The sequence below is a fragment of the Rhizobium sp. TH2 genome (assembly GCF_024707525.1).
GTDB lineage: Bacteria > Pseudomonadota > Alphaproteobacteria > Rhizobiales > Rhizobiaceae > Rhizobium_E.
The window spans coordinates 4,121,103-4,177,430 of record NZ_CP062231.1 but is presented as its reverse complement, the minus strand read 5'-3'; the positions used below and the strand labels follow the sequence as shown (position 1 = coordinate 4,177,430).

Genomic DNA, 56,328 nt, shown 5'->3' with positions numbered 1-56,328 from the left:
TCCAGCCAGAAGCCCGCGACCATGAAGAAGTTCATCAGCACGGCGTTGGCCGCAAGCGTGACCGGGCCGAAGCCGGAGCCGATGCGAGTCAGGATGACGAAAGCGCCGATCAGCACGAAGGTGCGGATCAGGATATCGCCGTTCAGCGCGAAGAGCGCCCTGAGCTTTTCGCGCGCGAAAGTGCCGGGCGCATCAAGTGGGTTTCTGGCCCGGAACGGCTTCAGCACCACATGGAGCCCGGCCATGGTGCCGATCACCTCGCTGATCGCCGTGGCAACCGCGATGCCGGCGATTCCATAGCCGAGCGTGAGCCCGAACAGCACGGTCAGCACGATGTTGATGCTGTTGATCAGCACCTGCAGGAACAGTCCGATCCGCGCCTGACCGCGCCCGAGCAGATAGCCGAGGATGGCGAAGTTCGCGAGCCCGGCCGGCACCGACAGCATGCGGATCATGAACCATTCGGATGTGGCGGCGGCAGTCGCGGCGTCGGGCGACATGATCCAAAGCCCACCCGCGAGCAGCAGCGGCGACAGCAATACGATCGCTATACCGCAGACGACCGCCGTCGCCAGCGCCCGCCAGAACACCGCCTCCTGCTCAGTGCGATCCTCGCGGCCCCAGGCTTGCGCCACCAGCGCCGTGGTCGAGGCACGCAGGAAGTTGAAACTACCGAAAATCAGGTCGAACAGCACAGCGCCGATCGCCAGACCCGCGAGCATCGAGGGATCGCCGAGCCGTCCGGCCACCGCCGTATCGGTGATGCCGAGGAGCGGAATGGTGAGGAAGCCGAAGGTCATCGGCAGCGCAAGGCCCAGCACCATCCGGTGGGTCACGTCGAACGCGCCTGCGGGCCTTGGCTCGATGCTCATGCCCTGAGCGAGAAGCGTGAAGGCGAATTGGAGAGCACCATCGCCCAATAAGGCCGGTCGCCGGTGCCGGTGTTCTTCGCCACGGCAACGCCGACGCCGGTATAGGATCCGAGCATGTTGTCGAGATGGTGCCGCGAGCGAATCCAGGCCGTCAGCGCTTCCTCGGTCGAGTCCTGGCCAGTGGCGATATTCTCGGCAGCGGGCAGGGGTACTTCCATCCGCTTCATGCGGCCGAGGAAATTCTTGTCCTTGCCTAGGTCGTGATTCATCTTGCCGTAGCGCGACATGCGGATTGCATGATCCTTGGCGGCATTGGCCGCGACCGGATCGTTGAACAGGCTGGATTTGCCCTGCTTGCGCCGCACGCTGTTGACCATCGGCAGGGCCGCATCGGTCATGTCGGCCGATGTGCCGCTTTCGATCGGCGCGAGCGTTGATGTCACCGAACAGCCGGAGAGGAGAAGCGTGGTTCCGGAACCGATCAGGAAAAGGCGCCGGGAGAGTAGATAGTGCATGGTTTTCAGGATTTCCGCCAGTTGAGGATGCGAAGAATGATAAAGACCGGTATGACGATCATGGCGCCGACGATCAGGTAGTCGCCGACCCGGCCGAGTGCCGCAAAGCCCGAGTTCCAGAGATCGCGGATGCCACGCTGGATGAACCGGACGAGGTCCCAGGGCGAGAAGCCCATCATGCTCATCACGAAGCCGACCACCACCGAAATGACGACAAGTTTGATGATCGTGCGTCCCGGTGTGTCCCCGAGCAACCGGTTCAGCCCTTCGGCCATTTAATCTCTCCATTCGAATCGCGAATTCGCTTGACCCACCGACAAGGCGGAAATTAGACCGTAGGAGGGATAATGAAAAGATTCAAAAACATGCGAAACCTTTCTTCCGGCGATATCACCGCCGACCGCCGTGCCGACTATGCCAAGATGCTGTCCGAGAACGGCGACCACAGCGCCGCCACCGACCTGATGCGGCAGGCTCTCGAGCTCGTGCCGAACTGGGCCGCGGGCTGGTTCCAACTCGGCGAGCTCGCAGAAAAGGCCGGCGACATGCAGCGCGCCGTGGATGCCTTTCGCAAGGTGACGGAAATCGATCGCAACGACATGTTCGGCGCGGGGCTCAAGATCGCCAAGCTCGAGGGCAAGACGCCGGCGCTGCCGCCGAGCGCCTATGTCGCGGAAATGTTCAACGATTATGCCAGCCGCTTCGACGAGTCTCTCGTTGAAAAGCTGCAATATACGGTGCCGGCCAAACTGAAAGCATTGGTGGATGCCCATCTGGGCGCCGGGCACAAGTTCTTCAATGCCGTCGATATCGGCTGCGGCACCGGCCTTTTCGGCGCCGAGATCGCCGGCAACTGTTATCGGCTCGAAGGCTATGACATATCCGATTCCATGCTGGCCAAGGCCGCGGCGAAGAAGATTTACAATCATCTCGGCCGCGCCGACCTGTCGCTTCCGCCGGACCAATCCGGCCTGTTCGGCTCGCCCCGCCGCGCCGATCTGGTTTCGGCTGCCGATGTCATGATGTATCTCGGCGACCTGAAGGCTGCCTTCGCCAATGTCGCGCAACTGATCAAGCCCGATGGCGTCTTCGCCTTCTCCGTCGAAAAAGCGGCGGATGAGAGCGGCTTCGAGCTTCGCTCCTCGCTTCGCTACGCCCATTCCGAGACGCATGTTGCAACCATGCTCGCCGCCAATGGGCTGGAGACGATCGCAACCGAGGAGGCCGTGATTCGCATGGACGCGGGCGAGCCGATCACGGGGCTGTTGTTTTTAGCGCGGCGTTCGGGATAGTCGAACCATTCGCCGACTAATCTAGTCGGATTCCAGAGAATGCAACGTTGTTTCGACGGGTGGGTTTCTTTGCCCGCAAGAGACGACACTCGCCGCCTTGGTAGAAGTTAAAACCCGTACATCTCTTTTGGGATATGCACTTGTCTTGGCACCAAGCCAGTGTGGAATTCTTGAAGGCCAGGTAGGGTGGTGAGACAATTTCGTGACCGGAACTGGTCCTGAAGCCAATCGCACCGACTTCGCTCCCCACTCGGCTCACCGTCACGCGGCCGATATCATAACCGGACAGTGCGCCCGTATATTGCAGGGATTCAAATGCGTGCGATTTCAGGAAACACTTTCCGAACGCTGCATTGAAGGTGTAGGCAACGCATCGTCCTACTAGATTACAGGCCGCTTTGCATTCATCCGGGCTTGCGGATGAAAGAGGCATGCCCGGGAGATCGTAACCTGGAAGGTCACTATCTTGCAAAGTGGCCCAATCTCGCGTCACTTCAGGGACTTGCGACGATGTGTCAGTACTGCTTTTGGGTAAGCCTTCTGAACTGGATTGAGATTCTTTGGGAAAAGCTGAGGCGTCGCTGGTCTTGGAATTGTCACCATAAGGCGTGGGCTGGGATGCGGTGTCTGCTAACACCATGACATCCAGTCCGATCTGCTTTGCCTCATTGGCGTCGAGCCAGTCAAAGGTGTCTGGCTTTGTATTAGTGACGAAAAAAATTGTTTGCTCGTTCAGCCCCAGTTTTTGCAGATAGGCTCCCACAAGCGCGTTGCCCGATCCGCTTACATTCGGTTGACCGCTATCGACTGTGAAAACGGCATGGAAGCCAATCTTGGAACTGTTAAACAAGCCACGAGGTCTTCCGGCGAGCCAGATAAGAGCACAAGTAGACGCACAAACCTCGTTTGGCATCACTGCCGTCGAAAAGCCCTTAATATTTATTGTCTTTCCTATCTCCATTCCAGGGTCAACTAACCCGCCCGGACTATTGAGGAAAACCGTCGTCTGTTTAAGTTGAATTGCGAGATTGTTGAACTTCTGATCATCTCCGATGGCAATTTCGCCCTTGACGATCAGAAAAGAGTTGCCGTCCGGAGTGCGCTCAATGCGAATGTCTGCTGCCCAGACCCTGAAGGGTAGGATCGCCAACATCAAGAAAAGCACAATCCGCGTGATCGGCATCCTATCCCCCTGCCTATAGTTAAGCTTCTGAGGCACAGGCGAGTCAATTGTTAAATGCACGGGCGCCACGAGTGGTTAAAGACGGCTAAGGTCTATGTTGCAGTGCACCCCCAACCGCGATAAGGACCGGGATACCTCAACGGAGCGGGCATGGCGAAGATCGGCTTTTGGAACACAGAACCTGCGCGGCACTCGCTGTTCGAGGATGCGCAAGGGTTGTTCACCGGCACCGTACTGGCCTCGCTCGGCGTGATGCTGCTCGCCAAGGCCGGGGTGCTCACCGGCGGCGTCGCGGGCGTGGCGTTCCTTTTGCACTATGCCTTCGGCTGGAGTTTTGGCTTAGGTTTTTTCGTGCTCAATCTGCCGTTCTACTGGTTTGCCTATAAGCGCGTCGGCAAGGCTTTCACGATCAAGACCTTCGTGGCGATCGGGCTGTTGGCCATTTTCGCCGAGTATCAGCCGAAGCTGCTGGAGCTTGGGCATATCAATCCGGTCTGGGCCGCAGTGCTCGGCGGCCTGCTGATCGGCATGGGCATGCTCGCCTTGTTCCGCCATCGCGCGAGCCTGGGTGGCGTAGGCATCGTGGCGCTCTACCTGCAGGAACGCTTCGGCTGGCGGGCGGGACTGATCCAGCTTGGCATCGATCTGGTGATCCTCGCCGCGTCGTTCCTCGTCGCCAGCCCTTTTATCGTCCTCTGCTCGGTGATCGGTGCGCTGGCGATGAATTTCTTTATCGCCGTCAATCACCGCACGGATCGATACATAGCACTGTGAACTGATCGCGGATGGCCGAAATACCGCCATAAATCCCGTTAGGATTTCGGGGTGGGATGCTATATTGCTGTCTTGCATGGAATGCTCTGGACGTTGGCATCAATCGCTTGAGGGGAGGCGGTGTCATGGCAGTCGCAGACAGCAGCACGGGGGAAAGCGTTCCCTATATTCTCGTCCATTCCGATCGTGAAATCAGGCGCCTGAAGCATCAGGCGGATATCATCAATCCGATCACGCGGCGCATCCTGTTGTTTGCAGGCATCGGTCCCGGCATGCGGGTGCTCGATGTTGGCTGCGGCGCGGGTGATGTATCGCTCCTGATCGCCGAATTGGTCGGTGAGACCGGCGAGGTGGTCGGTGTCGATCGTGCGCCTGCGGCACTTGCCGCGGCCGAGCGGCGGGTGGCGAACTATCCGGCCAAGAATATCAGCTTCCGCGAAGGCGATCCGGGTTCGCTGACCTTCGAGAAATCCTTCGATGCCGCCGTCGGCCGCTATGTGCTGATGTTCCAGGCCGATCCCGCGGCGCTGCTGCGGGATGCCGCGCGCCATGTGCGGCCGGGCGGGGTCGTCGCCTTCCACGAGCCGGACTGGAGTGGCGCCCGCTCGCATCCGCCATCACGCAATTACGACCAGAGCTGCGAATGGATCGTCGAGACGTTCAAGCGGACCGGCATCGAGACGCGCATGGGTGGCAAGCTCGATGCCGTGTTCCGGGCGGCCGGGCTCGCGGCGCCCGCCATGCACCTCGAAGCTGTTATCGGAGGTGAGACGGGTGGCCGCGACTGGGCGCATCAGACCAATGAACTGATGGTCACGATGCTGCCGGAGATCATTGGCAGAGGTGTTGTGGCGGCCGGATCGATCGACCCGGCTGCTGTCGAGGCCGGCATGATGCGCGACATTGCGGCCGGTGCGGTGATCATGAGCCGTTCGGAGATCGGCGCATGGTCCCGGATAGCGGACGGCTGATCGTCAGGCCGCCTTGGCAGCCTGGTCGATCGGGTGCTGCGAGCGGAAGCCGACGGCGAGGCGGTTCCAGATATTGATCGCGCCGATCGCAACCGTCAGCTTGGTCATGTCCTCCTCACTGAAATGCGCCTTGAGCGCTTCATAGGCGTCGTCCGGCGCGCCGGTCTGGGCGAGGTTGGTCACCGCATCGACCCAGCCGAGCAGGGCGCGTTCTCTGGTGTCGTAAACCGGTGATTCCTTCCACACGGCCATCAGGTTGATCCACTGTTCCGGCAGGCCGCCGTTGCGGGCTTCCTTACTATGCATGTCGACGCAATAGGCGCAGCCGTTGATGATCGAGGCGCGGAGCTTGATGAGGTGGATATGGCGCTTCTCGATGCCGGAGGTCTGGACATAGTCCTCGAGTGCGGCAACGGCCTTGTAGGCATCCGGGGCGGCTTTGTAGAAGTTGAAACGGGGTTGCATTTAGGTTTTCCTTTCAGGTTCTCGGGGGGAGTTTTAAGCGGATTTGCGTTCGTTGATTTCGAGGAAGGCGCAGCCTCGGGCGGCGATCGCGCCATCGGTGTCGGTCTCGTTCAGGTCGCCGATCACGTCAGCGATCGTCACGCGGGCGAGTTCGGCGCGATAGGCACGTTCGGCCTTGAGCATGGCAGAGGCTATGCCACAGGGCTTGGTGGGTTTACCCGGTACTGGGTTCGGTCCGCGCTGACGGATTTCGTTGCAGCGGAAGGCCGGGGCATTGCCTTCGACGGCGAGCACGATATCGAGAAGCGAGATATCACCGGTCGGCCTGGCGAGACGGTAGCCGCCTTTCGGCCCCGGCACCGTCTGGACAATGCTGGCGCCCGACAGTGCCTGCAGGTGCTTGAGCAGGTAGCTCGGCGATACGCCATGAAACTCCGCCAATGCCGCCGCCGACAGCACACCGCCCTCGGTGAGGTGCGCCAGCATCGTCACGCTGTGGATGGCCTGCTCTACGCCGTCGCTCATCTTCATCGGCTTGTTCCTTAATCGTGGATATTTTTTATCCGTGATTGTTGCAAAGGTCAAGTGGCATTTTGCGAACGCTGCGTTTCGGTCTTGCCAGCGGGAACAAAAGGATTATTTTCCTCTTGTCAGAGGCAGAGGATCATGGATGGATAGCCGAGCAAACGAGGAGACCGGGGCGATGCTGCCCGAGCCCTTTGCCGGCTGGTTTGCCTCCAAGGGCTGGCGGCCGCGCGCGCACCAGTTGGCGCTGGTCGATGAGACGGCCAAGGGAGAATCGGCGCTGCTGATCGCCCCGACCGGCGCGGGCAAGACGCTCGCCGGTTTCCTGCCATCCATGATCGCGCTGACGCGGCGTGGGCGGAAGCCACCCGGCTCGGCGTTTCGCGGCATCCACACGCTCTACATCTCGCCGCTCAAGGCGCTGGCCGTGGATATCGAGCGCAATCTCGAACGTCCCGTTTCCGAGATAGGCCTCAATATCTCCATCGAGACCCGCACCGGCGATACGCCGCAGGGCAAGCGCACCCGCCAGCGACTCAATCCGCCCGACATCCTGCTCACCACGCCGGAGCAGGTGGCGCTGCTCATCGCCTCCAAAGAGGCCGAACGCTTCTTCAAGGACATGGAATATGTGATCTTCGACGAGCTCCATTCGCTGGTCACCTCCAAGCGCGGGCATCTGCTGTCGCTCGGGCTGGCACGACTGAGGAAGCTTGCGCCGAAACTGAAGACGATCGGGCTGTCGGCGACCGTCGCGGAGCCGGACGACCTTCGCAAATGGCTGGTCGCGCAGGCGCCGGAGGAGACGCGGCTATCCGGCCTCGTTACCGTGTCAGGTGGCGCGAGACCTGTTATCACCATCCTCGATACCGAGGAACGCATTCCGTGGTCGGGCCACTCGGCGCGCTATGCGATGGGCGAGGTCTACAAGGCGATCGGCGAGCACAGGACCACGATTCTGTTCGTCAACACCCGCTCGCAGGCGGAGATGCTGTTCCAGGAGCTCTGGCGAATCAACGATGATTCGCTGCCGATCGCGCTACACCACGGTTCGCTTGATGTCGGCCAGCGCCGGCGTGTCGAGGCTGCGATGTCGGAGAACAAGCTGCGCGCCGTGGTCGCGACCTCGACGCTCGATCTCGGGCTCGATTGGGGCGATGTCGATCTCGTCATTCATATCGGCGCGCCGAAGGGTGCTTCGCGGCTCGCCCAGCGCATCGGCCGTTCCAACCACCGCATGGATGAGCCGTCGAAGGCGATTCTCGTCCCGGCCAACCGCTTCGAGGTGATGGAATGCCAGGCCGCGCTCGATGCCAATTATGTTGGCGCGCAGGATACGCCGCCGGTCGGGCGCGGCGCACTCGACGTGCTCTGCCAGCACATCATGGGCATGGCCTGCGCCGATCCCTTCGATGCGCTTCATCTCTATGACGAGATCATTTCGGCCTCGCCCTATGCGGACCTGAGCTGGGAGACCTACGAGCGGGCGCTGGATTTCGTCGCCACCGGCGGCTATGCGCTCCGGACCTACGAACGCTACGCCAAAATCCGCAAGAACGCCGACGGGCTGTGGCGTGTCTCCAACCCGGTCTATGCCACGCAATACCGGCTCAATATCGGCACGATCATCGAATCTCCGGTGCTGAACGTGCGGCTCGTCCGCAAGGGCAGGGGTGCGACCGGGCGCGGAGGGCCGGTGCTAGGACAGGTCGAGGAATACTTTCTGGAGACGATGAAGCAGGGCGATACGTTCATGTTCGGCGGCCGCGTTCTGCGCTTCGAGGGCATCCACGAAAACGAATGCCTGGCCTCCGAAGCCCGCGCCGAGGACCCCAGGATTCCCGCCTATGCGGGCGGCAAGTTCCCGCTCTCGACCTTCCTGGCCGAAGGCGTGCGCGCCATGCTCGACGATGCCGCCCGCCGCGAGCGCCTGCCCGACCAGGTGCGCGACTGGCTGGCGATCCAGGCGGAAAAATCGGTCCTGCCGAAGCGCGACGAATTGCTGATCGAGACCTTTCCGCGCGGACAGCGCTTCTACTTCGTCGCCTATCCGTTCGAGGGACGGCTCGCGCACCAGACGCTCGGCATGCTGCTCACCCGGCGGCTGGACCGCGCCGGCGCCAAGCCGCTCGGCTTCGTCGCTACGGATTATTCGATCGCCATCTGGTGCCTGGAGGATATCGGCGCGATGATTGGGGCGAAGAAGCTCTCGCTGGCCAAACTCTTCGACGAGGATATGCTTGGCGACGATCTCGATGCCTGGCTCAACGAGACCTATCTCCTCAAGCGCACGTTCCGCGCCTGCGCGGTCATCGCGGGCTTGATCGAGCGGCGGCATCCCGGCAAGGAAAAATCCGGTCGTCAGATTACTGTTTCGGCCGACCTGATCTACGATGTCCTGCGTGCCCATGAACCCGACCATATCCTGCTCGAAGCCACGCGCAGTGACGCGGCAAAGGGGCTTTTGGATATTCAGCGACTTGGCGATATGCTGGCGCGAATCAAGGGGCATATCAGGCTCCAGCGGCTCGACCAGATTTCGCCGCTGGCGATCCCGGTCATGCTCGAAATCGGCAAGGAATCGGTCAGCGGCGCCGCCGACGAGGAACTCCTCAAGGAGGCCGCCGAGGATTTGATTGCGGATGCAATGGGATGAATTGGTGAGCATCGTTGGCTTGAAGACACCCCCCTCTGCCCTGCCGGGCATCTCCCCCTCAAGGGGGGAGATCGGATGTGGCGGCGCCTCGCCCTCCAAACAATCTCCCCCCTTGAGGGGGAGATGTCACGAAGTGACAGAGGGGGGTGCCCTCTGATGCACGGCCTCGCTCGTCTTCGCGCCACTTCGGACCAACTGCCCACTGCTTTCATCGAAACCGAACTCAACGGCCAGACCGTTGTCCTCGACCCCGGCGGCGCCATCTATCTCCCCGATTGCGGCCTGCTCTGCGTCTCCGACCTTCACCTCGAAAAAGGTGCCGCCTATGCACGGCGCGGCCAGCTTCTGCCACCGTGGGATACGTTCGCAACGCTGAAAATCCTTGGCACCGTCATCGCCCGCCACAATCCGCGCGTCGTCGTTTCGCTGGGTGATAATTTCCACGATCGTCGCGGTTCCGCTGAGATGCCGGAACTTGGCCGCATGCTGATCCGCGAGATGGCGATGGGTCGTGAATGGATCTGGATCTCGGGCAATCATGATCCCGATGGCGTCGAGAACCTGCCGGGCATTTCAGCCGAAACGCTTGACCATGGCGGCCTGCATTTCCGGCACGATCCGCTGAAGGAGCCGCATGCCGGCGAAATCTCGGGTCATCTTCATCCGGCAGCGATGCTGGTGCGGCGCGAGCGCGGCGTGCGTCGCCCCTGTTTTGCCACTGACGGCAAGCGGCTGATCATGCCGTCCTTCGGCGTGATGACCGGCGGGCTCGATCTCCGCCACAAGGCCTTTGCCGGCCTGTTCGAGAAGACGCGCCTCGTTGCCCATATGCTGGGCCAGGGCCGCGTCCACTCCATTTCCTATAGCCGCCTGAACGGCTGAGCTTTCCTTTCGCCACGGCGTCTTTCGCTCGTCAGTCCAGCCGCGCGGCGCTGTGGTGGTCACTTCACGTTTTCCGGCCGATAGCGCACGAGCACGCCGCCGCCGGCAAGCCCCTTGGCTTCGATCAGTTCGACCTTCACCTTGCCTTTGAAGAACGGGTTGCCCTTGCCGATGGCAACAGGCGCGTAGCAGATCATCAACTCGTCGATCAGGCCGGCCTGCATAAGCGAATGTGTGAGCTCGGCACTCCCGAAGATATAGGAATTCTTCTTATCCTCCCGGCGCATGCGGGCGATCTCGCCCTCGATGTCATCGGTCATGACAGTGTTGTTCCATTCCGAAGTCTTCTGGGTGCGGGATGCCACCAGCTTCGGCAGGGCGTTCATGTAGGTTGTCGTCGTGGAAGGCTCGGACTTGGTCCAGTAGTCGCGCATGCCCTCATAGGTCACGCGGCCGAAGACCAGGGCGGCGGCCTTCTCGCCGAATTCGTCGCTCAACTTCTCGAGCTCCGGACCCCAGGCGAAATTGTGCAGTTCCAGATCCCACTTCTCCTCGCCTTCGAAGAAGCCGTCGAGCGACAGGATGTTCCATGCGATGAGCTTAGCCATTTCAATTCCTCCAATGGGGTCGCTAACCAGTTGCGTTTTGCAATCGGTTGATTTGTAGCAAAACTGGTTTTATATTGCAAGTGGTTTAGGAGAAAAAGATGAAAGACGCACATCGGTCGGGTTGTCCGATCAACCTGACGCTGGAAATCCTCGGTGATCGCTGGAGCCTCATCGTGCTGCGCGACATGATGTTCGGCAATCGCCGGCATTTTCGCGAACTGCTGTCGAAATCCCAGGAGGGCATTGCCTCCAACATCCTCGCCGACCGGCTCAAGCGGCTGGTGGAGGAGGGGCTGCTGAGCAAGGTCGACGATCCCAGCCACAAGCAGAAATCGATCTACAGCCTCACTGAGATGGGCATCCAGCTGGTGCCGGTCTTCGCGGCAATGGGCACGTGGGGCCGCAAGTTCCTGGCCGTTTCAGAAGAACTATCAATTCGCGCCGAGCTTCTGGAAAACGGCGGCCCAAAGATGTGGGAGGGCTTCATGGAAGAGCTTCGCCATCTGCATCTCGGCGCACCAGCGCCCGAGAGATCGGTGTTCGGGGAATTGCGCGCGGCGTACGAAGAAGTCGTGGCGAGAAAGCAGAACGAGGTTGCGGCGTAAAGCGCGTGCTATCTCAATCCCGCCGGAACATCAGGCTCGCCGTCCATCCGGTAAGCACCGCGAGCAGCACGGAAAACATCCCGTAGAGCAGCGGCTGGTCGAAGGCGGCGGCGGTTATGGCCTCCTCGACGCCCGTCTTGACGACGCTCATCTGTAGCGTCTTCTCGTCGAAGAAGCGGCCTTCCCTGAACAGGTAGGCGCGGATGGTGTGCGCACCATTCGGGATATCCGCAGGGATATGGATCGTCGCGGCGAAGAGCGACGAGGAGACGAATTTCACGCCGCCGGGATTGGTCTGGTAGAGGCGCGAATCCTCCTTCAGCTTCAGGAACGCGTCGCGATAGAGCGCCACATCCTCGGCCCGGCCCGAGAAGGACGACGGCACGATGCGCGCGCGCGGCAGTCCGACGGAATGGGTCACGAGTTCACTGCTGCGCGCGATCTTGTCTATGTCGCGCGTCGAGGCCATCGAATAGGATTCCGGCATCGCCTCGAACACCACCGAATGGCGATTGATCCAGATGCCGGCGACGCGTTCCTTGCGGCGCATGGTGATGCGGTCGCGCGGGCCCTCCAGCGCCACCACGATATCGTAGCCGCCCTTGGCGAGCAGCGCCGGATCGACATTCTCGATCGCTCCGAATAGCGTGACGTCGGTGCCCGCGAAATCCGGCACGATGGCGATCTCGGTCGAGGATATGCCGATATTGAGCGCCTCGCGCAGCGGCGTCTGGTCTTCCGGAGCCGCCACCTGTGCTACGGCATTCACCGCCGTCAGCAGCAGCAGCGCTATTGTCACCGGGCCTCTCATCGCACGGCTCCCGAGCGCACGATCGAATAGATATCCGCCGGCGGTGTGAAGAGATCGAGCGCCAACCGGGCGCCGACCGCGAGGATCAGGATGGCGAGAAGCGCGCGCAGTTGCTCGGCCTTCAGCTTCTGGCCGGCGCGCACGCCATATTGCGCGGCGACCACGCCGGCAAGCATCAGGATGAAGGCCAGCACGATATCGACGGAATTGTTCACCACCGCCTGGATGATCGTCGCATAGGTGGATACGAAGATGATCTGGAACAGCGAGGTGCCGACGACGACGCTGGTCGGGATCCGCAGCAGGTAGATCATCGCCGGCACCATGATGAAGCCGCCGCCGACACCCATGATCGAGGTCAGCACGCCGACGCCGAAGCCGAGCGCCACCACCGGGATGACCGAGAGATAGATCTTCGACTTCTTGAACCGCATCTTGAACGGCAGCCGATGCACCCAGTTGTGCTGGCCGCTGCGATTGAGGGTGACCGTCTCATTGCGGCGGGCGCGGCGGATGGCGTTGACGCTCTCCCACATCATCATCGTGCCGACGGACGAGAGCAGCACGACATAGAGGAGCGAGATCATGAGATCGAGCTGGCCCAACTTCTTCAGCGCCTGGAATATCCAGATGCCCAGCGTGGCGCCGGCCAAGCCCCCCGCGAGCAGCACGCCGCCGAGCTTGAAATCCAGCGTTCCGCGCCGGAAATGGGTGATCGCGCCCGAGATCGAGGAGGCGACGACCTGGTTGGCGCCGGTCGCCACCGCGATCGCGGGCGGCACATTGTAGAAGATCAGGAGTGGCGTGATCAGGAACCCGCCGCCGACACCGAACATGCCGGAGAGAAAGCCGACGGCCGCGCCCATGCCCAGTATGATGAAGATGTTCACCGAAAGCTCGGCGATGGGCAGGTAGATCGTCACTGGCCTTGAGCCTTTTTCGCAATACAAGCAGGACAGGCGGGAGTTTTTCCGGGCCTGTTTGCGATCGTTACATATTGATTTTAATAAACTCTTGCGCCGGGCAATTGTGGCTGTCAACCAGCCCGCCGACCTGATTTCAAGTTTAATTAATTTAGATTTTCACTGTATTGTAGACAGGTTAAGTCGTGTATGGCGGTCTTCTTAATTCTCTCTTCGCATATAATTGACAGATTGCGCCAATGGCGTAATATTCGTCCATGAACATCATACGCACCCAGCGCTACATCAAGGATCTCAAGCGCATGGGCGTATCCGAGCTTGAATGGTCTGCGCTGGAAGAAGCAATTGCGATCAATCCAGAAGCTGGCGATCTGATTCCCGGGCTGGAGGGCCTTCGGAAAATTCGTTTCGCCATGCGCAACAGAGGCAAGCGTGGTGGTGGTCGTGCGATCTATTATCTGATGATGTCAGATGAAATGGTGCTGATGATTACCGCCTACGCAAAAAGTGAACGCGAAGACCTTTCTCCTGATCAGAAGAAGGCAATTGTCGCGCTCTTAAGGGAATTCAAAAATGGCTGACGACGATATTGCCAATGGCATTCTCGAGGGATTGAAGGAAGCGATCGAGTGGAAGCGCGGCACACTCGCGCTCGAAACGGTCAATTTCGACCCGATGCCGGCCTCGAAGATCAAGGAAATCCGAAAGCGCTATGCGAAATCCACCAAGGCATTCGAAAAGCGCTTTGGAATTCCAGCGTCCACGATGAATAATTGGGAACAAGGAAGGCGCAAGCCCGACCCGGCAGCGCGCCTGCTTCTCAGGATCATCGAACAATCGCCGGAAGCAGCCGAGAAGGCCGCACAAGCGGCCTGACGCCGCTCGCTTAGCTCTTCACCTTGTTGCGCTTGAGGAGTTCCTTGACCAGGGCATCGTCGATGCGGCCACTAGGTTCCTGGCCGACCGATTTCTGGAAAGCCTTGATTGCCGTGACGGTCTTCTTGCCCATCTCGCCATCCGGCTTGCCGGCGTCGAAGCCGTTGTTGTTGAGGATTGCCTGGATGTTGCGGATCGCACGTTTCATGTCGACGGTCGCGGTTGTCTTGCCCTTGGCAAGCCATTCGTCCGGCACCATCGGCGTGTTGGCGGCGTCGTTCATTGCCTTCGGCTTCCAGAGATCGAGCTTGGCCTTGGCGCTCTTCAACTGTTCGGGCGAAAGGGCGTTTGCCACCTCGTCACGCTTCTGGGCGGCGTCCTGGTCGCCTTCGCGAGCGGCGATCGCAAACCACTTGTAGGATTCCGTGAGATCCTGCGGTACGCCGTTGCCGCGTGCGTAGAGGATCGCGAGGTTGAACTGGCTGTCGCGCACATTAAGATCGGCCGCCTCGGTGAACCAATGCGCGGCTTGCGCGAAATCCGGCGTGCCGCCGACGCCCGTCGCGTAGAGCACGGCGAGATTGTGCATGGCGCTGGCATTGCCCTTGTCGGCCGCAGCCGTGTAGAGCGTCTGCGCCTTGGCGATATCGCGGGTGACGCCGGTGCCCTTCTCATAGAAATTCGCCAGCCGGTATTCGGCCGGTGCATTACCCTTGTCGGCGGCGAGCGCATACCATTTGGATGCTTCGGCCAGGTTGACTTTGACGCCACCACGGCCATCGGTATAGCGGGCGCCGATTTCGAAATAGGCGAGCGGATCGCCCTTCTTGACAGCTTCGGCGAGTGAAGCCGGAGTCAGACCGGCGGGGACCCCGACCTCGGTCTTAGCCGATGCCTGCTTGTCCGCCGGAACCTCGGCGGCCTGGTCGGCTGCCTTTTGCTCTTCGGCGACGGGTGTGGTGTCCGTGGTTTCGGCGGGAACGGCCGCATCCCTAGGCGCCTCGGCTGTGACGGCCTCAGGCGTCGCATCGGCCGGCTTCTCCAGCACGGATGCACTGTCGGTGCTCTCGACTGGCGCCATCATCTTGTCGGATGCGGTCTCCTCTACGGGAGTCGTATCCACCGGCGCAGCAGCATCGTCCACCGGCTTTTCGGCTTCGACCGGCGCCGCAGCATCGTTTACCACCGGTGTATCCGTCGTGGCGGCATTCGTCGTCTCGGCGGGAATGTCGATCGCACGTTCCTGGGCGACTTCCGGCGCCACGACCGCGGCATCGCGATTGCCGATCAGGTTGGACACCAGCGGATAGGACATCACCACCAGCAGCACGGCGGCGGCCGCGAGCAGGATCGGGCGGCGGTTGCTGCCCATGCCGCCGAACATCGATTTCGACGGCTGCTTTTCCTTCTTGAAGGCGGTCGGCTGGGCGAATTTCTGGGCGCCGGCTTCCGCAGCGGCGGCCTGGGCGGCACGGCGGGCAGCGGCGATCACATCGCTCGAACTGCCAGGCATAGCGGCGTCGCGCTTGCCGTTCTGCTGGCCATTGCGAACCTTCTCGAGGATTTTCTTCACATCGGGCACGCCGGAGCCGGGCTCCAGGAGCATGTTGGGTTCCGCAGTGACGACAGCCTCGCCCGGATCGAGCGCGGGCGCCGGCTCGATCGAGACGCGGGCCGCGTCCTTGGTCTTGTCCTTCTTGCCGGGCTTCAATTTCGCGGCAAGGCCGGCGATCAGGCTCTTCGACGCCCTGGGCTCGGCCTTCGCCGTCATCGGCGTCGGGTTGGCCGCCACGAGATCGTCCGAGGCGGCTTCCTCGGCCGGCATCATCTCTTCTTCGTCGAACACCGCGACCTTGGAATTCTCAGGTGCGCGGCGCAGCTGCGGCTCATCGGCCAGCAGGTCGACATTGGCAAATTCCGGCTGCGGTGCCTTTGGCATGGCGACCGTTTCCATCAGCCGTTCGCGGCTTTCGCGGACGGGTTCCTGAACCGGGGCTGCGCGCTCGACGTAACGCTCGGTGGGCGCAGGCGTGCCGAGATCGTTCAGCCGGCCGGCGATCTGTACAAGGGTCTCGTGCAATGCTTCGAAGGTTGCCTGGGTCCGTTCCTCGCTGGAGCGGCTATGCGATTCCAGTGTGCGGAGATCTTCGGCCAGGCCGCTGAGCGCCTGCATTTCGGAGGCGCTGACGCCCTGCTGCGCGGCAAAGCCGTTGCGGGAATAGGCCTCGACGACCGTTTCCGCCGCCTGGCGCGCCGCTTCGACGATGAACTCGTCGCTGGAAGCGATATAGTCCTCGATGGCGTTCATCCGGGTGCCGAAGTCTTCCGGCAGGCCGGATGCAACCGGCATCGCCGTCCCCGGCTGGTTGAGCAGGCCCGAAAGGTTGGCGATCTGCTTTTCGAGGCTCTTGAGCGCACCCTCGTCGGTGGCCGGCGCTGCCGCACTTTCGTCGAGGCGGGCGGCGATATCGGCCAGCCGGCTTTCAAGCCGTGTCATTGCCGCCGATTCGGTCGATGCCACAGCTGCTACAGTTGCCGGCAATTCGATCTCGTCGATCTTGCGCGACAGCATTTCAAGACGATCGATCAGCGCATCGGCATTGCCGCCGCCAAGACCATCGATCTTGCGGGAAATATCCTCGAGATGGCCGGTGAAGGCAGCGGGTGCCGCGCCCTCGCGGAAATTCCGCTCGATCAGGCTGGAAAGCTGGCCGAGCCTGTCTTCGAGTTTGCGGGTGGCTTCCTCGGTCGCCATCTCCTCGATGCGGGCGGTGAGCGCCTCGATGCGCGCGGCGACCTCGTCGGCGGGGTTTGCGGTCTGCATCGCGCCGATATGATCGACAAGGTCCTCGATCCGGTTTTCGAGCCGCTGCAGCGCAGCACCGTCGAGCACCGAGCCGGATGGCCGGGCAGAGGCCGCAATGGCGCGGGTGATTTCATCGAGCCGCTGGTCGAGACCGGAGAACTGTTCGGCAATGGCAGTATGTTGCTGGGCGATCGCATTCTGGCCCTGCATCTTGCGGCCGAGCATCTCCACCGCATTGGCGACGGCGAGCAGCTTGTCCTCGAGCGCCTTGACCGCGGGGGCCGCGCTCATCTCGCCGAGGCCCGACTTGATGCCGTCGATCCGCCAGGCGAGCTGAACCAGCTCCTCCTTCAGCGCATCGGGGCTGAAGCCGGAAATCGCCTTTTCTGTATTTGCGAAGCGCGCTTCGAGACCGCGCACGCTGTCTTCTCGGGCGACGCCGCCTAGCATGGCGCGAAGCTCGTCGAGATCGGCGCGCAGAGGGCGCGTATCCATGTTGCGGCTGGCGCCTTCGAGCTTGTCGAGCGACTGCGCGAGCACCATCAGGTCGTCGTGCAGGTCTTCCACGCCGCCCTGTGGTGCGGTCGCGGCGGCTGCCGTCAGGCTGCGCATTTCGTTCTTCAGCTCGCTCAGGCTGCCCTGCAGGCCGTCGCCAAGTTCGCGATGCAGTTCTTCGCGCAGAGCCGCAAGCGTCGCGGCGATCTCACCGATGGCCGGGTCGGGGGCCGCGACGCGGGGCGCGGGGCGATCCCATGCGGGCTCGTTCATGCGTTGGGGCTGTTCGTAAACGGGCGCTTCGTATCTCTGGGGTTCGGGTCTGCCGCGTTCCATGACGGCGGATACGCGTTCGCGGGTGCTGCCCAGCGAGCGCTGGCGCTCCAGGATCTCGTCGACAGGGCTTCGCCCGGACGGCTTCATCTGGTTTTTCTCGCCCATGAGGCCCTGTATCCGCGCCTCCAGCCCTTCGATCGTGCGATTGAGCTGGTCCAGCGAGGACTTGCCGCCATTGGGGGTGTTTGATCGCGATCCGTTCATATCAGCAGCCCGCTCGACTCCCTGCCGGAAACTACCGGCGTTGCTGTCACCGGCGCCGATCAAGCCAGCTCTCCGGGCAGTCCTTCGTCCTCGAACAGTAGCCAGCAGGACTTTCGCCGGGCTGACTGGGACTGGACAGACTAATGCGGAGAGCGGGCCAAATCGAATACTCGCGCCGCTTTTCATTAACGAGGTTTTACAAATCGTGGTAAACAACCCGTTAACCCGAATGAAAATTCTTTAACCTTTCGGGTTTTGGGCATGGTTTTTGGTCATTTGCCCCGTAGTTTGCGTTCCCAAACCCTCAATGAATCCATCCTTGCCCAAGCGAGGCGCCCTATCGTCATTCCGGGAAGCCAGATCAGGGAGGCAGGCCGGGAGCGTCCGCAAACTGTTCGAAAATGATTTTTGACGTTTACGCAAACGTCAAAGTTTTGTAGTAGAGATGGCATCGCAAGAGCAAAGCCGGATTGGGTGAGGAGACCTGAAATGCCCGTTTACAAGGCGCCCGTCGAAGACACGCTGTTCGTTCTCAATGACGTTCTGGGACTCGAGAAATATCACAACCTCCCGGGTTTCGCGGACGCCACGCCCGACATGATCGAAGCGATCTCCGGCGAGGCCGCGAAGATTTCCGAAGAAGTTTTCTTCCCGCTCAATCTCTCCGGCGACCAGGAAGGCTGCACGCGCCACGCCGACGGTTCGGTGACGCCGCCCAAGGGCTTCAAGCAGGCCTATGATGCTTACTGCGAAGGCGGCTGGTCCGGTCTTTCGGTGCCGGAGGAGTTCGGCGGCCAGAACCTGCCCTACACGCTTCACAGCGCCGTCGGCGAATATATGTCGTCCGCCAACATGGCGCTGATGATGTATCCGGGTCTGACCAACGGCGCGGTCGCCGCCATTCTCGTCCATGGCTCGGAAGAGCAGAAGAAGACCTACGTGCCCAATATGGTATCTGGCAAATGGTCGGGCACCATGAACCTCACCGAGCCGCATTGCGGCACCGATCTCGGCCTGCTCCGCACCAAGGCCGTGCCGCAGCCGGATGGCAGCTACAAGATATCAGGCCAGAAGATTTTCATCTCCGCCGGCGAACACGACATGACGGAGAATATCGTCCATCTCGTGCTGGCGCGCATCGAAGGCGCCCCCGAGGGCACCAAGGGCATTTCGCTGTTCATCGTGCCGAAGTTCATCGTCAATGCCGATGGTTCGGTCGGCGCCAGGAACGGCGTCTCCTGCGGTGCGATCGAGCACAAGATGGGCATCCACGGCAACGCCACCTGCGTCATCAACCATGATGAGGCGACCGGCTACCTGATCGGGGCCGAGAACCGGGGCCTCGCCGCGATGTTCGTGATGATGAACGAGGCCCGCCTCGGCGTCGGCCTCCAGGGCCTGGCGATCTCGGAGGCCGCCTACCAGAGCGCCGTCCACTATGCCCGCGAACGCATCCAGGGCCGCTCGCTGACAGGCCCCAAGGCGCCGGACAAGAAGGCGGACCCGATCATCGTGCATGCCGATGTCCGCCGCACGCTGATGCAGATCCGTTCGATCAACGAAGCCGGCCGCGCCTTCCTGCTCTATACCGCGCTGCAATCCGATATCGCGCATCGCTCTCCCGATGAAGCCGAGCGCCAGAAGGCCGATGACATCCTCTCGATCATGACGCCTGTTCTCAAGGGCGTGATGACCGATCGCGGCTTCGAGAATGCCGTGCAGGCCCAGCAGATGTTCGGCGGCCACGGCTATATCGAGGAAAACGGCATGAGCCAGTATGTCCGCGATGCGCGCATCACCATGCTCTATGAGGGCGCCAACGGCGTGCAGGCGATGGACCTCGTCGGCCGCAAGCTCGCCGCCAATGGCGGCCGCGCCATGATGGCCGTGTTCAAGGAGATCGGCGATTTCTGCGAGGAGAACCGCGCCGACGAACGCTTGGCACCCTTCACTAAGTCGCTCAAGAAGGGCCTCAACGACCTTCAGGCATCCACCATGTGGTTCATGAGCAATGCCATGGCCAAGCCCGACAATGCCGGCGCCGGCGCCACCGATTACATGCACCTCTTCGGCCTCGTCATCCTCGGCTTCATGTGGGGCAAGAGCGCCAAGGCAGCGTATGAACGGCTGGACGCGGGCGACGCGCGGACGGAGTTCCTCAACAACAAGCTCGTCACGGCGCGGTTCTTCATGGAGCGGCTGATGCCGGAGACGGCCTTGCGCAAGGCAAGGATTGAAGCGGGTGCTGATAGCGTCATGGCGCTGGACGGGGCGGCGTTTTGAATGATGCTCAGTGGTTGGTTTTGGGCGGTGCGGTCGCCACGAGTCACTCTCCCCCCTTGTGGGGGAGATGTCCGGCAGGACAGAGGGGGGTATCACAAGCACGCCCTAACGGAGGCAGCACTTGCCTCACGCTAAGATCCCCGACCGCGCCCGCTCGAACGCCCGTCGCATGCGCCACGAGATGACCGACGCAGAGCGCGCCCTCTGGAACGAACTCCGTGCACACCGTCTCATGGGCCTTAGTTTCCGTCGTCAGATGCCAATTGCCGGCTACATCGTTGACTTCGCGTGCGCGGATCACAAACTAATTGTCGAGGTCGATGGCTCGCAGCATGGCAATGATCGTGACCAGCTATATGATAAGATTCGCACAGCGCGGTTAGAAGCTGACGGCTGGACAGTGCTTCGGTTCTGGAATGACGAGCCCTTGAAAAGTATCGACGCCGTTTGTGACGCTATCATCAGGACAATCGGAGTGGAAAAATTCGAATGACAGGTGGTGCCATGCATTACCCCCCTTCTGTCCTGCCGGACATCTCCCCCACAAGGGGGGAGAGTGACTCGTGGCGACTGTATCGCCCCAATGACAAACAAACAAAATCTCGCGGACCGCCCAGGGAGAACCACGCCATGACCGAAGCCTATATCTACGACCACGTCCGCACCCCCCGTGGGCGCGGCAAGAAGGATGGTTCGCTCCACGAAGTGCCGCCGGTGCGGCTTGCCGCGCATACGCTGGAATGGCTGCGTGACCGCAACGGCATCGACACCAACACCGTCGATGACATCATCTTCGGCTGCGTTGATCCCGTGATGGAAGCGGGTTCGGTGATCCCGCGCGCCGCCGCCTTCGAGGCCGGTTACTCCAATCGCGCGCCCGGCATGCAGATCTCGCGTTTCTGCGCCTCGGGTCTCGATGCCGTCAACCTCGCCGCCGCCAAGGTGGCACAGGGTGCTGACGATCTGATCATCGCCGGTGGTGTCGAGAGCATGAGCCGCGTCGGCATGGGCATGTCGGGCGGCGCCTGGCCGGTCGATCCCTCCGTGGCGGTGCCCGCCTATTTCATGCCGCAGGGCGTGTCGGCCGACCTGATCGCCACCAAATACGGCTTCTCCCGCGACGATGTCGACGCCTATGCCGTCGAGAGCCAGAAGCGCGCGGGACACGCCTGGCAGAATGGCTATTTCAAGAATTCCGTCGTCCCGGTCACCGATATCAACGGCATGGTCATCCTCGACCGCGACGAGCACATGCGGCCGACGACCGACATGCAGGCGCTGGCCGCACTGCAGGCCTCCTTCACCATGATGGGCGAGATGGGCGGCTTCGATGCCGTGGCCATCCAGGCCCATCCAGATGTCGAGAAGATCAACTATGTCCACCATGCCGGCAATTCATCCGGCATCGTCGATGGCGCCGCCGCCGTACTGGTCGGCTCCAAGGCCGGCGGCGAGACGCTCGGCAAGAAGCCACGCGCCCGCATCCGCGCCATCGCCAATATCGGCTCCGAGCCGGCGCTGATGCTGACTGGCCCGGTTGACGTCACCGAGAAGCTTCTGAAGCGTGCTGGAATGACAACCGCCGATATCGACCTTTTCGAGCTCAACGAAGCCTTCGCCGCCGTAGTTCTGCGCTACATGCAGGCTTTCGACATCCCGCATGACCGGATCAACGTCAATGGCGGCGCCATCGCCATGGGTCATCCGCTCGGCGCTACCGGTGCGATGATCCTCGGCACGGTGCTGGACGAACTCGAACGACGCGACCTCAACACCGCGCTGGTCACGCTCTGCATCGGCGCCGGCATGGGCACCGCGACGATCATCGAACGCGTCTGAACAGGCCAGCAGCATGTCAAGGGATACGAACGAAACGAAACAGCACTTCAAGATGCGAAATTTGGATCAGGACATGAGGGACGCACATGCGGAAGCCTTCAAGGTCCATCCAAAAGAACATGTTCGCCGTCTACAGGCGGAGAACAAGGGCATCCTGGCCATGCTCGCCATTATCGTCGTCATCGCAGCTGTTGGCGGCCATCTACTTGGCGCCTTCTGACAATTCGAGATTTATGGGAAGAGGAAATTCCTCAATGAGCAATTACAAGAATTTCACCGTCGAAACCGATACCGATGGCACCGCGCTGGTCACCTGGGACATGCCCGGCAAGTCGATGAATGTCTTCACCCGGGAAGTGATGGACGAGATCGAGGCGATCGTCGATGCCACGGTCGCGGACAGCGCCGTCAAGGGCGTGGTCTTCGCTTCGGGCAAATCGCAGTTCTCCGGCGGCGCCGACATTTCCATGCTCAACGCCATGGCGCGGACCATGGAAGAGGCGCGGGCGTCCGATCCTGCAAACGCAACGAAGAAACTCTTCGATGCCGCCGGCCGCATGGGCTGGCTGTGGCGCAAGATCGAGACCTGTGGCAAGCCCTGGGTCGCTGCCATTAACGGTACCTGCATGGGCGGCGCGACCGAACTCGCCATGGCTTGCCACGCGCGCGTCGCCTCCAGTTCCAAGTCGGTGAAGATCGCGCTGCCCGAAGTCAAGATCGGTATCTTCCCCGGCGCCGGTGGCACCCAGCGCCTGCCGCGCCTGATCAATACGCAGGACGCGCTGCAGATCATGACGACGGGGCAGGACCTGTCGGCGTCGCGCGCCAAGGCACTCGGCCTGCTGACCGAAGTGGTCGAGCCCGAAAGCCTGATCTCGGCGGCGAAGGAACTCATCAAGAAGGGCGTCGATCCCGTCGCACCCTGGGACAAAAAGGGTTTCAAGGCGCCGGGCGGTACGATCTGGTCGCCGCAGGGCGTGCAGCTCTTCTCGGCGGCCAACGCGATCCTGCGCCGCGAGACCAACATGAACTACCCCGGCGCGCATGCCATCCTGAAATGCGTCTATGAAGGCCTGCAGGTGCCGTTCGACACGGGCCTGAAGATCGAACAGCGCTACTTCACCAACATCCTGCAGACCACCGAAGCGCAGATGATGGTGCGCTCGCTGTTCGTGTCGATGCAGGAACTCGGCAAGGGCGCCCGTCGCCCCGCCGGCATCGAGCCGACGAAGTTCAAGAAGATCGGCGTTATCGGCGCTGGCTTCATGGGCGCCGGCATCGCCTATGTCACGGCGCGCGCCGGCATCCCGGTCGTGCTCATCGACCGCGACCAGGACGCCGCCAACAAAGGCAAGGCGCATTCCGAGGATCTGGTGAAGGGAGCGGTCGCCAAGAGCAAGATGAGCAGGGAAGACGGCGAGAAGCTGCTGTCGCTGATCACCGCAACGCCGGATTACTCCGCGCTCTCCGATGCCGATCTCGTCATCGAAGCTGTCTTCGAGGATCGCGGCGTCAAGAAAATCGTCACCGAGGCCGTCGAGGCCGTGCTGCCCGAAGGCTCGATCTTCGCGTCCAACACCTCGACCCTCCCCATCACCGGCCTAGCCGAGAGTTCGAAGCGGCCCGGCCAGTTCATCGGCGTGCATTTCTTCTCGCCGGTCGACAGGATGATGCTGGTCGAGGTCATTCTCGGCGAGAAGACCGAGGACAAGGCGATCGCCGTGGCGCTCGATTATGCCGCCGCCATCAAGAAGACGCCTGTTGTCGTCAACGACACGCGCGGCTTCTATGTCAATCGCTGCGTCTTCCGCTACATCAACGAGGCCTATGACATGCTGGCCGAGGGCGTGCCGGCCATCATGATCGAGAACGCTGCCAAGTTCGCCGGCATGCCGGTCGGCCCGCTGTCGCTCAACGACGAGGTCGCCATCGACCTCTCCTACAAGATCATGAAGGCCGAGATCGCCGATCTCGGCGAGAGTTCCGTCAAGAAGGGACACATGGCGCTGGTCGACAAGATGGTCAACGGCCTCGGCCGCCTCGGCCGCAAGAACACCAAGGGCTTCTACGATTATCCGCCGAAGCCGGCCAAGAAGTCGCTGTGGGCGGGCCTCAGGGATCTCTACCCGCAGAAGGCTGCCGAAGAGGTCGATTTCAACGAACTCAAGCAGCGCCTGCTGGCCACCATCGCGCTCGAAGCGGCCCGCACCGTCGAGGAGGGCATCGTCACCGATCCGCGTGAAGCCGATGTCGGCTCAATCCTCGGTTTCGGCTTCGCGCCCTATACCGGCGGTACGCTGAGCTATATCGACGGGATGGGCGTGAAGACCTTCGTCGCGCTCTGTGAGAAGCTCGCCGCCAAATACGGCGGCCACTTCGCACCGACACCGCTGCTCAAGGACATGGCCGCAAAGGGTGAGACCTTCTACACGCGGTTCGATCCGTACAAGCAGAACAAGGCGGCTTAATCGCCCTCGATGAAAGCTCGCTCTCTCGGCACGCCCAGCCCCGTATCCGGCGGTTCGCCGGCTGCGGGGCGCTCCGCGTCGAGCATATGCACGCTGCGCCAGCGGCCGAAGCGGAAATAGGCGAGCGCTAAGGCCAGCGAGCAGATCGAGCCGACCGGAAAGCTCCACCACAGCGCATCGGTGCCGAGCCAGGATTGAGAGCCATAGGCAAAGCCCGTCCGGATCACCAGCAGCGAGATGGCGAGCACGATCAGCGGCGGCATCACCGCGCCGGTGGCGCGCACGGTCGCAAAGATTACGATCGTCACGCCGAACAGGATAAAGGACCACGAGGCGAGGTTGTTGATGTGGACGGCGGTATCGATCGCGGCGGGGCTTTCGGCGAGGAAAAGCCCGAGCACCGGCCGGTCGAACAGGAACAGGATGGCGACGAGAGCACCGGTCAGCACGAGGTTGAAGCCGATGCCGGAGCGCGTGATCTGGCCGATCCGATCCCAGCGCCTGGCGCCGACATTCTGCGCCGCCATGGAGGAGACCGCCGCACCGATCGCCAGTGCCGGCATCTGGATATAGGTCCAGAGCTGGGCCGCGACGCCGTAAGCCGCCGCCGTGTGGGATCCGTACGAATTGACCAGCCCCATCAGCATCAGCGCGGAGACCGAGATGACGATCATCTGCAGTCCCATCGGAATGCCCTTGAGTACGATGACCTTGAGCAGCCTGGGATCGGGACGGAGCAGAGCGAGATCGGCGCCCCTGAGCGCGAGCGGATGCGAGCGCGCATAAAGCAGGATCAGGATCGCCACGACGCTGACGCTCTGGCCGATGAGAGTCGACATGGCCGAGCCCGCGATGCCGAGTTCCGGAAACGGTCCGGCGCCCGTGATCAGCAGCGGATTGAGTGCTATGTCGAGCACGACTGCCACGGCCATGAAAATGAACGGCGTGCGGGAATCGCCCGCGCCGCGCAGGATGGTCATCACGAAGGACAACAGGCTCATCGCCGGCACTGCCACGAAGATAATGCGAAGATATTCCCGCGCCAGTGGCAGGGCATCCTGTGGCGTGCCGAGCAGACCCAGAATCCGGTCCACGAAAATCCAGCCGCAGATGGCGAAGATCGCGGACAGCAGGAAGAAGAAGGCCGCGCTGGTGCCGACCACGCGCTTGGCCTCCGCAATGTTCCTGGCACCGAAGGATTGAGCGACAAGAATAGTCGCCGCCATGCCGATGCCGAACATCGTGCCGAGCAGCAGGAACAGAACCAGATTGGCGTTGGAGGTCGCCGCCAGCGCCGTCTCGCCGAGAAATCGGCCCACGAAGACCGCATTGACTGAGCCGTTCAGCGATTGCAGCACGTTCGAGCCGAGCACCGGCAGCGCGAAGATCAGCAGCGTCGAGGCGATCGGTCCGGTCGTCAGATCTCGTCCCGGGCGCGCAGGCTTCCTATCATCCACGGTCATTTGAACACCCTTTGGCGAGCGGCTTTGCCGCCTAGACTCAAGGACCCGTTGATTGGAGCCAGAAGCTGACGGTTGCGGCGACACAGTTCGCCGATCTTAAATCCGATTTGCAGCCTCTATGAAATCCCTTCGATTTAATACAAAGTTGTCTCGCGCCAGTTTTTGGGAGGGAGACTCTGATGGAAAACCACGAGCCGTTCTTGCACGAGGCGATTGCGCTCTCGAAATCCGCGATGGAAAACGGCGACGAACCGTTTGGCGCGGTGCTGGTGAAGGACGGCGAAGTCATCCTGCGCGCCGAAAACAGCGTCTTCACCGGCCACGATATGACGAACCACGCCGAGATGAACCTGGTTAAGCTGGCGGCGAAACACTACGACACGGCTTTTCTCGCTGACTGCACGCTTTACACCAGCACGGAGCCGTGCGCGATGTGCTCCGGCGCGATTTACTGGTCAGGCATCGGGCGGATGGTGTTTGCGTGTTCCGAAACGCGGCTTGGCGAGATCGCCGGGATCGGGTTGAACGTACCGAGTCGGGCGGTGTTGCAAACCGGCGCGCGCATCGTCACCGTCGTCGGTCCGACGAACCTTGAAGAGGAAGCCGCCGCAATACATCAGGAATTCTGGCCCAAACATCTGGGCAAGGCATAGAGCCCTCGTCATCGACCTGTCCTGAAGGCCACTTGCTTCTCTGTTTTGCCATCAATCCGCCAGTGTTCGGGAAGGCTTCCTCATGTGGTTTACCGCATTGACAAGTGGTTTTGCGAATCCGATGGTAGCATTCGCAATCGTGCAACTGGAAGGAGATTTTCCATGTCGAGTCGAGCCGCAATCCTCACTTCTCTCGCACTTCTAGGGTCCGTGGCAATCTTCGCGGCGGCGACGCCGGCCTCGGCATTGACGATGAAAGAGTGCAGTTCCAAATACAAGATCGCCCAGAAGGACGGGTCGGCCAAGAATGTGAAGTGGAACGACTTCCGCAAGGCACAGTGCGGCGCCGACGCGACCGCCGAGCCGGATGTCTCGATGGATGCCGACGAGGAGCCTGAAAAGGCAACGGCTGCGGCGCCCAAGGGTGTGATGTTCCCCAAGGCGATTGCCGCGAAATACTCGTCCGAATCCGCTGGCAAGGGTCGTCTCCATACCTGCGTCGACGCCTATCACCAGAACAAGGCCAACAATACGCTGGGTTCGCTGAAATGGATCCAGAAGGGCGGCGGCTATTACAGCCTGTGCAACACGAAATTGAAGACGTCCTCGTAATGGGTGACGAAACCAAAGAGCGCGCCACTGGGGGCGCGCCTTTTTCATTGCCTGTGAGATCGGGTCAAATCTCGAACTGATAGGTCACCGGAACATAGCGATAGCCATTACCGGCTTTCTCCACGAAGCCTGCGGCCGGGTAGGGCATGTGATAGCCGACGAAGGGCAGCTTCTCGGCCGCGATCATGTCGAATACCTTGTGGCGTGATGCTGCCGCAGCCGCCTTGTCGGCGTCGAAGCGCACTTCCCAATCCGGGTTCTGCAGCGACAACACATAGTGGTTGGCGGTATCGCCGGTGATGATCAGGCCCTTGCCGTCGGATTCCAGCCGGAAGACCAGGTGGCCGGGCGAATGGCCGAAGGCCTCATGCGCCACGATGCCGGGCGCAACTTCCGAGCCTTCCTTGACGAAGGTCATCTTCTCGGCGAGCGGCACGACATTTTTCAGTACGCCCTTGTGGCCGTTCTCGGCCGGCGAGCCGATACGGGCCGGATCCTTCCAGAAATCGTATTCGACCTGGCCGGCGACATAGCGTGCATTTTCGAAAGCCGGCTTGCCGCCTTCCATCAGGCCGCCGATATGGTCGCCATGCATATGGGTCAGCACGACCAGCGTCACTTGGGAGGGTTCGTAGCCCAGCGTCTGCATGCCGGCGACAAGCTGGCCGTTGCCCTTCTCGCGGCCGCCTTCGCCGAAGCCGGTGTCGAACAGGATCACGTCGCTGCCGGTATCGACCAGGGTGGGCGCGAAGGAATTGATGAACTTGTCCGCCGGCAGCATGTTGGCTTCGAGCAAAGCCGCGACATCTTCCGGCTTCTGGTTGATGCCGAATGTCTCGTTCGGCCTTTCGGCCAGCACCTTGCCGTCACGGATCGTGGCGACCTTGAACTTGCCGATGTTGAAGCTCTTGGTCTCGGGCATGGTGTTCATGGTGTCCTCGGGCGCGGTCTGGGCAAAGCTTGACCGGGTCAGGATTGCGGGCGCGGCAAGCAGCGTCGCGGACGAAATAAAGAGGCTGCGTCGGGTCAATGGCAAGTGTGGCATATCGTTCCTCCATTTGCTTTTCGTCAAGACGGGGAGGTTGCCCAGACCGGGCGGAGGATGAAAGTCACGATTGATCGAGGGTAATCACGATCGGGTGAGGAGGATATTTCCGCACATGCTGTCGGGATTGACTGATCGCACACGTCATTCTTCCATCAACCCCATGGAGGCCGCCATGACCGCAACGAAAATCGATATCGAGAATGTCAATCATCCGAGCAAGACATATAGCGTCGATGCCGGCATTTATGGGCTGGTGCGGCAAGCTTGGCTCGATGTGCTCGCCGGAGGTGACAAACCGCTTACGCTCGCCGAAATCGTCGAGAGACTTGCGGTCCGGTTACCGGGCGAAACCTTCACTGATGGCGCGGGCCTCGGCTGGTGGTCGAAGACCGTTCAACTGGACCTGGAGGCAAAGGGCCTCGTCAAGCGCGACAAGGGCAGCCCAATCCGCATGCGCCTGGCCTCCTGATTTTCCTCAGGCGAGGCCCAAATATTTCAGCACCATGCCAGCCGTGCCGCAGATCGCGAGCGTGGCGAAGGTGCCGGCCTTGAGACGGAAGAGCAGGATGGCCGAGGCGAGCGCCAGAACCAGTGCTGACGGATCCAGCGTCGTCCATTCGGGCGATGCGACCGCGAAGGGTCCGGCGCGCAGCGTGTCCACCCGGGCGAAGAGCACATGCAGCGCAAACCAGATCGCGAGGTTGAGGATCACCCCCGTGACCGCCGCCGAGATCGCCGCCAGCGCGCTGGCCAGCGCCTTGTTCTCGCGGAGCCTCTCGATCCACGGGGCACCGAGGAAAATCCACAGGAAGCAGGGCACGAAGGTCACCCAAGTCGTGAGGATCGCGCCCGTGATGCCGCCCGCCAGCGGCGGCAGGCCACCGGGATTGCGGTAGGCGGCCATGAAGCCGGTGAAGGTGAGCACCAGCACCAGCGGCCCCGGCGTCGTCTCGGCGAGCGCCAGCCCGTCGAGCATTTCGCCCGGCCGCAGCCAGTGATAATGGTCCACCGCCTGCTGGGCGACATAGGAAAGCACGGCATAGGCGCCGCCGAAGGTTACCACCGCCATCTTGGAAAAGAAGCTGCCGATCTCCGAGTATTGTCCGGGATTGCCCGCCATCCAGATGAGGACGAAGGGCAGCGCCCATAATGCGCCCCAGAGAATGACGGCGGCCAAGGCGCCTTTCGGCGAGGCGCGATGGTCGGTGCGCAGGTTGTCGGCGACTTCGACCGCTGCGCCATGCCCGATTGCCGGCGTCCTGGCGCCGGTCCGGAACAGGACATAGCCGGCGATACCCGCCAGCAGGATTACCAGCGGAAACGGTGCGTTCAGCAGGAAGAGCGCGAGGAACGCGAGGAGCGCGATCGCCTTCATGGCGTTGGTCTTCAGCGACCTTTTGCCGATCCGGATCACTGCCTCGATGACGATGGCGAGCACCGCCGCCTTGAGCCCGAAGAACAGGCTGCCGAGCCAATCGGTCTCTCCCCACAGCGCATAAGCCGTGGAAAGCCCGAGCATCACCAGAAAGCCCGGCAGCACGAACAGTGTGCCGGCCACCACGCCGCCGCGCCAGCCGTGCATGAGCCAGCCGATATAGGTCGCCAGTTGCTGCGCTTCCGGCCCCGGCAACAGCATGCAGAAATTCAGCGCATGCAGAAAGCGGCTCTCGGATATCCAGCGCCGCTCGTCGACCAGTTCCTTGTGCATCAGCGCGATCTGGCCCGCCGGTCCGCCGAAGGAAAGAAACCCGATTTTCGTCCAGACCCGAGTCGCTTCGGAGAACGAGGGGGCCTCGGCGGGAGCTGTCTGCTCCGGCCGGGCCGCGGTCTCAATGCCCGCCGTCATGGCTTGGCCCGCCGCGGCGCATGCGCTTCCCAGGTGTGGCGCTCTTCCGTCGCGTCGCGCGCCCAGCGATAGAAGGCGTCATAGACCAGCATGCCGTCTTCCAACTGGGCGAGATCGCTTGAATGCATGCGAGAGAGGCCGAGCGAAACGGCCAGCAGCCCCGCAGCCTGAGGGGCAAGATCATGGCGATCCGTGTCGGCTCCGCGCACAACCTCGGCAAGGCGGTGGAGTGCGGGAATGTCGAGCGCGAATTCCTCGATCATCGTGTCGAAGGTGCAGGTCTCGCCGCGATGGCTCCAGAAGACGCCCTCGATGTCGAAGGGCGTGGCACCGAACTTCTCGGTTACCGCTTCGACTTCGGATGCCGTGACGAAAAGGAACCTTGCCTGCGGATCGACGAAACGCCGGATCAGCCAGGGGCAGGCGATGCGGTCGATCTTCGGGCGCGAGCGGGTAACCCAGAGCGTGTTGCCGGTCACCGCGCCGCCAGGAATCCGCGCCACCGGCACCATCGGCAGGCCGGCCTCGATCCAGGCTTCGGTGCCACCGTCGAGAACTTCCGCCGCGGCGCCGGCGAGCCTGAGGAAGGCGGCCACGCCCTCGGAAAGTTTCTTGCCACGCTTGCAGACCACGACGACCTGGCGCCTAGCAAAGTCGCCGGCCCAGGTATCGACGGTGGAATAATCAAGTCGGATCGAGGAGGGGATGAGGGATGGAATCGCGGCGAAATCGTCGTCGTCGCGCACGTCAATGATAACAGGGGATTGGGGGGTGCCGATGAGCTTGAAAAGCTTGTCAGCCGAAATCGAACCAAAGTTCGCCATGGGTTTGCTCCGCAATTTGAAATCGGGATGCGAAACTGCAGCATGACGCCTCGTGGAGTATTCGCACACTCCATGGGAGCTTTCTGGCCCAAAGTGCGGGGCCTGTCAATGCGTGATAACCGCCGGCAGCCCAGCGCGAAGGTGTTCCGATCGTGCCGGCTGGCTCTTCACCATACTCACGTAGGTGTGGTCTCTCGCATGCCGCTTCTCAGCTTCTGTACCTTTTCGTTCAGGGCGATCATCTCAGGCACCGAAAAGCCCGATCGCTCGAGCAGCGTTTGGGTCAGGCATCCGGTCCTGGCATGCAGGTCCTTGCCCTTGGTGCTTAGAAACACCTGGACGAGGCGTTCGTCCTCCTTGTTGCGGCGGCGCTCGACATAGCCCGCGGCTTCGAGCCGCTTGACCGCCGGCGTGATGGTGGAGGGCTCGAGCCACAGCCGGTCGGAGATCGCCGTGATCGTCAAGCCGTCCAGTTCCCACAGCGTGGAGAGGACGAGATACTGGGTATAGGTGACGCCTAACTCGTCGAGCATCGGCTTGTAGACCCGGTTGATGGCGATTCCCGCCGAGTAGATGGAAAAACAGAGCTGGCTGTCGAGCGGCAAAAGCGGTGGTTCGGTCATGAAACGAATCCTTTTATCGAAGTGTTGAGAGCACCTTATCACAAAAATGATTATCGCGATAAAAAACTTCTGGACAAAGGAATCATCTTCGGTTAGATATTAATTATCGCAATAATGGTTATCGCGAAATAGGCAACCCCAGAGGAGATACCCAAATGACCAACAACACCCTGATCGCCGCCGCCGCAGCGCTGGCCGCTTCCGTCGTCGTCACCGCCACCACCGGCGCAACAATCGCCCATGCCGAACCCACCGGCGTCAAGAACATCGTCCTCGTTCACGGCGGCTTCGTCGATGGTTCGGGCTGGAAGGGCGTCTACGACATCCTGAAGAAGGACGGCTACAATGTCGCCATCGTCCAGAACCCGACCGTGTCGCTTGCCGATGACGTGGCGGTGACCAAGCGCACCATTGCCCAGTTCGACGGCCCCGTGGTTCTCGTCGGCCATTCCTATGGCGGCGTCGTGGTCAGCGAAGCCGGCACCGACGAGAAGGTCAAGTCGCTGGTCTATGTCGCCGCCTTTGCCCCCGACAAGGGCGAGTCGATCTCGACGCTGATCGCCAATCCGCCGGAGGGTGCTGCCGTTCCGCCGATCCTGCCGCCGGTCGATGGCTTCCTGTTCCTCGACAAGGCCAAGTTCGCCGCTTCCTTCGCCGCCGATGTCGATGCCGACACCGCCGCCTTCATGGCCGACTCCCAGGTTCCGTGGGGCCTGGGCGCTTTGACTGGCGCCGTCACCGATCCGGCCTGGAAGAGCAAGCCGAGCCACTACCTCGTCGCTTCCGACGACCGGATGATCCCGCCGCCGGCCCAGCGCATGATGGCAAGCCGCGCCGGCTCGACCGTCAAGGAAGTCCCCGGCAGCCACGCCGTCTATGTGTCCAACCCCAAGGCCGTCGCAGACCTTATCGAGAAGGCGGCGAGCGAGGCGAAATAAGTCCGCAGTCTGTGAGAGCCCAAGATCAAGCCATTGCGGCCGGGAAGCCACGTTTCCCGGCCGCCTTCAGTTTGGGCCGGGCATCCATCTTCCAGCGACCTCGCTGCTGGCAGTGTGAAAGCTCGAAACCCGGCCGTCGCCCATTCACCATTCCGTTAAAAATATTTCACGAGCTCAACCTTGACTCACGAACACGTGAAGCCTAAATCCACGCCGCTAGCACTCCAAGGAGACGAGTGCTAACAATCCATTCATCCGGAGAAGACCCGGCAATCTATTTGATCGAGGAAACTAACGATGGCAGACATCAATTTCCGTCCGCTCCATGACCGCGTCGTCGTACGCCGCGTGGAATCCGAAGAAAAGACCAAGGGCGGCATCATCATCCCCGACACCGCCAAGGAAAAGCCGCAGGAAGGCGAAATCGTCGCTGTCGGCTCCGGCGTTCGTGACGACAAGGGCTCGCTCGTTGCTCTTGATGTCAAGGCCGGCGACCGCGTTCTGTTCGGCAAGTGGTCGGGCACCGAAGTCAAGGTGAACGGCGAAGACCTTCTGATCATGAAGGAATCCGACATCATGGGCGTTATCGGCTGATTGCCGGATCCCTTCAATCCATGACAACCAATGGGCACTGAGCCCGGGAGTTTTCTAAAATGGCTGCAAAAGAAATCAAGTTTGGCCGCACCGCACGCGAAAAGATGCTGCGCGGCGTCGACATTCTCGCTGACGCGGTGAAGGTCACCCTCGGTCCCAAGGGCCGCAACGTCATCATCGACAAGTCCTTCGGCGCTCCGCGCATCACCAAGGACGGCGTCTCGGTCGCCAAGGAAATCGAACTTGAAGACAAGTTCGAGAACATGGGCGCCCAGATGGTCCGCGAAGTCGCTTCGAAGACCAACGACATCGCCGGCGACGGCACCACGACCGCGACCGTTCTCGCCGCCTCGATCATCCGCGAAGGCAACAAGGCCGTTGCCGCCGGCATGAACCCGATGGACCTCAAGCGCGGCATCGACCTCGCTGTCTCCGAAGTCGTCAAGGATCTTGCCCGCAAGGCAAAGAAGATCTCGACCTCGGAAGAAGTCGCACAGGTCGGCACGATCTCCGCAAACGGCGACAAGCAGGTCGGTCTCGACATTGCCGAAGCCATGCAGAAGGTCGGCAACGAAGGCGTCATCACGGTTGAAGAAGCCAAGACCGCCGAAACCGAACTCGAAGTCGTCGAAGGCATGCAGTTCGACCGCGGCTATCTCTCGCCGTACTTCGTGACCAACGCCGAAAAGATGGTCGCCGATCTCGACGACGTCTACGTTCTTCTCCATGAGAAGAAGCTCTCGAACCTCCAGGCCATGCTGCCGGTGCTCGAAGCTGTCGTCCAGACCTCGCGTCCGCTGCTCATCATTGCTGAAGACGTCGAAGGCGAAGCGCTTGCGACCCTCGTCGTCAACAAGCTCCGTGGCGGCCTCAAGATCGCTGCCGTCAAGGCTCCCGGCTTCGGCGACCGCCGCAAGGCAATGCTCGAAGACATCGCCATCCTGACCGGCGGCACCGTGATCTCCGAAGACATCGGCATCAAGCTCGAAAACGTGACCCTCGACATGCTGGGCCGCGCCAAGAAGGTGTCGATCACCAAGGAAAACACCACGATCGTCGACGGTGCCGGCCAGAAGTCCGACATCGAAGGCCGCGTCACCCAGATCAAGGCGCAGATCGAGGAAACCACCTCCGATTACGACCGCGAGAAGCTGCAGGAACGCCTTGCCAAGCTCGCTGGCGGCGTTGCCGTGATCCGCGTCGGCGGCTCGACGGAAGTCGAAGTCAAGGAAAAGAAGGACCGCATCGACGACGCGCTCAACGCGACCCGCGCTGCCGTCCAGGAAGGTATCGTTGCCGGTGGTGGCGTCGCTCTTCTCCGCTCCTCGACCAAGATCACCTCCAAGGGTGAAAACGACGATCAGGAAGCCGGCATCAACATCGTTCGCCGCGCTCTGCAGTCGCTGGTTCGCCAGATCGCCGAGAACGCCGGTGACGAAGCTTCGATCGTCGTGGGCAAGATCCTCGAGAAGAACGAAGAGAACTTCGGCTACAACGCCCAGACCTCTGAATATGGCGACATGATCACCATGGGCATCGTCGACCCGGTCAAGGTTGTCCGCACCGCGCTGCAGAACGCTGCTTCTGTCGCCTCGCTGCTGATCACCACCGAAGCGATGATCGCCGAGCTGCCGAAGAAGGATGCCGCTGGCGGCATGCCTGGCGGCATGGGCGGCATGGGCGGCATGGACATGATGTAATAGGCTCAAGCCTATTACCACCGTCTAATGTAGATAGGGGCGTCCTGAGGGACGCCCCTTTTCGTTTGACCAAGGTAATCCGCTATCTGCATGCGCCAAAAGGCTTATTCGGCGTCAAGAAAAGAAATAACGGAACCGTTTACTCTGGCGAGTGACCAAGTATTTTCGACCAAAGCACAGGGCGTGGGGATTCTCTATTGCCGAGCGGATGAAATCTCTTATATGAATTGCCTTCGATTCGAGGAAATGGGGTCCGGATACCTGCCGTCCAGTTGAATGGGAAGCCAAAAACATGACATAGTATCATGTTTTATGGTCGCGCTCGGACGAATGCTGTTTTTTCTGCCGACTGTTGGATTAATGTGTCATTGAATCAGCGCAATCTTGCCGCCTACAGGGCAAACTTACTTATCTACCATGAGTAAAGCAGAGAGTTCGCGGCAGGTCGGCGGAAGAGGGGCGGGGGCAGGCAGTGTTCAGAATATCCAAGGTGAAAGCACCTGCGGCGCAGCTTCCTCAGGAACGCTTTGAAAGCGGTTTCGAGTCGTCGGCTCTCGACAAGTTCTGCGTCACCGACGAATGGAGCGGTGATCTGGCCAATGGCCTGTTCCAGCTCGGAACGCTCAGTGAGCAATTGCATGGACTCGCAGGCGGCGAGTGCGGCCTGCTGACCCTGCTGCGATGCTACGATGCGGCGGACAGGATCAGCATTCTCGAGCTGCTCGAGAATGCCTCTTCGTCGGCCTCGTCCTTCTGCTTCTCCACGCACATCGTCACCGGTCCAGGTGAGCGCCAGCCGCTGGTCTGCATCGGCGAATCCAGCGGCTTCGGTGAGCACAACAATGGCCGCATGGCCGGCGTATTCATCTTTCCCCGCATGCCCGTCGAGACCTCGGGCCATTGACGCCTCCTCTGACGTGAAGGATGGCTGTGGCCACGACATCACACGCAAGGATCGGCATTCTTTTCCTGCATGCGCTGCCGCTGGACGGCAGGATGTGGTCGGCGCAGGTGGACCTCCTTCCCGATTCGACATATGCGCCAACGCTCTACGGCCATGGCGATACCATGCGCGAGTGGGCGACCGCCGCACTGAGCCCTGTTAAGGAGGAGCGGATGATTGTCGTCGGGAACTCTGTCGGCGGCTCCTGTGCCCTTGAAGTGGCTAGCATCGCGCCCGAGCGCGTCGCGGCACTCGTGCTGATCGGCACCAATGCCAGGCACCGGCCGAATCCCGAACTCCATGCAAGTGCATTGCATATTTTGGAGCAGGCGGGTGTCGAAGCGGCGTGGGCGACCTTCTGGAATCCACTATTTGCAGACAGCAATGCCGAAGCGCGATCAGAGGCGCTTCAACTTGCGCTCAGTCATCCCTCGGAAGACATCGCGCGTGGCGTCAGCGTGTTTCATACGCGGCCAGATCGGGAGGCGTTACTCTCGAAACTGGAAATCCCGGTCGTCTTCGTCACCGGTGCGGACGATACCGCACCCGGCCCGGAATCCTCGGCGCGGCAGACCGGACTCACCCGGAATGGCCGGCTGCATGTCATCGAGGATTGCGGGCATTACGTGCCGATGGAACGGCCCGAAGCGTTTAACGCAATCCTGCGCGATGTGATTGGTGGAGTTTAAGAAAGACCCCGCCCCAACCCCTCCCCACAAGGGAGGGGCTTACGTTGTCGCACTGTCCGCCTCAACTACCATTTCCACACGCCGCGGCGTTGCTGTTTTTGCGGTGAGGGTGCCGCCGGTTAAGCCCCTCCCCCTTGTGGGGAGGGGTTTGGGGCGGGGACTTCTTATCAACCACGCGCCGGGATATTGACGGCCTTGATGCTCGCCGGACGCTCCTCGCAGCGCTTGACGTAATCCAGCACCCTTGGGAAGCCCTTGATGCCGACCAGTTCGCCGGCGCCGTAGAAGCCGTTGATGGTGCGGAGCCAGGGCCAGAGCGCGATGTCGGCGATCGTGTAGTCGCTGCCCATCATGTAGTCGCGGCCGTTGAGCCGGCCTTCGATGACGCCGAGCAGGCGCCTGGCTTCGTCGAGATAGCGCTGGCGCGGGCGGGGATCCACGATGTGCTTGCCGGCGAATTTCACGAAAAAGCCGACCTGGCCGAACATCGGGCCGGGGCCGCCCATCTGGAACATCACCCATTGCAGGGTCTCGTAGCGACCCGCGCCGTCCTGGGGGAGGAACTTGCCGGACTTTTCCGCGAGATAGAACAGGATCGCACCACTCTCGAACAGCGCCAGCGGCTTTCCATCGGGGCCGTTGGGGTCGATGATCGCGGGGATCTTGTTGTTGGGATTGAGCGACAGGAATTCCGGCGTCAGCTGGTCGTTGTTGCTGAAATTGACGAGATGCGGCTCATAGGCGAGGCCGGTTTCCTCCAGCATGGCGGAGACCTTGATGCCATTCGGCGTCGGCAGCGAATAGAGCTGGATCACGTCGGGGTTGGCGGCGGGCCAGCGCTGGGTGATCTTGAAAGAAGAGAGGTCGGCCATGCAGGGATCCTTTGAGTGCGGAAAAGTATGGTGCCGGCAACGTAAATACATGTATCGGCCACGACAAGCGACAGATGCCCAATTCCAGCCACATTTCAAGAGGGATATCGTTCAATATTAGTGCACGATATGTGCATCTTTTGCTATCTATCGTAGACAGCGGAAAAGTGGTTGAAAGGCTCCAACGAAATCCAACGGAGTCACTTCCATGAACAATGCAATTCTCCTCGCTGCCCGCGTCCTCCTCTCGGTCATGTTCATCATGTCCGGTGCCTCCAAGCTCGTCGATCCGGGCCAGACTGCCTATATGATCACCGGCGCCGGCCTGCCCGCCGCCACCGCACTCGCCTATCTTGCCGGCCTGTTTGAAGTCGTCGCCGGCCTTGCCGTGCTGGTCGGCTTCCAGACCAAGATCGCCGCCGTGGCGCTGGCCGCCTTCGGCCTGTTTACCGGCCTCGTCTTCCACTCGGGCTCGATTGCCATTCCTGATTTCCCGCAGGGCGCGAATGACCTGCTGACCATGTTCAACGGCCTGATGATGTGGAAGAACATCACCATCGCCGGTGGCTTCCTGGCGCTTGCCGCGGTCGGTGCCGGTGCCTGGTCGATCGATGCCCGCCGCGGTGTGGCTCAGCCCGCGCTCGCCTGATACCCGACATCACAAGTCGAAACCCGCCGGAGCGATCCGGCGGGTTTTCTTTTGCCTAGAGAATATTGGGCACGCCCACCACGGCAAACGGATCGCGCGGATGGACGTTTGCCGTGCCGAAGCGCAGGAGGTCGCGCCGGCCGTGGATATCGGCGATCTCCTCGGCGATCTCGCGGATCGTCACCGGTTTGCCGGAACAGATATTGACCACGCCGGCCTGTTCGCTCCCGGCTACGCGTGCGATCATGCTGCCCGCCTCGGCCACATCGAGAAAATCCCGGATCTTGTCGCCTGACGAAAGCTCGACCATCTCGCCGGCCGCGAGCTTCCGATGCAGCATCGGAAACAACCGTGCGGGGTGTTCGCCCACGCCGAAGAGATAGAACAGCCGTGCCCAGGTCAGTTGCGTGCCGGTCTCCGCGAACCGCCGTTCCAGCATGTGATAGAGCGCGAGCTTGGCGGCGGCATAGAGGGTTACCGGACCGAGCGGCGCGTCGGCCGTGATGCGGTCATTGGGCAGGCGGTATTCGAAACAGGTGCCGATGCCGATGAACTGCCCGACCCCGGCGCGTCTCGCCGCATCCGCGAGCCGAAGACTGCCCGCGACGCAGTCCACATTGCGCGATGAATCGAGATATTTCCCGGGTTCGACAGACCAGGCGGCATGGATCACCGCATCGACGCCTGCCATAGGCGGCGCCCACCAGGCCTCGCTCTCCGCGAAAAGATCCGGCGTCTCAATGACATCGGCCTCGTGAGCGCCGAGGCCGGAACGCTCCAGGCCGCCGGGCCGCATGGTCACGACAAGCCCATGCCCGGCCTCGATCAGCGCACGCGCCACCTGCCGTCCGACGAAGCCCGACGCTCCGGTGAGCAGGATCCTCTTTTTCATGTCATCCTCAGTATCGGCGAATCGCTAGCGACATTAGCCACGGGCAAGCCGCCATGGAATATCAGAGTAGCCAACGAGCCGCTCAAAAGGATGGCACAATGGAATACGCCTTCGAAAGCAGGCTGGTCGCCGACCTCGGCATGAACAATGGCGACGACACCGGCTTCTACCTGCGCAAAGGTTTCAAGGTCGTGGCGCTGGAGGCCAATCCGGGGCTCTGCCGGAAGGCCGAGGCGCGCTTTGCCGATGCGATCGTTGAGGACAAGCTCGCCATCGTCAATGCCGCGATCTGGGATCAATCCGGCGAGGTGACCTTCCACGTCAATCTCGACAACGACCACTGGAGCTCGATCGAGACCGGCTGGGCCGGCCGCGACAACAGCCAGACGCAGCCGATCACCGTGCGCTCGATGACGCTGGGCGAGTTGTTCGCCGAACACGGCGTGCCATATTATCTCAAGATCGACGTCGAGGGCGTCGATCTCCAGGTGCTCGAACAGCTCAACTCTCTCGAATTGCTCCCCGCCCGCGTCAGCGTCGAGGATTGCCGCTTCGGTTTCCAGTATCTCGATATCCTCGCCTCGGCGGGCTATAATGGTTTCAAGTTGCTCGACCAGTCGATGGTGCCCGATCTCCGCGACGAGACGAGCGGAATGGCCTTTCCCAAGGGTGCGTCCGGCCCGCTGGGCGATGAAATCGCCGGTGGGTGGCTTTCGCATGAAGACATCATCGAGCTTTACGCCTCCACCGTGCGCGACCGCGAAGGCAACCGCATCGCCGACCGGACCCATTGGTGGGATATCCATGCGGCCCGGCTCTAGCTCCGGGCAAGTGTGTTCATTGTAGTTGGATGGTCACAGACAGAGGACTCCGATTGGCCCAGTTGGCGGCAAGCAAGGACAGCATCGGCACCGGGCGATATCGCGCCCGGCACTTCGCCGCGCCGCCTTCGACCGCCGAAGCGCTGCGGCTGCTTGATGAGATCGCTGCCTCCAGAACGGATTTCCCTACTCTGCCAACCAACTTGCCGCTCGCCCTCTATGGCGCCGGCAATCTCGGCCAGATGGCGAAGGAGTTTCTCGCCGAAGTCGGCCGCGATTTCGATTTCGTCATCGACCGCAATGCGGATACGCTCGGCGAACATCCCCTGTGGCGCGACAAGCCCATCTATGCGCCCGATGCCGCGCCCGCGCATCTCATGCAGAGCCATCTCGTGCTGGTCACGGTCGTCACCGCGCCCTATGTGCCGCTGGAAGCGATGCTCGATGATCTCGGTTTCGCGCATATCGCACCCTTCTACGATTTCGCCGAGAATTTCCGCGCCGTCCATTCGCTGTCCAACGGCTGGTATGCGCCGCCGCTTTCCGATGCCGACCACCGGAATGCCGCCAGCGTACTCTCCGGCTTCGCCGACGACGCTTCGCGGGCGCACCACCTGCAGTTCCTCGCCTGGCGGCAATTGCGGCAGGAGTGGCTGTTCGATGGCACCGTGGTCGCCAACCACAACCGCTTCTCCATCCCCGAAGTGCTGGATGCGCTGGAAGCCGATCCTGTCTTCCTCGATGGCGGCGCGCACCATGGCAGCGTCTCGCTGGCGCTTGATCGTCTCCGCCCGGACTGGCGTGAGATCATCGCCGTCGAGCCGGATTCAGCCAACCGCACGGTGCTTGAAAAGACATTCAACGATCATTGGCCTGATGAGCGTCGCACACGCATCATCGGCGATGCCCTCGGCACCGAAACTGGCAAAGCCCGCTTCCATTCCGGTCTCGGCTACGCCTCCCAGATCTCGCCGATCGGACAGGATACCGTCACGGTCACCATGCTCGATGCGCTCGATCTGGAACCGACCTTCGTCAAGCTGCATCTCGAAGGCGGCGAGCTCGATGCGCTGAAGGGCGGCCTCGAAACATTCCATCGCAGCAGGCCAATCATTGCCGCGACCGTCTACCACAATGCCGACGGCATCTGGAAAACGCCGCTCTGGCTGATGGAAAACCTTGCGGACTGCCGCATCCTGTTCCGCACCCATAGCTGGTGCGGCACTGGCGCGGTGGCCTACGCCATTCCGAACGAGAAAATCAATATGTGACGCCATGGCAGCGAGGCGCGAACCGCGTCCGCGCCGGCGAGAATAGGGAGAATGACCTTGGATCCTGTCGAACATTTCCGCACCCTCGTCGAGGGCAATATCAAGGGCATCGGCGAGGACACGTCCTTCAAGGCGCTGACGCTCAACTGGCTGATGGCGGCCATCGGCCATGGCTATGCGCAGAATTTCACCTGGCTCGGCCGGCCGGTCATCCAGGTGCCGCAGGATCTCTATGCGATCCAGGAACTGATCTGGACCTGCCGCCCGGACCTGATCATCGAGACCGGCATCGCCCATGGCGGCTCGCTGGTCATGAGCGCCTCGATGCTCGCCATGCTCGATTATTGCGATGCCGTCGATGCCGGCACCGTGCTCGATCCGCGCGCCGGCCGCCGCAAGGTCGTGGGCGTCGATATCGACATCCGCGCGCATAATCGCTCGGCGATCGATGCCCATCCGATGCGTCACAAGATCGAACTGCTGCAGGGCTCGTCTGTCGCGCCCGAGATCATGGACCAGATCGCCAAACTTGCCGAGGGCTATGAGCGGGTTATGGTCTTCCTCGATTCCAACCATACCCACGAGCACGTGCTCGCGGAACTGGAACTCTATGCGCCCTATGTCAGCCCGGGCTCCTATTGCGTCGTCTGGGATACCGGCGTCGAGGACCTGCCCGAGGGCTCCACCGCAGATCGCCCCTGGGGCAAGGGCGACAACCCGAAGACCGCCGTCTGGGAATACCGCAAACGCCTCGCCAATGAAGGCCGCACCGCCCGCGACGGGGGCAAGCTGAATTTCGATATCGACCTTAGGATCGAGAACAAGATCACGATCACGGCGGCGCCGGATGGGTTTTTGAAGCGGGTGTGAGGTGGGCGGCTGGGGGCTCACCCCCCTCTGTCCTGCCGGACATCTCCCCCTCAAGGGGGGAGATCGGCTAGAGGCGCCGCCTCGCACTCCAAACAATCGCCCCCCTTGAGGGGGAGATGTCACGAAGTGACAGAGGGGCGCGCCGCGAACTCCGCAGCAGCCTAAGCCGCCACCCCCGGCATAACCCTCACATTCTCGAAATCGATGACCAAGCTCTCGATCGGCAACATGATCCCCCCGACCATGTCGTAATACTCGGCGGGCGTCGCCGCGGTCTCATACGCATCCGAAAGATAAAGCTTGCCCTCAAGCATGCCGCCAAACGCATGTGCCGCGTCGCGATCCTTCCACACCGGCTTGAAATATTTGGCAAACCTGCCGCCCTGCCATTTGGCGAAAACCTCGCGATAGGCCGCCGACGACACCTCGAATTCCTCGCGCGTCGGATACCCCTCGCACTGGATGGCGCATGACCTGGCGAAGTTTTTCTCGAAGCCCGCGAAGTCGTATCCATATTCCCTGGCGAACCAGTGCTGCGTCATGCCGATGCAGGCAGTGACGCCGTGATGGGCGCGGAAAGGGAAATCCTTGTAGCATTCCCAGTCGTCGATCGGGCTCTTGTGTTCCCTGTGGAAGGCTTCGAGCTTCTTCTTCGCGTCCTTGAGATCGTTGACAGCCGCCGTGTTGCTCAGCGGGCAGGCGCCCATGACTGAGAGTGGCCGGCGGCAATGCACGAAGCGCTTGCCATGCATGATCAGCTTGTAAATGTTGTCGTAATCGACGATCGGGTGCTCGAAATAGCGGTTGGTCTTCGAGAGCGACTTGATCCGCTCCATCAGCACGCGCGAGACCGCGCCGTGATAGATGCCGAAGCCGCAGCCCAGCACTTCGCGGGCATGATCCCAGCGGAAGGCGCGCTCCTTGAGCTGGTCCTTGGGCACTTCATGGATTTCGGTCAGCAGTTGCACGACATTGGAATAGGGCGGCTTGCCCGGATAGGGCCAGGTGAAGAACAGCCGTGCCCAATCCAGCGCCTCGACATCGGGCATCTCCGCTTCGATGCGCGTGAGCAGCCCTGCGACATCCGGATCGATATGGTCGTCGTCGCCGATCACCGAGATCCAGCGCCCGGTCGTTGCCTCCAGTGCCACTTCCCAGTTGTCCACCATCGGCCGCACGGTCGCGCCGGAAGGCACGTATTTGACGCGCGGATCGGCGAGATAGGGTTCGATGAAGGTATCCATGACAGATGGGTCGTCGGAATTATCGACGAAGACCAGCTCTATGTCGGAGCGCAGGGAGGCTGTCAGCGCCCGGATGGTCGCCTGGAAATAGACCTGCCGGTTGCGCGAGGGCACGCAGATGGAAAGGGTGGGAACATGGGTCATGATATGGCTCCGTTGGCGGGAGCGTAGAGCGGGTTGCTTTTCTGAACCTGTCGGAAGTTGTCAGGCGGCGCTCACCATCGGCGTCAGATGCTTTGCCTGGTCGAAGTGATATTTGAGTTCCGAGGGCGGTTCCAGGACCGATTGGGCGATCCCGTAGAACTCCGCCGGCGTCCGGCATGCCGCGATCGTCTCGTCGATGAAGAGATATTGCCCACGCAGGCCGGTATAGACGCCGGAATTCCGACGCGGCAGGAAACGTGGATTGAAGGCAGCGAGAAGCCGTCCGCCCTGCAATTGGGAGAGCGCGTCCCGGCATTGCGCCGCGTGCCGGTCGAAGCCCACCTTGTCCTCGGCGTGGCCGCAGTCGATGGCCAGCGCATGGGTGAAATTTTCCTCCCAGCCGTCGAAGCGGATGCCGTATTTCGTCTTGAACCAATGTTGCGCGGCGAGGATCGAGGAGGCGACGCCAAGCCTGCTCGTGAAGGGAAAAGCCGGATCCTCGAAGTATGACGCTTCCTGCCCGGTCATCTCGTCATGAATCTCGCCAACTCGTTCGAAACGTCCGACCGCCGCCGAGTTGCTGGACGAGGTCGTGCCGAGCACCGAAAAGGGCCGGTCGATATAGACGAGTTCGCGCGCCGTCAGCAGAAGCTTGAACGAACAGTCGAAATCCACCGTCGGATGCTCGAAATAGCGGCCGCAAAAGGTTGTCCGGATTCGTTCCATCACGTCCCGGCGCACCGCGCCATGGTAGGCGCCGAAAGCGACCTTCGGTATCGGGGCGGCACCTTCCCAGAGAAACATCGTCCGGAACTGCTTGTCGCGATCGGCGAGCGTCACGCTGTTACCGAGCGAGAGGCAGGTGTTGCCGCGAAACGGCCGGTATTCCGGCCACTTGAAGCTCATCCGGTTCCAGCCCACCGCGTCGACCGTTGGCCGGCGTGCGGCGATCTCGGCAATCGTGTCGAGGACATCGGGGTCGACATAGTCATCATCGCCGATGAAGACGATCCAGTCGCCGGATGCCGCCGCCATCGTCCGATCCCAGTTGTCCTGCATCGGCAGTGGATGGTCAGAGGACTTGAGGTAGCGAATGCGTGGGTCGGCAAGGCCGGCGATGAACGCGTCCATGATCGCGCCGTCATCGGAATTGTCGGCGAATACGAACTCCACGTCGCCCCGTGGATTGGCCAAGAGGTCGCGGATCGTCTGCCGAAACGAGACCTGCCGGTTACGTGATGGGACACAGATGGAAAGCCGGGGGCTCATGGGAAACTCCGTTCTCCGCCACCCTAGCGACGATGACTTTCACGGGGCTTGAGTGGCTCAGAAGGTGAATTCGATCAGCGCCCGTTCGGGTAGGATGTCCTGCAGCACGCGGTAGAACTGTGCCGGGGTTTCCGCGCCGGCAACTTCCTGGTTGATGTGAAGGGTATTTTCGAGCAGCCCCCAATAGGGATCACGCGTGGCGGTGCCGACGAATTTCGGCTCGAACAGATGCAGGTACTTGCCGCCTTCCCAGGCTTCGAACGCCGCCCGGATACGGGCAATATGGCGCGCATACTCCTCCGGTTCGAGCCAAAGCTGGCATTCGGTGGAGACTGCACGGGCGAAGTTGCCCTCCCATCCCGCATGCTCATAGCCGTATTTCTGCTTGAACCAGAATTGCGCCGCCATGATATTGCCGGCGACGCCGGTTTCCGCCGTGAAGGGAAAGCCGGCGCCCAGCACTGCCTCTTCGAATTCCGTGCCATACTCCTGGCGATGCGCATCGACGGCTTGCCGCATCCGGCCTGCATCGCCGACCGCAGCCGAATTGCTGCTCTTCGCCACGCCGGGTATCGACATCGGTCGGTTGATGTAGACGAGGTTCTCCACGCAAGCGAGCATCTTGTGCGAGAAGTCGTAATCGACCGTCGGGTGCTCGAAATAGCGGCCGGAAAAGCGGCTCTTCACCCGGTCCAGCGAATGGCGTGCCACCGCGCCGTGATAGATGCCATAGGGACATTGCGGCATGTAGCTCGCCCCGTGCCAGCCGAACAGCCGGCCGGTTATCTGGCCGAGCGGATGGCGCATGATGCGATTGGCGAGCGAGAACGGGACCGACTTGGTGTCCGTCCGCGCCGACCGCCACTGGAACGGCGCGCGATTCCAGCCGATCGCATCGACTGCCGCGTCGCGTGCTTCGATATCGAGGATGTAGTCGACAAGATCAGGATCGACATAGTCGTCGTCGCCGATCACGCAGACCCATGCGCCAGTCGCGGCCGAGACGGTCCGTTCCCAGTTGTCGACCATGGAAAGCGGTGAAGGCTGCGAAGGCAGATAACAGACGCGCGGATCGCTCATCGCGCGCATGAAACCGTCCATCACGTCGGGATCGTTGGAATTGTCGGCGAACACGAACTCCACGTCGGTGCGCGGATTGGCCGTCAAGTCGAGGATCGTCTGGCGGAAACAGTCCTGCCGATTGCGCGAGGGCACGCAGATCGAAAGTTTCGGGACGTCAGGCATCGGGCAGTTTGAAGACCTGGATCGCCGGTGCCGCCACCGGCGCGGCATCCGCCTCGGCCGGCGCTAACTCGGTCGCCGGCGCCCCGGTCACATCTCCCGGAGCCTTGGCACGGCTGTCGCGAACTTCCCACCCCAGGCGGTTATATAGGAAAGCTGTGCCCTGATCTCGGTCTCGATATTCCATGGCAGTATGACCACCCTGTCCGGTTGTTCGGCCTTGAGCCTGACTTCATCGACCACCGGAATGCGGCTCCCCGGCAGATACTGGCCCTGCTTGGCAGGGTTTTTGTCCACCACGAAGGTGATCAGGTCGGGCTTGATGCCGCCGAAATTGAGGAGCGTGTTGCCTTTGGCGGCGGCTCCGTAAGCGGCGACTTTCAGACCTTTCCTGCGGCAGTCGATCAGGTATTCGACGAAATCGTTCCGGACGCGCTCGGCGGCGGCTTGGAAACCCTCGTAGAATGCCCGCTCTCGCATGCCGGCCTTTTCCTCGGTCTCGCGCATCCTAGCCACCGATGCTTGCACCGGCCTTGTTTTCGCATCCGTACGGGACGCGAAGACGCGCAGGCTGCCGCCATGCCAGGGCGTCGTCTCGACATCGAAGACGGTGAGCCCGTTCGCGGAGAAAATCCGCTCCACCGCGATCAGGGAGAGATAGGAATAGTGCTCGTGATAGGCCGTATCGAACTGGCTTTCGCCCACCATGTTGAGCAGATGCGGGAATTCGAAGGTCGCGACCCCCTCGGGCTTCAGCAGGCGCGCGAAGCCGGAGACGAAGTCGTTGATATCGGGCACATGCGCCAGCACATTGTTGGCCGCCACCAGGTCGGCTTGCCAGCCCTTCGCGGCGAGTTCATCGGCCAGGGAAACGCCGAAGAAGTCCTCTGTTATCTCAATCCCCTTGGCCCGCGCGGCCGCCGCCGTGCTGGTGGTCGGTTCGACGCCGAGGCACTGGATGCCCTTGGCTTTGACGAACTGCAGCAGGTAGCCGTCATTTGCCGCGATCTCGACCACGCGCGACTCCGGCGTCAGCCCGAAGCGGGCGGTCATCGTCTCGACATAGTCTTTCGCGTGGTTCAACCACGATGTCGAAAACGAGCTGAAATAGGCATAGCTCTCGGAAAAGAACGTCTCTCGCGACGCAAAGTCCTCGGTCTGGGTCAGCAGGCAATGGGCGCAGGTGCGGATCACCAGCGGATACCACAGCTCAGGTTTGGATAGCGCCTCTTCCGCCACATAGGAATTGGATGGCGGCGCCGTGCCGAGATCGAGAAACGGCCAGAATTCCTGGTGGCCGCAATGCCGGCATTTCATGGGGACACTCCCGTAAATTCGTCTGTCAGCATGGCAAAGCCCTGGTCGCGGGTCGAGAGATTGGCGACCGGCAGCGGCCATGTCACGCCGAGCCTCTCGTCGGCGATGTTGAGCCCCGCCTCGGCCTCGGCGCGATAGGGCGCGGAATGGGCATAGATCATGCGCACATCGGATGTCAGCGCCTGGTAGCCATGCGCAAATCCCTCGGGCAGCAGGAAGGACAGGTCGTTTTCCTCGGAAAGTTCCGCTGCGAAATGCCGGAGAAAAGTCGGCGAGCCGCGCCTGATATCCACCGCCACATCGAGGATTTTCCCCCGTGTGCAGGCAATCAGCTTGGCCTCGCTGAACGGCGGCGTCTGGTAGTGGAAACCGCGCACCGTGCCCCGCTCGGCCGTGCCGGTCTCGTTGATCTGGTGGATGCCACCGGTCCAGCCGATCTCTGTGAGTTCCTCGGCATCGTAGAGCCGCGTGAGATAGCCCCTGTGGTCGCCGAAGCGTTTGCGACGAAGGAGTTTGAGGCCAGAGAGAGAAGTGTCGATGGTTTCGAAGCGGGTCATGCGGCGTGTGCCCGGATGCGTCGGCGTGTGGGGGCACCCCCCTCTGTCACTTCGTGACATCTCCCCCTCAAGGGGGGAGATTGGAAGCCTGTTGCACCGCCCGCGCCGTTCAGAAGGTTGAATGTGTGGTGAGCGGGTCCCCCTATCCAATCTCCCCCCTTGAAGGGGAGATGCCCGGCAGGGCAGAGAGGGGTGCCCCGAGGCACGGCGTCATCGGCTCGCATCACGCCGTCGCCCTTTGGCCCATATCCAGCCGTCCGCCCTCAAACGCGATGAGGTCCGCGAGGCACAAATCCGACGCCGATTTGCCTTCGTGAAGGCTGCGATACCAGCGCCACGTGCGATCCACGGTCTCGCTGAGCGTAAACCGCGGCGCGAAGCCCAGTTCGTCGGCGGCCTTGGTGCTGTCGAGCGTCAACAAGCCCGCCTCGTGTGGCCCGTCGCTGCCGTCGCCCCAGCCGATATTGCCGAGCGAGAAATAGGGTGCGGAGAGTTCCAGTATCTCGCGTACCGTCGCGGTGCTTTCGGGATCGGGGCCGAAATTATAGGCCGGCCCGGCTTCCGGTGCGTTCCACAGCTTCTCGGCCAGCAGCATATAGCCCTTGAGCGGTTCGAGCACATGCTGCCACGGCCGCACCGCATCCGGCCGCCGGATGTCGAGCACCTGGCCCGAGCTAAGCGCCCGTACTGCGTCGGGGATCAGCCGGTCGGCCGCCCAGTCGCCGCCGCCGATCACGTTGCCGGCGCGTGCCGTCGCCAGCCCCACGCCGCGCGGCAGGAAGAAGGACCGTCGGTAGCTCGCGGTGACGATATCGGCGGCCGCCTTGGAGGCTGAATACGGATCGTGTCCGCCCAGTGGATCTTCCTCGACGAAAGGCTCCGCACTTTCAGGATTCTCATAGACCTTGTCGGTGGTGACGACGACGATCGCGCGCAGGTCGGGCGCCACGCGCAGTGCATCGAGCAGGTTCACCGTGCCCTGCACATTGGTCTCGAACGTCTCGACCGGCTCGCGATAACCCGCCCGCACCAGCGGCTGGGCGGCGAGGTGGAAGACGATCTCGGGATTGGCCTCATGCACCCGCGCCAGCACCGCCACGCGGTCGCGGATATCGACCAGGCCCTTGGCATGAGCGCCGTCATTGGCGAGCAGGTCAAAGAGCGAGGGATCGGTCGCCGGCGCATGCGACAGGCCCTGCACATGCGCGCCGAGTTGCTTCAACCAGAAATGCAGCCACGCGCCCTTGAAGCCGGTATGGCCGGTCAGCAGAACTCTTTTACCGCGCCAGAAACCCATCGCGTCACCACACCTTCCAGGGCGGCGTGCCCGTCTGCCAGAGGTTCTCAAGCTGTATCTTGTCGCGCAGCGTGTCCATCGGCTGCCAGAAGCCGTCGTGGAACCAGGCCTTGAGCTGACCCTCTTCGGCCAGTCCGGTCAGCGGCTCGCCCTCGAAGCTCGTATGGTCGGCCTCGATCCGGTCGAGTACCGAGGGGTTGAGCACGAAGAAGCCGCCATTGATATAGCCGCCTTCGCCCTCGGGCTTCTCGACGAAGCCGGTCACATCGTCGCCCTCGAAGCGCAGCGCCCCGAAGCGGGCAGGGGGTCGCACGGCGGTGACGGTCGCCATCTTGCCGTGCTTCTTGTGGAAGGCGATTGTCGCCGAAATGTCGGTGCTAGATACGCCGTCGCCATAGGTGAAGCAGAAATCCTCGCCGCCCTGAAGGTAGGGCGCCACGCGCTTCAGCCGTCCGCCCGTCATCGAGTTCTCGCCGGTATCGACCAGCGTCACCCGCCAGGCCTCGGCGTTCTGGCGATGAAATTCCAGCCGGTTCTCCGCGAGATCGAAGGTGATATCGGACATATGCAGCCCGTAATTGGCGAAGTATTCCTTGATCATATAGCCCTTGAAACCGCAGCAGATCACGAAGTCGCGGATGCCATGGGCATAATAGATCTTCATCACATGCCAGAGGATCGGCCGGCCGCCGATCTCCACCATGGGCTTGGGCCGTGTCTGGGTTTCCTCGGCCAGCCGCGAGCCGAGCCCGCCTGCCAGAATGACCGCCTTCATCGCGCTTCTCTCGCCATCCGAATCGCCCGCATCATGCGGGATCCTGTTCTACTCCATTTTGGCCGGCGAAGCTTTCGGGGAACTGGAGTGGCTGCGTCTTGACGGGGTAATGCATTTGCATTACTTCTGTTCAACAGCGCAGGAGTGCTCCCATGAACGTTCGCCCAACACTGGAGATCGAAGCAACCATCACCGAACGCGGCCAGACGACCATACCTGCGGCGATCCGGAAAATGCTGGGCGTCAGCAAGGGGGCGATCGTTTTCAAGGGCATGCCGGACGGAACGGTTGTCATCGAGCCGAAGGTGGATGACCCCGAGGAAGATCCGGTTATCGCGAAGTTCCTGGAATTTCTGGAGCGCGATATTGCCAACAATCCGCAGAATCTCGTGCCGTTTACACAGGAGATGCTTGACGAGATCGATGAACTCATCGGCGATGTTGATATCGATCTGGATGAGCCTCTCAAGGATGACTGAGGTCAGCATTAATGGATGGCGTATCTATCTCCATCCGCTATTTCTTGATCAACAAAATCGTATGATAGAGGAGGTCAGGAAGGCGCGTGCGGTCGATCCTGAGAACTTCGAATCGAAACGTTGCACAAAAATCCTGCGTGCGATGCGAAAGGTGGCGTTCCGAGAAATTCCCAACGATCCCTTCGATCCACAGTTTCGGCAAGGCACCACTCTTGGCGAGGATTACAAGCACTGGTTCCGTGCAAAATTTCTCCAGCAGTATCGGCTCTTCTTCCGCTTCAGTGAAAGGGAGAAGATCATCATTCTCGCCTGGGTGAACGACGAGGACACCAAGCGCGCGTATGAGAGCAAGAACGATGCCTATCGAACTTTCAGGAAAATGCTGGACCGGGGCCATCCGCCAGATGATTGGGCGACGCTGCTAAAGGAAGCGCGGGCGGCTTCCTCGACCTTGAACCACGATATCTAGATCTCAATCGCAAACAAGTCACATTGAGAATCAAATGATTATCCTGATTGTAGGAAAATAATCCTCTTTCATCTTCCCATTTCTCCAACTCCGTGGCACAATCACCCCGTTCTGCCCTCGGCTACCCCGCATGGCGATGCGGGCGAGGCGGAACCGGTGCCTGTTGCGGGAAGACGACGTAAAGTCCCGCTTCAGGCGTCCGCGAGAAGGGGTCTCCCCCGGGTACCGCCTGCAAAGGCCAAGTACGCGTGGCGTGCGTTGTACCGCACACAAGCCCGTCCCCCCGGAAATTTCTGGTCCGGGGTCAGGACGGGCGCAGACGACCGAGTTCGCGGATGAAAATACACCGAACGGGGCACGGCGACGTGTCTTACCGGCTGCCGCAAGGCAGCCATATAACTCGGCACGGAAACGTGCCCCGGCCGATCCTTCATGCGAGGCGCAAGGGGATCGAGGACGTGCATGGTCAAACCACGGAGCGGAACCGCCCGCGTGAACGAAGAGTTGTGCCTGCTGCACAAAAGAAGAGAGCATGTCGATAGCGATAGAATTGGGCTCCAGCCGGGAAAAAGCCGACGCACCTGCACCAATTCCAACGCGGCTGCAACATCACATTTTCGTGTGTCAAGAGTTTTTTCATTTTCTCGGGAACCATTGCCCTTGATATCGGATTTCCCAGTCACAACATCAGAATGGTGGAACTCTCGGGGTTTCGCCGTGTGGCTGGAGATTGGTCATGCTCGCCCGTATTGTGACTGCTACGATTTTTTCTCTGTGTGTCTTTTCAGGCACGGCCTTCGCGGCCGATTCGACCGCAAAGGACGATATCGCGCTCGCCCGCAATTCGATGCTGCTCTATGGCGGCCCGTCGAAGGAATATCCCCGCATCGGAATCGTCACCTGGGGCCAGGGCCTCAACGTGCTCGGCTGTCAGACAGACATGAACTGGTGCGAAGTCCAATCCGACGGCCAGCGCGGCTGGGTGCCGGCCAAGACCATGACATGGTCGGCGGATGGTCCCCGCAAGGTCCTGCGCAAGCGTATCAATCCGCTGCGCCTGACGCTCTGAAGACTGGCGTTTCGCTGTATGGGTACCTGAATTGTCGCGTCTCCTCCCGCAAGGGATTATTAAGGCAAACGTGAAATATCAGGTCATTACCCATATCTTTGCCGGCGCCGCCCACGCCAGCAAGAGCGCAGGCGATCGATGACGGCGAGCAATTCAGATCAAGACCGGGACTTGGATGACGTCTTTTCGCCGTTCCGACGCTTCTTCACACCCCACTATCTGCCGGCGTTTGTCGCCTTTCTCGCGATGTCCGCAGTCATTATCTTTGCCGATATGCAGATGCGGACGATCGAGGAAGGCAAGATCCGCCAGGCCGCGACCGAGGAACTGGGCAGGATCAGGACCCGTCTTGAAAACAACATCAACGGCAATGTGAAGCTGGTGCAGGGCTATGTCGCGACGCTCGAGACCGAGCCTGATATGTCGCAGAAGCGCTTCGCGGAATTGGGCAGCCACATCATCCAGGGCGATACGCCGATCCGCAATGTCGCGGCGGCGCCGGATTTCGTCGTCTCCATGATCTATCCCATCCACGGCAACGAGCGGGTGATCGGCCTCGACTACACGAAAAACGACGCCCAGCGCATCGCGGCGCTCAAGGTGCGCGATACTCGCCGCCTGCTGCTGACCGGTCCGGTCAAGCTCGTCCAGGGCGGCGAGGGCGTGATCGCGCGCTTTCCAGTGATCAATGAACTGCCCGATGGCAGCGATCACTTCTGGGGCATCGTCTCCGTTGTCATCGACGTCGATAAGCTCTATGCCGAAAGCGGGCTCCGCGCGGCGAGCCTCGGCATCGATGTCGCCATGGCCGCCACCAAGGCCGGAAGCGAACGCCGCCCCTTCTTCGGTGACGACAGCATCTTCGAACAAAATCCGGTGGTCATGACGGTCAAGCTCGGTCATGAGGACTGGCAGCTCGCCGCCGTGCCGAAGGCCGGCTGGAGCCAACCGCTTTCCGAGGTCTGGCTTTTCCGCTTGCTGCTTGCGCTGGGTGGCTTCATCGTCGTCGCACCCATGCTGTGGACCGGCCGTCTCACCGAAGAGCGGGTCAGGCATGTCCGGGCGCTGCAGGAGCGCGAGGAAGCGATGCGGGTCCTGTCGCAGCGGCTCGACATCGCGCTCGAGACATCCAAGATCGGCGTCTGGGATTTCAACGCCGTGACCGGGGAACTGATCTGGGACGAACGGATGATGGACCTCTACGACGTCCATCCGTCCGGCGGCAAGGCCAGCTACAGCGATTGGAAGGGCGCGCTGCATCCCGACGACTTCGCCAAGTGCGAGACCGAATTCGCCCGGGCGATCGAGTCCGAGGGCCAGTACAATTCGGATTTCCGCGTCATCTCCCGCAACGGCGATATCCGCCATATCAGGGCGATGGGCACGGCTTACCGGGATTCGCGGGGCCACAAGAAGATCGTCGGCGTCAATTGGGACGTGACCGGCGACGTGCGGCTGCAGGAAGACCTGCGCAATGCCAATCGGCATGCAGATATCCAGAATGCGCAGCTGGAACAGGCACGGCTGGTCATGGAAAGTGCCGCCATGCACGATGCCCTGACCGGTCTTCCCAACCGGCGCTATCTCGATCGGATCGTCACCGAGCATGAACTCAGCGCCAAGCGCGAGCCGCGGCTGACGATCATGCATATCGATCTCGACCGCTTCAAGGATATCAACGACACGCTCGGTCACGCGGCGGGCGACCGCATCCTCAAGCATGCCGCGACGACGCTCAGCGCCAACATTTTCGAAGGCGACTTCCTCGCCCGCATCGGCGGCGACGAATTCGTCATCATTTCCAGCGCCGCCAATGCCGGCCAGGACTATATGGAGCTTGCGACCCGGCTGGTCGATGCCATCTCGCGCCCGCTCATCCATGAAGGCCACGAATGTCGGGTCGGCACCTCGATCGGCATCGCCTCGCGCACCGGCGGCGACGAGGGCATCGGGCAGCTGCTGGTCAATGCCGATATCGCGCTTTACGAGGCCAAGCGCTCCGGGCGCAATCGCGTCGAATGGTTTACGGATACGCTCCGCCAGGTCGCCGTCAACACCAAGAAGACAGCCGACGAGATCCTGCGCGGGCTGGAGCAGAACGAATTCGTCGCTTACTTCCAGCCGCAATTCGACGCGAAGACGCTGGAGATCGTCGGCCTCGAGGCCTTGGTGCGCTGGGACCATCCGACCAAGGGCATCCTGACGCCGGACAAGTTCCTCAGGATCGCCGAGAGCCTCAAGGTCGTCTCGCAGATCGATGCCATCGTGCTCAACCAGGCGCTGCTGCAGCAGTTCCGGCTGGCGGCGGCAGGCTTCCCTGTGCCGAAAGTTTCCGTCAATGTCTCGGCCCAGCGGCTGAGGGATGCGAGCCTGTTCCAGCGGCTCGAAAGCCTCGAATTCAGGCCGGGGTCGCTCTCCTTCGAACTTCTCGAATCGATTTCCTTCGACGGCGACGATGCCGGACTGATCCACCAGATCGAACGGCTGAAGGCGCTCGGCGCCGACATCGAGATCGACGATTTCGGCTCCGGCCATGCCTCGATCGTGACGCTTCTCAAGCTTACGCCGCGCCGGCTCAAGATCGACCGCCAGTTGATCATTCCGCTTCTCGAATCCCGCTCCCAGCAACAGCTCGTCAGTTCGATCATCGATATCGGCCGCTCGCGCGGCATCGAGATCGTCGCGGAGGGCGTCGAGACCATGGCGCATGCCGAAATCCTGCGCGACCTCGGCTGTCATACGCTGCAGGGCTACGGACTTGCTCGGCCCATGGCGCCTGGCGACCTGCTCGGCTTCATCCGCGAACGGCGCTGGCTCAAGGCTACCGAGGCCGTGCGGTCGGCCTGATTCGAACGCCGCCGGAACAACAATGTGCAGTTCGCGTTCATGACCAGGAAACTGGAGGAATGATCATGGGCATCGAACAAGCACCAACCGAAAAAGGCCGCCAGGCTGCGCGCGCTTTCAAGAAAAGCACACGCGAGGACGAGAAGAAGACGGAGGCCCGCATGGGTTCCGAACTCGCCAAGGGCAAGGATCGCTTCGAGGAGCGGTCGAAAAGCTCGGATGGAAAAAGCGCGGGCGCGAAGCAGAACTTGCCTGAATAGCGCGACCGGCGATCTTATTCGGCGAAATGGCCGAACTTTCCGCCGCTATAGACCAGCGAACGGCCTTCGCCCTTGAGTACCGCGACTGCGCGGCCGATGATGATGGCGTGGCTGTGGCGTTCGATGATTTCCTCGACTTCGCAATCGATAGCAGCAAGCGCGTCGGCCAGCACCGGCGCGCCGCTTTCGAGCGTGATCCATTCGGCGCCATCATAACGGGCGAGACCCTTGACGCCGCCAAAGCCGGCAAATTTCTCCGCAACGCCCTGCTGCTCGGTCGACAGGATGTTGACGCAGAAATGGCGGTGACGTTCGATTACCGGCCATGACGATGAGCTCTTGTTGATGTTGACGATCATGGTCGGCGGGTCCATGGAAAGCGCGGTTGCCGTGGTCACGGTCGCGCCAGTGCGGTCATCGCCGACGCCGGCCGTAATGACGGAGATGCCGCCGGCCAGGCTTCGCATCGCACCTTTCACATTGGCAACGTCGGCCGTGAAGGCATTGGCGGGAAAGGCGTTCTCATCCGAGGAACGGGCCGCGTTTTGAGCCAGCGTCATTGGCATTCTCCATGTCTTGTCTCGATCGCCGGCATGCGGCACTCTGGCAGGAACCTAGTTGCAAAATCCGTATTGTCAATAAATTTTATAGACAATATATTGTGACTATGATGCAGAAGGCAGTGTTGAACGTGGCGCAAGTGGATGCAAGGGCGGTGATCGCCATAATCGGTGGCGGATTCACCGGAGCTGCGGTCGCCTATCATCTCGGACGCGATGAGGGGCTGGACGCCCGTGTCGTGGTGTTCGAACCGCGCGAAAAGGTTGGTATGGGCGTGGCCTACGAAACGCTCGATCCCGTGCACCGGATCAATGTGCCGGCGGCGAAGATGAGCCTCGATCCCACCGAGCCCGAGGGCTTCACCCAGTGGATCACCGAAAACGACGCGGTGGCGGGCGACGAGAAGGTCATTTGGCCGGATGGCAGCATCTATCCGCGCCGGCGGGTGTTCGGGGACTATGTGCACGCCCAGGTCTCGCCGCTGATCAGATCCGGACGGATCGAACATGTCAGGACATCCGTGATTCGCATGGAGCCAATCGGCGGCCGGTGGCGAATCGATACGGAGGACGGAAGCACGGTCGAGGCCGACTACGTCGTCATCGCCACAAGCCATCCTTCGCCGGCGGCGCCCAAACCGCTCGCCGCATTTCTCGAAGGCCATCCGCGCTTCATCGCCGATGCGACGAAACCCGACGCACTGAAGCCGGTGCGTCCGGACGATGCCGTTCTTGTCGTCGGCAACGGCCTGACATCGGCCGATGTGATCGCTGCGCTCGTAGACGGAGGCCACAAGGGGCCGATTACCGCAGTATCGCGCCGCGGCCTGCGTTCGCGCGGCCACGCGCCAAAAGTGCAGGAAGCGTTCGGCGATTTCACCGCCCGTCCCATCCGCTCGGCCCGGCTTCTGTCGAAACGCATCCGCGAGGCGATCCGCGATGCCGCCATCTTCGATCTCAGCTGGCACGCGGTGATCGATGCCGTGCGGGCGCAGGGCCTGCAGATCTGGACCAACCTGTCGATCGAGGAACGGAAGCGGCTGGTCCGTCATCTCAGGCCTTTCTGGGACGTACACCGCTTCCGCATCGCACCGCAGATCGA

Annotated in this window: 55 protein-coding genes and 1 pseudogene (2 of these 56 running past the window's edge); 31 read left to right on the top strand and 25 right to left on the bottom strand. The window is 61.6% G+C overall.

The annotated features are described in order from the left end of the window. The 3 genes and pseudogenes from IHQ71_RS20705 to IHQ71_RS20695 all read right to left on the bottom strand — a co-directional run. Positions 1-872 (bottom strand): annotated as a pseudogene (locus IHQ71_RS20705) (MATE family efflux transporter); it reaches 462 nt to the left of the window's first position. Beyond that, positions 869-1,387 carry a CAP domain-containing protein gene (locus tag IHQ71_RS20700; RefSeq protein ID WP_258158319.1) on the bottom strand — a complete coding sequence of 173 codons (519 nt, stop codon included), beginning with the start codon at positions 1,385-1,387 and terminating at the stop codon, positions 869-871. The pseudogene IHQ71_RS20705 and the gene IHQ71_RS20700 overlap by 4 nt, the downstream one beginning before the upstream one ends. 5 nt (positions 1,388-1,392) lie before the next feature. Next, positions 1,393-1,662 carry a DUF6460 domain-containing protein gene (locus tag IHQ71_RS20695; RefSeq protein WP_258158318.1) on the bottom strand — a complete coding sequence of 90 codons (270 nt, stop codon included), beginning with the start codon at positions 1,660-1,662 and terminating at the stop codon, positions 1,393-1,395. Between the two features lie 72 nt (positions 1,663-1,734). On the opposite strand from IHQ71_RS20695, the gene IHQ71_RS20690 reads away from it, so the two are divergent. Next, positions 1,735-2,679 (top strand): class I SAM-dependent methyltransferase, encoded by a 945-nt coding sequence (locus tag IHQ71_RS20690; RefSeq protein WP_258158317.1) that lies wholly within the window; start codon positions 1,735-1,737, stop codon positions 2,677-2,679. Positions 2,680-2,695: 16 nt separating this feature from the next. On the opposite strand, the gene IHQ71_RS20685 is transcribed toward IHQ71_RS20690, so the two are convergent. Next, positions 2,696-3,862: a PAN domain-containing protein gene (locus IHQ71_RS20685; RefSeq protein WP_258158316.1), complete on the bottom strand. Its 1,167-nt coding sequence runs from the start codon at positions 3,860-3,862 to the stop codon at positions 2,696-2,698. A 150-nt stretch (positions 3,863-4,012) separates the two neighbouring features. Here IHQ71_RS20685 and IHQ71_RS20680 point away from each other — a divergent pair, with 150 nt between their 5' ends. Further along, positions 4,013-4,636, top strand: a complete 624-nt coding sequence (locus IHQ71_RS20680; protein ID WP_258158315.1) for a YitT family protein — start codon at positions 4,013-4,015, stop codon at positions 4,634-4,636. A 125-nt stretch (positions 4,637-4,761) separates the two neighbouring features. Next, positions 4,762-5,607 (top strand): methyltransferase domain-containing protein, encoded by an 846-nt coding sequence (locus tag IHQ71_RS20675; RefSeq protein WP_258158314.1) that lies wholly within the window; start codon positions 4,762-4,764, stop codon positions 5,605-5,607. Between the two features lie 3 nt (positions 5,608-5,610). On the opposite strand, the gene IHQ71_RS20670 is transcribed toward IHQ71_RS20675, so the two are convergent. Then, positions 5,611-6,072: a carboxymuconolactone decarboxylase family protein gene (locus tag IHQ71_RS20670; RefSeq protein WP_258158313.1), complete on the bottom strand. Its 462-nt coding sequence runs from the start codon at positions 6,070-6,072 to the stop codon at positions 5,611-5,613. A 33-nt stretch (positions 6,073-6,105) separates the two neighbouring features. Continuing rightward, positions 6,106-6,603, bottom strand: coding sequence for an Rrf2 family transcriptional regulator (locus tag IHQ71_RS20665; RefSeq protein ID WP_258158312.1), 498 nt, complete (start codon positions 6,601-6,603; stop codon positions 6,106-6,108). Positions 6,604-6,742: 139 nt separating this feature from the next. On the opposite strand from IHQ71_RS20665, the gene IHQ71_RS20660 reads away from it, so the two are divergent. Together IHQ71_RS20660 and pdeM are read left to right on the top strand one after the other, a co-directional pair. Beyond that, a complete protein-coding gene (locus IHQ71_RS20660; RefSeq protein ID WP_258158311.1) occupies positions 6,743-9,253 on the top strand; it encodes a ligase-associated DNA damage response DEXH box helicase in 2,511 nt (836 codons plus the stop codon). 156 nt (positions 9,254-9,409) lie between these two features. After that, positions 9,410-10,135 (top strand): ligase-associated DNA damage response endonuclease PdeM, encoded by a 726-nt coding sequence (gene pdeM / locus IHQ71_RS20655; RefSeq protein ID WP_258158310.1) that lies wholly within the window; start codon positions 9,410-9,412, stop codon positions 10,133-10,135. Between the two features lie 59 nt (positions 10,136-10,194). On the opposite strand, the gene IHQ71_RS20650 is transcribed toward pdeM, so the two are convergent. Continuing rightward, positions 10,195-10,743 carry a dihydrofolate reductase family protein gene (locus tag IHQ71_RS20650; RefSeq protein ID WP_258158309.1) on the bottom strand — a complete coding sequence of 183 codons (549 nt, stop codon included), beginning with the start codon at positions 10,741-10,743 and terminating at the stop codon, positions 10,195-10,197. Positions 10,744-10,841: 98 nt separating this feature from the next. Between IHQ71_RS20650 and IHQ71_RS20645 the strand changes: the two genes are divergently transcribed. Beyond that, positions 10,842-11,348, top strand: coding sequence for a helix-turn-helix domain-containing protein (locus IHQ71_RS20645; protein ID WP_258158308.1), 507 nt, complete (start codon positions 10,842-10,844; stop codon positions 11,346-11,348). 13 nt (positions 11,349-11,361) lie between these two features. Here the strand turns inward: IHQ71_RS20645 and IHQ71_RS20640 are convergent, their stop codons facing one another. Further along, on the bottom strand, positions 11,362-12,159 hold the full coding sequence (locus tag IHQ71_RS20640; protein ID WP_258158307.1) for a TIGR02186 family protein: 798 nt from the start codon (positions 12,157-12,159) through the stop codon (positions 11,362-11,364). Further along, on the bottom strand, positions 12,156-13,082 hold the full coding sequence (locus IHQ71_RS20635) for a sulfite exporter TauE/SafE family protein (protein ID WP_258158306.1): 927 nt from the start codon (positions 13,080-13,082) through the stop codon (positions 12,156-12,158). Before IHQ71_RS20635 ends, IHQ71_RS20640 begins: the two co-directional genes overlap by 4 nt. Before the next feature lie 257 nt (positions 13,083-13,339). Between IHQ71_RS20635 and IHQ71_RS20630 the strand changes: the two genes are divergently transcribed. Both IHQ71_RS20630 and IHQ71_RS20625 read left to right on the top strand, forming a co-directional pair. Next, a complete protein-coding gene (locus IHQ71_RS20630) occupies positions 13,340-13,663 on the top strand; it encodes a type II toxin-antitoxin system RelE/ParE family toxin (protein ID WP_258158305.1) in 324 nt (107 codons plus the stop codon). After that, a complete protein-coding gene (locus tag IHQ71_RS20625; protein WP_258158304.1) occupies positions 13,656-13,958 on the top strand; it encodes a DNA-binding transcriptional regulator in 303 nt (100 codons plus the stop codon). The genes IHQ71_RS20630 and IHQ71_RS20625 overlap by 8 nt, the downstream gene beginning before the upstream one ends. Before the next feature lie 10 nt (positions 13,959-13,968). Here IHQ71_RS20625 and IHQ71_RS20620 read toward each other — a convergent pair whose 3' ends face one another. Then, positions 13,969-17,862, bottom strand: a complete 3,894-nt coding sequence (locus tag IHQ71_RS20620) for a peptidoglycan-binding protein (protein ID WP_258158303.1) — start codon at positions 17,860-17,862, stop codon at positions 13,969-13,971. A 426-nt stretch (positions 17,863-18,288) separates the two neighbouring features. Here IHQ71_RS20620 and IHQ71_RS20615 point away from each other — a divergent pair, with 426 nt between their 5' ends. The 5 genes from IHQ71_RS20615 (at position 18,289) to IHQ71_RS20595 (ending at position 24,389) form a co-directional block, all read left to right on the top strand. After that, a complete protein-coding gene (locus IHQ71_RS20615) occupies positions 18,289-20,082 on the top strand; it encodes an acyl-CoA dehydrogenase C-terminal domain-containing protein (RefSeq protein ID WP_258158302.1) in 1,794 nt (597 codons plus the stop codon). 121 nt (positions 20,083-20,203) lie between these two features. Continuing rightward, complete coding sequence (locus IHQ71_RS20610; RefSeq protein WP_258158301.1) at positions 20,204-20,575, top strand: endonuclease domain-containing protein; 372 nt, start codon at positions 20,204-20,206, stop codon at positions 20,573-20,575. 137 nt (positions 20,576-20,712) lie between these two features. Next, positions 20,713-21,921: an acetyl-CoA C-acetyltransferase gene (locus IHQ71_RS20605; RefSeq protein ID WP_258158300.1), complete on the top strand. Its 1,209-nt coding sequence runs from the start codon at positions 20,713-20,715 to the stop codon at positions 21,919-21,921. Between the two features lie 73 nt (positions 21,922-21,994). Next, a complete protein-coding gene (locus tag IHQ71_RS20600; protein ID WP_258158299.1) occupies positions 21,995-22,141 on the top strand; it encodes a hypothetical protein in 147 nt (48 codons plus the stop codon). 34 nt (positions 22,142-22,175) lie between these two features. Next, entirely contained in the window at positions 22,176-24,389 is a 2,214-nt protein-coding gene (locus tag IHQ71_RS20595) for an FAD-dependent oxidoreductase (protein ID WP_258158298.1), read from the top strand. Here the strand turns inward: IHQ71_RS20595 and IHQ71_RS20590 are convergent. Next, entirely contained in the window at positions 24,386-25,852 is a 1,467-nt protein-coding gene (locus IHQ71_RS20590; protein WP_258158297.1) for an MATE family efflux transporter, read from the bottom strand. The genes IHQ71_RS20595 and IHQ71_RS20590 overlap by 4 nt on opposite strands. Positions 25,853-26,031: 179 nt before the next feature. On the opposite strand from IHQ71_RS20590, the gene IHQ71_RS20585 reads away from it, so the two are divergent. Further along, entirely contained in the window at positions 26,032-26,505 is a 474-nt protein-coding gene (locus tag IHQ71_RS20585; RefSeq protein ID WP_258158296.1) for a nucleoside deaminase, read from the top strand. Between the two features lie 162 nt (positions 26,506-26,667). Then, the gene (locus IHQ71_RS20580; protein WP_258158295.1) at positions 26,668-27,117 is read left to right on the top strand and encodes a hypothetical protein; all 450 of its coding nucleotides are present in this window, start codon (positions 26,668-26,670) and stop codon (positions 27,115-27,117) included. Positions 27,118-27,181: 64 nt separating this feature from the next. Here the strand turns inward: IHQ71_RS20580 and IHQ71_RS20575 are convergent, their stop codons facing one another. Continuing rightward, on the bottom strand, positions 27,182-28,162 hold the full coding sequence (locus IHQ71_RS20575; RefSeq protein ID WP_258158294.1) for an MBL fold metallo-hydrolase: 981 nt from the start codon (positions 28,160-28,162) through the stop codon (positions 27,182-27,184). A gap of 175 nt (positions 28,163-28,337) precedes the next feature. On the opposite strand from IHQ71_RS20575, the gene IHQ71_RS20570 reads away from it, so the two are divergent. Next, positions 28,338-28,634 (top strand): DUF6958 family protein, encoded by a 297-nt coding sequence (locus IHQ71_RS20570; RefSeq protein ID WP_258158293.1) that lies wholly within the window; start codon positions 28,338-28,340, stop codon positions 28,632-28,634. Between the two features lie 6 nt (positions 28,635-28,640). Here IHQ71_RS20570 and chrA read toward each other — a convergent pair whose 3' ends face one another. The 3 genes from chrA to IHQ71_RS20555 all read right to left on the bottom strand — a co-directional run bounded on the left by chrA (position 28,641) and on the right by IHQ71_RS20555 (position 31,458). Further along, the gene (chrA, locus tag IHQ71_RS20565; RefSeq protein WP_258158292.1) at positions 28,641-30,011 is read right to left on the bottom strand and encodes a chromate efflux transporter; all 1,371 of its coding nucleotides are present in this window, start codon (positions 30,009-30,011) and stop codon (positions 28,641-28,643) included. After that, complete coding sequence (locus IHQ71_RS20560) at positions 30,008-30,835, bottom strand: sulfurtransferase/chromate resistance protein (RefSeq protein WP_258158291.1); 828 nt, start codon at positions 30,833-30,835, stop codon at positions 30,008-30,010. The genes chrA and IHQ71_RS20560 overlap by 4 nt, the downstream gene beginning before the upstream one ends. Before the next feature lie 176 nt (positions 30,836-31,011). Next, complete coding sequence (locus tag IHQ71_RS20555) at positions 31,012-31,458, bottom strand: MarR family winged helix-turn-helix transcriptional regulator (protein ID WP_258158290.1); 447 nt, start codon at positions 31,456-31,458, stop codon at positions 31,012-31,014. 155 nt (positions 31,459-31,613) lie between these two features. Between IHQ71_RS20555 and IHQ71_RS20550 the strand changes: the two genes are divergently transcribed. The 5 genes from IHQ71_RS20550 to IHQ71_RS20530 all read left to right on the top strand — a co-directional run bounded on the left by IHQ71_RS20550 (position 31,614) and on the right by IHQ71_RS20530 (position 36,322). Further along, positions 31,614-32,396, top strand: a complete 783-nt coding sequence (locus IHQ71_RS20550) for an alpha/beta fold hydrolase (RefSeq protein ID WP_258158289.1) — start codon at positions 31,614-31,616, stop codon at positions 32,394-32,396. A gap of 297 nt (positions 32,397-32,693) precedes the next feature. Continuing rightward, positions 32,694-32,990 (top strand): co-chaperone GroES, encoded by a 297-nt coding sequence (gene groES, locus IHQ71_RS20545; RefSeq protein WP_258158288.1) that lies wholly within the window; start codon positions 32,694-32,696, stop codon positions 32,988-32,990. 59 nt (positions 32,991-33,049) lie between these two features. Beyond that, positions 33,050-34,690, top strand: a complete 1,641-nt coding sequence (groL, locus tag IHQ71_RS20540; protein WP_258158287.1) for a chaperonin GroEL — start codon at positions 33,050-33,052, stop codon at positions 34,688-34,690. 472 nt (positions 34,691-35,162) lie between these two features. Then, a complete protein-coding gene (locus tag IHQ71_RS20535; protein WP_258158286.1) occupies positions 35,163-35,594 on the top strand; it encodes a hypothetical protein in 432 nt (143 codons plus the stop codon). Between the two features lie 26 nt (positions 35,595-35,620). Next, positions 35,621-36,322: an alpha/beta fold hydrolase gene (locus tag IHQ71_RS20530; RefSeq protein ID WP_258158285.1), complete on the top strand. Its 702-nt coding sequence runs from the start codon at positions 35,621-35,623 to the stop codon at positions 36,320-36,322. A gap of 167 nt (positions 36,323-36,489) precedes the next feature. On the opposite strand, the gene IHQ71_RS20525 is transcribed toward IHQ71_RS20530, so the two are convergent. Next, the gene (locus IHQ71_RS20525; RefSeq protein WP_258158284.1) at positions 36,490-37,194 is read right to left on the bottom strand and encodes a glutathione S-transferase C-terminal domain-containing protein; all 705 of its coding nucleotides are present in this window, start codon (positions 37,192-37,194) and stop codon (positions 36,490-36,492) included. Positions 37,195-37,402: 208 nt separating this feature from the next. Here IHQ71_RS20525 and IHQ71_RS20520 point away from each other — a divergent pair, with 208 nt between their 5' ends. After that, positions 37,403-37,843 carry a DoxX family protein gene (locus tag IHQ71_RS20520; protein ID WP_258158283.1) on the top strand — a complete coding sequence of 147 codons (441 nt, stop codon included), beginning with the start codon at positions 37,403-37,405 and terminating at the stop codon, positions 37,841-37,843. A 55-nt stretch (positions 37,844-37,898) separates the two neighbouring features. Here the strand turns inward: IHQ71_RS20520 and IHQ71_RS20515 are convergent, their stop codons facing one another. Then, on the bottom strand, positions 37,899-38,735 hold the full coding sequence (locus tag IHQ71_RS20515) for an NAD(P)-dependent oxidoreductase (protein WP_258158282.1): 837 nt from the start codon (positions 38,733-38,735) through the stop codon (positions 37,899-37,901). Between the two features lie 98 nt (positions 38,736-38,833). Here IHQ71_RS20515 and IHQ71_RS20510 point away from each other — a divergent pair, with 98 nt between their 5' ends. From IHQ71_RS20510 to IHQ71_RS20500, 3 genes are read left to right on the top strand one after another with little or no spacing between them, the layout of a single operon-like run. Beyond that, complete coding sequence (locus IHQ71_RS20510) at positions 38,834-39,556, top strand: FkbM family methyltransferase (protein ID WP_258158281.1); 723 nt, start codon at positions 38,834-38,836, stop codon at positions 39,554-39,556. Between the two features lie 53 nt (positions 39,557-39,609). Continuing rightward, entirely contained in the window at positions 39,610-40,827 is a 1,218-nt protein-coding gene (locus IHQ71_RS20505; RefSeq protein WP_258158280.1) for an FkbM family methyltransferase, read from the top strand. A 57-nt stretch (positions 40,828-40,884) separates the two neighbouring features. Beyond that, positions 40,885-41,697: a cephalosporin hydroxylase family protein gene (locus IHQ71_RS20500; RefSeq protein WP_258162897.1), complete on the top strand. Its 813-nt coding sequence runs from the start codon at positions 40,885-40,887 to the stop codon at positions 41,695-41,697. Positions 41,698-41,858: 161 nt separating this feature from the next. On the opposite strand, the gene IHQ71_RS20495 is transcribed toward IHQ71_RS20500, so the two are convergent. The 7 genes from IHQ71_RS20495 to rfbF form a co-directional block, all read right to left on the bottom strand. Beyond that, entirely contained in the window at positions 41,859-43,085 is a 1,227-nt protein-coding gene (locus tag IHQ71_RS20495) for a glycosyltransferase family 2 protein (protein WP_258158279.1), read from the bottom strand. Between the two features lie 60 nt (positions 43,086-43,145). After that, a complete protein-coding gene (locus tag IHQ71_RS20490; RefSeq protein ID WP_258158278.1) occupies positions 43,146-44,354 on the bottom strand; it encodes a glycosyltransferase family 2 protein in 1,209 nt (402 codons plus the stop codon). Between the two features lie 57 nt (positions 44,355-44,411). After that, positions 44,412-45,599 carry a glycosyltransferase gene (locus tag IHQ71_RS20485; protein WP_258158277.1) on the bottom strand — a complete coding sequence of 396 codons (1,188 nt, stop codon included), beginning with the start codon at positions 45,597-45,599 and terminating at the stop codon, positions 44,412-44,414. 87 nt (positions 45,600-45,686) lie between these two features. Further along, positions 45,687-46,913, bottom strand: coding sequence for a class I SAM-dependent methyltransferase (locus IHQ71_RS20480; protein WP_258158276.1), 1,227 nt, complete (start codon positions 46,911-46,913; stop codon positions 45,687-45,689). Continuing rightward, the gene (locus IHQ71_RS20475; protein WP_258158275.1) at positions 46,910-47,470 is read right to left on the bottom strand and encodes a dTDP-4-dehydrorhamnose 3,5-epimerase family protein; all 561 of its coding nucleotides are present in this window, start codon (positions 47,468-47,470) and stop codon (positions 46,910-46,912) included. The genes IHQ71_RS20480 and IHQ71_RS20475 overlap by 4 nt, the downstream gene beginning before the upstream one ends. 223 nt (positions 47,471-47,693) lie before the next feature. Further along, positions 47,694-48,767: a CDP-glucose 4,6-dehydratase gene (gene rfbG, locus IHQ71_RS20470; protein WP_258158274.1), complete on the bottom strand. Its 1,074-nt coding sequence runs from the start codon at positions 48,765-48,767 to the stop codon at positions 47,694-47,696. A gap of 4 nt (positions 48,768-48,771) precedes the next feature. Further along, a complete protein-coding gene (rfbF, locus tag IHQ71_RS20465; protein ID WP_258158273.1) occupies positions 48,772-49,542 on the bottom strand; it encodes a glucose-1-phosphate cytidylyltransferase in 771 nt (256 codons plus the stop codon). Positions 49,543-49,694: 152 nt separating this feature from the next. Here rfbF and IHQ71_RS20460 point away from each other — a divergent pair, with 152 nt between their 5' ends. From IHQ71_RS20460 to IHQ71_RS20440, 5 genes are all read left to right on the top strand, one after another. Next, positions 49,695-50,021: a type II toxin-antitoxin system PrlF family antitoxin gene (locus tag IHQ71_RS20460; RefSeq protein ID WP_258158272.1), complete on the top strand. Its 327-nt coding sequence runs from the start codon at positions 49,695-49,697 to the stop codon at positions 50,019-50,021. Further along, the gene (locus IHQ71_RS20455) at positions 50,014-50,490 is read left to right on the top strand and encodes a type II toxin-antitoxin system YhaV family toxin (RefSeq protein WP_258158271.1); all 477 of its coding nucleotides are present in this window, start codon (positions 50,014-50,016) and stop codon (positions 50,488-50,490) included. The genes IHQ71_RS20460 and IHQ71_RS20455 overlap by 8 nt, the downstream gene beginning before the upstream one ends. Before the next feature lie 736 nt (positions 50,491-51,226). Next, entirely contained in the window at positions 51,227-51,559 is a 333-nt protein-coding gene (locus IHQ71_RS20450; RefSeq protein ID WP_258158270.1) for an SH3 domain-containing protein, read from the top strand. A 171-nt stretch (positions 51,560-51,730) separates the two neighbouring features. Beyond that, on the top strand, positions 51,731-54,406 hold the full coding sequence (locus tag IHQ71_RS20445) for an EAL domain-containing protein (protein ID WP_258158269.1): 2,676 nt from the start codon (positions 51,731-51,733) through the stop codon (positions 54,404-54,406). Between the two features lie 65 nt (positions 54,407-54,471). Next, positions 54,472-54,666: a hypothetical protein gene (locus IHQ71_RS20440; protein ID WP_258158268.1), complete on the top strand. Its 195-nt coding sequence runs from the start codon at positions 54,472-54,474 to the stop codon at positions 54,664-54,666. 14 nt (positions 54,667-54,680) lie between these two features. Here the strand turns inward: IHQ71_RS20440 and IHQ71_RS20435 are convergent, their stop codons facing one another. Then, entirely contained in the window at positions 54,681-55,226 is a 546-nt protein-coding gene (locus tag IHQ71_RS20435) for a flavin reductase family protein (protein ID WP_258158267.1), read from the bottom strand. Between the two features lie 110 nt (positions 55,227-55,336). On the opposite strand from IHQ71_RS20435, the gene IHQ71_RS20430 reads away from it, so the two are divergent. Further along, a protein-coding gene (locus IHQ71_RS20430; protein ID WP_374990045.1) for an FAD/NAD(P)-binding protein crosses the window boundary here: on the top strand, positions 55,337-56,328 show its 5' portion. It continues 457 nt past the right edge of the window; only the first 992 of its 1,449 coding nucleotides appear in the window; it begins with the start codon at positions 55,337-55,339; its stop codon lies beyond the right edge, outside the window.

Bases quoted from the DNA above. Each gene is read 5' to 3' on its own strand.
- IHQ71_RS20515 (WP_258158282.1), bottom strand. From the start codon at position 38,735: ATGAAAAAGAGGATCCTGCTCACCGGAGCGTCGGGCTTCGTCGGACGG.
- IHQ71_RS20510 (WP_258158281.1), top strand. From the start codon at position 38,834: ATGGAATACGCCTTCGAAAGCAGGCTGGTCGCCGACCTCGGCATGAAC.
- IHQ71_RS20560 (WP_258158291.1), bottom strand. From the start codon at position 30,835: ATGGCGAACTTTGGTTCGATTTCGGCTGACAAGCTTTTCAAGCTCATC.
- IHQ71_RS20575 (WP_258158294.1), bottom strand. From the start codon at position 28,162: ATGCCACACTTGCCATTGACCCGACGCAGCCTCTTTATTTCGTCCGCG.
- groES (WP_258158288.1), top strand. From the start codon at position 32,694: ATGGCAGACATCAATTTCCGTCCGCTCCATGACCGCGTCGTCGTACGC.
- IHQ71_RS20695 (WP_258158318.1), bottom strand. From the start codon at position 1,662: ATGGCCGAAGGGCTGAACCGGTTGCTCGGGGACACACCGGGACGCACG.
- IHQ71_RS20585 (WP_258158296.1), top strand. From the start codon at position 26,032: ATGGAAAACCACGAGCCGTTCTTGCACGAGGCGATTGCGCTCTCGAAA.
- IHQ71_RS20700 (WP_258158319.1), bottom strand. From the start codon at position 1,387: ATGCACTATCTACTCTCCCGGCGCCTTTTCCTGATCGGTTCCGGAACC.
- rfbF (WP_258158273.1), bottom strand. From the start codon at position 49,542: ATGAAGGCGGTCATTCTGGCAGGCGGGCTCGGCTCGCGGCTGGCCGAG.
- pdeM (WP_258158310.1), top strand. From the start codon at position 9,410: ATGCACGGCCTCGCTCGTCTTCGCGCCACTTCGGACCAACTGCCCACT.
- IHQ71_RS20605 (WP_258158300.1), top strand. From the start codon at position 20,713: ATGACCGAAGCCTATATCTACGACCACGTCCGCACCCCCCGTGGGCGC.
- IHQ71_RS20550 (WP_258158289.1), top strand. From the start codon at position 31,614: ATGACCAACAACACCCTGATCGCCGCCGCCGCAGCGCTGGCCGCTTCC.
- IHQ71_RS20665 (WP_258158312.1), bottom strand. From the start codon at position 6,603: ATGAAGATGAGCGACGGCGTAGAGCAGGCCATCCACAGCGTGACGATG.
- IHQ71_RS20490 (WP_258158278.1), bottom strand. From the start codon at position 44,354: ATGAGCCCCCGGCTTTCCATCTGTGTCCCATCACGTAACCGGCAGGTC.
- IHQ71_RS20440 (WP_258158268.1), top strand. From the start codon at position 54,472: ATGGGCATCGAACAAGCACCAACCGAAAAAGGCCGCCAGGCTGCGCGC.
- IHQ71_RS20460 (WP_258158272.1), top strand. From the start codon at position 49,695: ATGAACGTTCGCCCAACACTGGAGATCGAAGCAACCATCACCGAACGC.
- chrA (WP_258158292.1), bottom strand. From the start codon at position 30,011: ATGACGGCGGGCATTGAGACCGCGGCCCGGCCGGAGCAGACAGCTCCC.
- IHQ71_RS20630 (WP_258158305.1), top strand. From the start codon at position 13,340: ATGAACATCATACGCACCCAGCGCTACATCAAGGATCTCAAGCGCATG.
- IHQ71_RS20455 (WP_258158271.1), top strand. From the start codon at position 50,014: ATGACTGAGGTCAGCATTAATGGATGGCGTATCTATCTCCATCCGCTA.
- IHQ71_RS20675 (WP_258158314.1), top strand. From the start codon at position 4,762: ATGGCAGTCGCAGACAGCAGCACGGGGGAAAGCGTTCCCTATATTCTC.
- IHQ71_RS20485 (WP_258158277.1), bottom strand. From the start codon at position 45,599: ATGCCTGACGTCCCGAAACTTTCGATCTGCGTGCCCTCGCGCAATCGG.
- IHQ71_RS20435 (WP_258158267.1), bottom strand. From the start codon at position 55,226: ATGACGCTGGCTCAAAACGCGGCCCGTTCCTCGGATGAGAACGCCTTT.
- IHQ71_RS20475 (WP_258158275.1), bottom strand. From the start codon at position 47,470: ATGACCCGCTTCGAAACCATCGACACTTCTCTCTCTGGCCTCAAACTC.
- IHQ71_RS20520 (WP_258158283.1), top strand. From the start codon at position 37,403: ATGAACAATGCAATTCTCCTCGCTGCCCGCGTCCTCCTCTCGGTCATG.
- IHQ71_RS20590 (WP_258158297.1), bottom strand. From the start codon at position 25,852: ATGACCGTGGATGATAGGAAGCCTGCGCGCCCGGGACGAGATCTGACG.
- IHQ71_RS20670 (WP_258158313.1), bottom strand. From the start codon at position 6,072: ATGCAACCCCGTTTCAACTTCTACAAAGCCGCCCCGGATGCCTACAAG.
- IHQ71_RS20570 (WP_258158293.1), top strand. From the start codon at position 28,338: ATGACCGCAACGAAAATCGATATCGAGAATGTCAATCATCCGAGCAAG.
- IHQ71_RS20640 (WP_258158307.1), bottom strand. From the start codon at position 12,159: ATGAGAGGCCCGGTGACAATAGCGCTGCTGCTGCTGACGGCGGTGAAT.
- IHQ71_RS20450 (WP_258158270.1), top strand. From the start codon at position 51,227: ATGCTCGCCCGTATTGTGACTGCTACGATTTTTTCTCTGTGTGTCTTT.
- IHQ71_RS20595 (WP_258158298.1), top strand. From the start codon at position 22,176: ATGAGCAATTACAAGAATTTCACCGTCGAAACCGATACCGATGGCACC.
- IHQ71_RS20645 (WP_258158308.1), top strand. From the start codon at position 10,842: ATGAAAGACGCACATCGGTCGGGTTGTCCGATCAACCTGACGCTGGAA.
- IHQ71_RS20480 (WP_258158276.1), bottom strand. From the start codon at position 46,913: ATGAAATGCCGGCATTGCGGCCACCAGGAATTCTGGCCGTTTCTCGAT.
- IHQ71_RS20690 (WP_258158317.1), top strand. From the start codon at position 1,735: ATGAAAAGATTCAAAAACATGCGAAACCTTTCTTCCGGCGATATCACC.
- IHQ71_RS20625 (WP_258158304.1), top strand. From the start codon at position 13,656: ATGGCTGACGACGATATTGCCAATGGCATTCTCGAGGGATTGAAGGAA.
- IHQ71_RS20555 (WP_258158290.1), bottom strand. From the start codon at position 31,458: ATGACCGAACCACCGCTTTTGCCGCTCGACAGCCAGCTCTGTTTTTCC.
- IHQ71_RS20580 (WP_258158295.1), top strand. From the start codon at position 26,668: ATGTCGAGTCGAGCCGCAATCCTCACTTCTCTCGCACTTCTAGGGTCC.
- IHQ71_RS20680 (WP_258158315.1), top strand. From the start codon at position 4,013: ATGGCGAAGATCGGCTTTTGGAACACAGAACCTGCGCGGCACTCGCTG.
- IHQ71_RS20650 (WP_258158309.1), bottom strand. From the start codon at position 10,743: ATGGCTAAGCTCATCGCATGGAACATCCTGTCGCTCGACGGCTTCTTC.
- IHQ71_RS20600 (WP_258158299.1), top strand. From the start codon at position 21,995: ATGAGGGACGCACATGCGGAAGCCTTCAAGGTCCATCCAAAAGAACAT.
- IHQ71_RS20685 (WP_258158316.1), bottom strand. From the start codon at position 3,862: ATGCCGATCACGCGGATTGTGCTTTTCTTGATGTTGGCGATCCTACCC.
- IHQ71_RS20615 (WP_258158302.1), top strand. From the start codon at position 18,289: ATGCCCGTTTACAAGGCGCCCGTCGAAGACACGCTGTTCGTTCTCAAT.
- IHQ71_RS20495 (WP_258158279.1), bottom strand. From the start codon at position 43,085: ATGACCCATGTTCCCACCCTTTCCATCTGCGTGCCCTCGCGCAACCGG.
- IHQ71_RS20660 (WP_258158311.1), top strand. From the start codon at position 6,743: ATGGATAGCCGAGCAAACGAGGAGACCGGGGCGATGCTGCCCGAGCCC.
- IHQ71_RS20525 (WP_258158284.1), bottom strand. From the start codon at position 37,194: ATGGCCGACCTCTCTTCTTTCAAGATCACCCAGCGCTGGCCCGCCGCC.
- rfbG (WP_258158274.1), bottom strand. From the start codon at position 48,767: ATGGGTTTCTGGCGCGGTAAAAGAGTTCTGCTGACCGGCCATACCGGC.
- groL (WP_258158287.1), top strand. From the start codon at position 33,050: ATGGCTGCAAAAGAAATCAAGTTTGGCCGCACCGCACGCGAAAAGATG.